The organism is Amycolatopsis marina (genome assembly GCF_900111885.1).
GTDB classification, from domain to species: Bacteria; Actinomycetota; Actinomycetes; order Mycobacteriales; family Pseudonocardiaceae; genus Amycolatopsis; species Amycolatopsis marina.
The window spans coordinates 392,122-433,503 of the sequence record NZ_FOKG01000002.1 but is presented as its reverse complement, the minus strand read 5'-3'; the positions used below and the strand labels follow the sequence as shown (position 1 = coordinate 433,503).

The window sequence follows — 41,382 nt, the reverse complement described above, 5'->3', positions numbered from 1 at the left end:
CGCTCCACAGACTGCAGCCGCCCAAACAGGATCGATCTTCGCCGGGAAAGCCCCGGCACCACCACGTTTCCCCCTGAACTAGTCACCCCACAATTGTATGGAGGGGGCCCGACAGAAACCGGCGCAGCCGGTCTCGTTCCCTGGGTAATTGGCGCTACCGGCCACTCCGAAAGGGTGATGCGTGGAGCGACAATTGCGCAGGGCGCGCCGAAGGCGAGCCCGAAACCCCACCACCCCACCCCCGAAAACGCGCACAAACCGCAAACACCCGCGCACAAACCGCAAACACCCGCGCACAAACCGCAAACACCCGCGCACAAAGTGCAAAGTCAGGTGGGGGCGGCTTGTTGGTGGAGTGCTTCGTCGGCGGAGTGCAGTGCGAGTTGGACGGCGCCGAGTACGACGGCTTCCTGGCCGATGGTGGAGGCTTCGATTCGGGGGGTGCGAATGCAGACACGGTCGATGTGGGTGCGGAGCCTGGGCAGGAGCAGGTCGCCTGCGGCGGCGAGGCCGCCACCGATGATGATCATCTCCGGGTCGACGGTCAGGGTCATCGCGGCGGCGTGCTGGGCGAGCACGGCGCAGAAGTCGTCGATGATCGTGAGTGCGCCCGCGTCACCGGCGCGGGCCGCGGTGATGATCCGGTCGGTGACCTCGTGGTGGCGGTCGGTGAGGGATTCGGTCGTGGCGGGTCCGAGGAGCAGCTCCCTGCAACGTTCCCATTTCTGTGGATCGAGTAGGCCGATCTCGCCCGCGGCGCCGCCGAAACCACGGTGCACCCGGCCGCCGAGAACGAGTCCGGCGCCGATCCGACGGCCGATCAGCAGGTAGATCAGGTCGTCGACGTCCTGGGCGACGCCGTGTCCGCGTTCGGCCATGGCGGCCAGGTTGGCGTCGTTGTCCACGAGAACGGTGCAGTGGAACGAGCGCGAGAGCTTGCGTGCCAGCGGAAGCCCGACCCAGCCGGGGAGCACCGTCGAGACGGTCACGTTTCCGTCCGCGTCAATGATGCCGGGGCTGCCCACGCCCACGGCCATCAGCCGGGAGCGCTCGACGCGTCCGGCGGCCAGGCACTTCGCCGCCACTTTGCGTACCACGGCGACCCTGCTCTCGGCGTCGAGTTGCGGGTCGACCTGTGTCTCGTGCGTGTGGATGGTCCGTCCGTTGAGATCCGCGAGCCTGCCGAGGACGCGGTGCGCGCCGACGTCGAAACCGAGCACGTACCCGCTGTCCGCGCGGAAGACGTACCGGCGCGCTGGGCGTCCGACCCGGCGTTCGGCTTCCGCCTGCAGTTCCGAGGCCCATCCCTGCTCGACCAGATCCGCGATCGCCGCCTCCACCGTCGGCCGGGAGAGGCCGGTGCTCGCGGCCATGTCCGTGAGGGTGGCCGGGCTCGACTCGCGCAACGCGGACAGCACCGCGACCGAGTTGATCAGCCGCAACAAGGACTGATCGCCGCTGGTTGCACGTGGTTTCGACACAACACTCCCTTGACCGCCGACGAGCGGAATGGTAGACCATCGCAGACTAATTAAAAGAAGTTTCATTAATAATACGACCCATGGGGAGGGCCCGCGTGTCGAGGCCGGTGACCATCGCGATCGTCGGGGCTGGTTCCCGGGGCAGCACCTACGCCGCCTGTGCTGCCAGGGGCAGGCATCCGGCACGCGTCGTCGCCGTGGCCGAGCCACGGCAGCAGGCCAGGAACGAGCTCGCTCGGGAGCACGACATCCCCGCCGAATCGGTCTTTCACGACTGGCGCGAGCTGGTCACCCGGCCGAAGGTCGCGGATATCGCGGTGATCGCGACCCAGGACAGGGCGCATGTGGAGCCGGCCATCGAACTCGCCCGCCGGGGTTACCACCTGCTGCTGGAGAAGCCGATGGCGACCACGGAGGCTGACGCCGTCCGGCTCGTGCGTGCGGCGGAGGAAGCCGGAGTCATGCTCGCCGTCTGCCACGTCCTTCGGTACACGCCGTACTCCAGGGCCCTGAAGGACATAGTGGACAGTGGACGCATCGGTGACGTGGTGAGTGTGGAGCACCTCGAGCCCGTCGGCTGGTGGCACCACGCCCATTCCTACGTGCGGGGGAACTGGCGGCGGGAGGACGAGTCGACATTCATGCTGATGGCCAAGTCCTGTCATGACCTGGACTGGCTGGCATTCATCATCGGCAGACCCGCCGTCCGGGTTTCCTCGTTCGGCGGGCTCTACGAGTTCCGTCCGGAGCGCAAGCCTGCGGGCGCGGCGGATCGGTGCGTCGAGTGCGAGGTGGAAGCCTCCTGTCCCTACTCGGCGCTGCGGATCTACCTGCCGCTGGTGAAGCAGCCGGAGCGGACCTGGCCGCTGTCGGTGATCACCGACGACCGCAGCGAGGCGGGCGTATGGGCGGCCCTGCGCGACGGTCCATACGGGCGTTGTGTCTACGCCTGTGACAACGACGTCGTGGACCACCAGGTGGTCGACATCGAGTACACCGACGGCGTGACCGCGTCCTTCACCATGACCGCCTTCGCCCCGGTAAGCCACCGCAAGACGCGCATCTTCGGCACCCGCGGCTCCATCGAGGGCGACGGGGAAAGGATCACGCTGCACGACTTCCTCAACGGAACCGAGGTCGTCGACACCCAGGCGGGAGGCGCCACGGCAGACGACGGGCACGGCGGCGGTGATCAGGGAATCGTCGACGCCTTCGTCGCGGCCGTGGCCAGTGGGGACTCGACCAAGATCCTGACAAGTGGCCGGGGCAGCCTCGAGACCCATCGACTGGTCTGGGCCGCGGAACGGTCTCGCCGCACGGGAACGGTCGTTCAGCTGACGGAAGCACCAGCAACAGCACCGGAGGTAGCAGGATGAGAAAGGCAGTGATCGCGACGCTCGCGGTCAGCGCGTTCGTCGCCACGGCGTGTGGTGGTGAGACCGCGGAATCCGACTCGGCCGCGACCGAGGGGCGGGGGCCCATCACATTCGCGACCCTCAAGGACGGCACCGGTACCGTGCCGGAGCTGGTGCGAGCCTGGAATGCCGAGCATCCGGAAGAAAAGGTCACGATCGTCGACCTTCCCGAAGGAGCCGACGGCCAGCGGCAGCAACTCGTCCAGCAGGCGCAGACGAAGTCCGACGCATACGACGTCATCACCATCGACCTGCCGTGGACGGCCGAGTTCGCGGCTCGCAGATGGGTCACCGAACTGCCACCGGAGCAGTTCGATGTGGACGGTTTCATCGACACCCCGCTCGAAGGCTCGAAGTACCGGGACAAGCTCTACTCGATTCCACACTTCACCGGTGCCGGAATGCTCTACTACCGCAAGGACCTGCTGGATAAGGCGGGAGTCGAAGTCCCGGAGACCTGGTCTGAGGTCGAGTCCGTCTGTCAGAAGGTGCTCGCACTGCCGGAGGCCAAGGACGCCTCCTGCTACGCGGGCCAGTTCGACAAGTACGAGGGCCTGACGGTGAACTTCTCCGAGGCCGTCGGTTCGGCCGGTGGACAGGTCACCGACGACAAGGGCAACCCGCAGCTCGACACCCCGGCGGCCAAGGCCGGCCTCGAATTCCTGGTGAACGGCTTCAGCAGCGGCTTGTTCCCACAGGAGGCCATCACCTTCAAGGAGGAGGAGGGCCGCAGGGCGTTCCAGCAGGGCGATCTCGTCTTCCATCGCAACTGGGCGTACATCTACGCGCTGATGAACGCGGAGGACGGATCGTCCGAGGTGGCGGGCAAGTTCGACGTTTCGGTGCTGCCGGGTGCCTCCGGTCCCGGCGCTGCCACGCTCGGCGGGAACAACCTCGCGGTCTCGTCGTTCTCCGCCAAGCAGGCGACCGCACGGGACTTCATCGCCTATCTGACCAGCCAGCCCACCCAGCGCACGCACGCGGAAGGATCGGCCTACCCGATGACCAGGTCGGCCATCTACGAGGACCCGGAACTGCGGGAGCAGTACCCCTACCTCCCCGTGCTGGCCGAGGCCATCGACAACGCCGTGCCTCGGCCGTCGCTTGTCCGATACGGAGACGCCTCCGCCAGCATCCAGGAGAACGTCTACGCGGCGCTCAACGGAGACATCTCGGTGGACCAGGCACTGTCGACAATGCAGCAACAGCTGACCGAGATCGCCCAGGACTCCTGAGCAGATGACCACCGTCGCACGCGCCGGGAGGACGGCAGCGCTACTGCTGTCGCCGACCTTCCTCGTACTCGGGCTGGTGGTCGGCTACCCGTTGCTGGCCGCGCTACGCGAGTCGTTGTACCGCAGTGGTGACGAGCTCGACGAGTCCGGGTTCGTCGTGTCCGGCGACAGGTTCGTCGGCCTGGACAACTTCACGAACGCACTGGGACCGGCGGGCGAGCGGTTCTGGAACGCGTTCGCGAACACCACGCTGTTCACCGTCACCACGGTCACGGCCGAGGTCGTGATCGGTACCGCGATGGCCGTCGTGATGCACCGGGCCATGCGCGGCCGTGGCCTGGTGCGAGCCTCGATCCTGGTCCCATGGGCGGTTCCCACCGCGGTCGCAGGGCTGTTGTGGCGCTGGATCTTCCAGGCCGACGGAGTCGCGAACTCGGTGCTCGGTACCGAGTTGCTGTGGACCTCCGACGGCTGGCCGGCCAAACTCGCCGTGATCATCGCCGACACGTGGAAGACGGCGCCGTTCGTGGGCCTGCTCGTGCTCGCCGGTCTGCAGCTCATTCCCGGTGACGTCTACGAGGCCGCTCGATTGGACGGGGCGACCGCGTGGCAGCAGTTCCGCCGCGTGACCCTGCCCCTGGTCCGGCCCGCGCTGCTCGTCGCGGTGCTGTTCCGGCTGTTGGACGCGTTGCGGATGTTCGACCTGCCGTTCGTGCTGATCGGTCCGCAGAAGGGATCGGTGGAGACGTTGTCGATGCTGGCGTGGGACGAGGCCAACCAGGTCCGCTACGGGCCCGCGGCGGCGTACGCGGTTCTGCTGTTCGTGTATGTCGCGATCGTGGCCTTCGTGTTCGTCCGGTTGCTCGGTGCCGACCTGCTCGGTGAGCGGCGCGCCCAGCGGCAGGCGGGGATGGCCGGATGAGCACACGGGTGAACACGCGACCGCGGGCGGGACGAGCTCGGCGCTGGCTGCCGTATCTCGGTGTCGCGGTGATCGTCGCCTACTGCCTCGCTCCGTTCTACTGGATGGTCGTGTCGAGTTTTCGGCGCACCAACGACATCTTCGACATGTCGGCCCTGCCGTCGCCGTGGTCGCTGGAGAACTACCGGGCGGTGTTCAGCGGTGACAACGAGTTCGGCAGGGCGCTGCTGAACAGCTTCGTCGTCGCCGGGGTGACCACGATCGGGACCGTGGTGCTCGCGACGTTCGCGGCGTACGCACTCGCCCGGCTGACCTTCCGGTTCAAGAACGCCGTCCTCGCGGTGGTCATCGCCACCTCGATGTTTCCCGGGATTTCACTGCTCGTGCCCCTGTTGAAGCTGTTCACGGACATCGGCTGGATCAACACTTACCAGTCGATGATCGTGCCGAACCTGTCCTTCGCCCTGCCACTGGCGATCTGGTACCTGACCACGTTCTTCCGGCAGTTGCCCGCGGAGCTCGAGGAGGCGGCTCGAGTGGACGGATGCAGCCGGGGACAGGCGTTCCGGAAGGTGATCCTGCCGATCGCCGTTCCCGGGGTCTTCACGACCGCGATCATCGTGTTCGTCGTGGCGTGGAACGAGTTCATCATCGCGCTGACGATGGTGAACCTGCCGGAGATGCAGACCGCGACCGTGCGGATCTCGCAGTTCGTCGGCTTCTCCGGACACGACAGTCCATTTGGGACGAAGATGGCCGCCGGGGTGATCGCAACCGTGCCGTTGGTGATCGCGGTGCTGTTGTTCCAGCGGCGGATCGTTGCCGGGCTCACCTCCGGCGGCGTGAAGTAGAGGATCCGAGATTGGAGCGCACCAGTGAGTGACAGACCCAGCGGCTTCCTGCCCAGCAGGAGGTCCTTCCTCACCATGGCAGGCGTCAGTGCCGCGGCGGTGGCCGCCGGTTCGGGTGTTCCCGCGGGCGCAGGGACTCCCGTGGGAGGTGCCGTCCCCGCGGACCCCTTCCAGCTCGGCGTCGCCTCCGGTGATCCCGAGCCGCACGGCGTCGCACTGTGGACCCGCTTGGCGCCTCGGCCGCTGGCCGAGGACGGCCATGGTGGAATGCCGTCCCGCCCGGTCCATGTGCACTACGAAGTGGCCGAGGACGAACGGTTCTCCAGGGTGGTGCGCAGGGGAAGGGCCGTCGCGACGCCCGAACTCGCCCACTCGGTGCATCCGGAGGTCGAGGGCCTGCGCCCAGGACGGGAGTACTTCTATCGTTTCCGTGCGGGCAACGAGATCAGCCCGGTAGGCCGCACCCGTACCGCCCCCGACACCCGCGCCGGAGTTGACTCGCTTTCCTTTGCGATGGCGTCCTGCCAGGCCTGGTACCACGGGCACTTCACCGCGTACCGGCACCTCGCGGAGGAGGAGTTGGACGTGGTGTTCTTCCTCGGGGACTACATCTACGAGTACGCCATCAACTCCGGCAATCTCTGGCGCGAAGGAGTGTCCCTGGGGCCGGGACACGACGCCGAGGTGCGGACACTGGAGCAGTACCGCCTGCGCTACTCGCTGTTCAAGAGCGATCCGCACCTGCAGCGGGCGCACGCGCGAGCGCCATGGGTGACGACCTGGGACGACCACGAGGTGCAGAACAACTACGCCGGGCTGAACTCGCAGTACGGGATATCCCGGGAGGACTTCGCCCGCCAGCGGGCGGTGGCCTACCGGGCCTACTACGAGAACATGCCGTTGCGGCGCAAGGCGATTCCCCGAGGGCCGGACATGCGGCTGTACCGGCGGATGGGCTGGGGCCGACTGGCCGACTTCCACGTGCTGGACACCCGGCAGTACCGGGACAACTTCCCCGAGGACCAGGCCGAACGCACAGACCCGAGCCGCTCGATCCTCGGCGCCGAGCAGGAGCGCTGGCTGGTCGACGGGTTACGGAGATCGGGCAGCACCTGGAACGTGCTGGCACAGCAGGTGGTCATGGCGCAGATCGACCGGGACATGGGGCCGGGCAAGACGTTCAGCATGGACCAGTGGGACGGCTTCGCCGCCAACCGGGACCGGGTCTTCGACGCCGTGCGCCGCTTCGGAGTCGACAACCTGGTCGTGCTGAGCGGGGACATCCACCGGCACGTCGCGGCGGAACTGAAGGCGGACTTCACCGATCCGGGCTCGGCCACGATTGGCAGCGAACTCGTGGTCACCTCTGTCGGTTCCGACGGCGACGGCGCACCCACGGACAACTACACGGACCTGTGGCTGAGCAATCCACACGTCAAGTTCTACGACGGCCGCAGGGGGTACGTGCACTGCACGATGACGCCGGAACAGCTGAGTTCGCGGTTCAAGGTCGTGGACCACGTCCGCCGCGACGACACGGCACCGGTCTCCACCGTGGCCCGGTTCGTGACGGAAGCGGGCACCCCCGGACTCAAGCGGGAGGGCTGATGAACGCGAACGTGGCTCCCGTGCGCGACCTGGACGCGGAGAGCGGAATCGGCCGCATCGATGTCACCTGGGGTATCCGGTCCCCGTACCACCCGCTCGTCGATCATTTCGCCGTACACGGCTCCACGCACCCGCGGTTCCACCCCACGGCGGAGAACCTGATCGGCAAGACCATCGACACACATCTACGCCATGAGGGGCTCGGGCCGCGTGGGCAGACGTGGTACTACCGCGTGATGACCGTCGATGCCGCCGGACGGCGCAGCCACCCGGCCGGGCCGCTGCGGGCGAGGACGGTCGAATCCGTCACCGTCGCGGGCACCCCGATCGCGGTGATCGGCGAATTCGACCGCAAGAGCTTGGAGCTGGCGCTGGCACCGGCCGGCTATGCGAGCTACCTGGCTCGTTTTCCGAACGGTGCGGATTACACGCACGGCGTCAGCGCTCCAGGTACGGACTGGCCGTACCTGCATCCCGGACCCGCCGACAGATGGGCAGGCAGCAGGGCACACACGTCCCGACTGCGCTTCCGGCTGCCGTCGGCCCCCGGGCACGACCTGGTTCTCGCGGTGTGGCTGATCGACACCCATGCCAGCATTCCCGGCACGCTCACCGTCTCCTGCAACGATTCCACGGTGGCGGACGTGCCCCTGGAGAAGGGGGCGACGAAGGGGTCGCTGCAGGGCGACGCGACACTGCCCGGAAACCCACTTCGCCCGTCCATTGTGGAGATCTCGCTGCCGGCATCCGGGTTGCGCGCAGGGGAGAACGTGCTCAGCCTGGCGAAGAACTCCGGATCGTGGCACGCCTACGACGCACTGGGTGTGTTCGCGCCCTAGCCGGCTCCCTGACAGTCCGGTGCTACCTTCCGGGCGGGTGACGGCGCGTCGAACCCGCCCGGAAGGAGCTCTGGTGTTCCCCGTCAGACCACTTCGTCCACGGTTTCGCGGGTGTCCCGCTCGTCGCCGGTACGCAGTGCCGTGCGGAACCGGGCCAGTTCCTTCTTGACCACGGGGGCCAGCAGGTACAGGCCGATGATGTTGATCAGTGCGAGCAGGAACAGCACGGCATCGGTGAAGTCCAGCACGCTGCCGAACGTCAGGACCGAGCCGATCACGATGAAGGTGCAGAACATGAGCTGGTAGGAACGCTCGCTGAACTTGCTCTTGCCGAACAGGTAGGTCCAGGCCTTCTGGCCGTAGTAGGCCCAGGTGATCATCGTCGAGATGGCGAAGAGCACCACGGCCAGGGTAAGCACGATCGGGAACCAGGGCAGTGCGGTCTCGAACGCCGAGGAGGTGACGGTGACCCCATCGATGGTCTCTCCGTCCGCGAAGTAGGCGGCCTTGGCGTCGTTCCAGACCTGACTGTTGGCGATGACGATGGTCAGTGCCGTCATCGTGCAGACGACCACGGTGTCGATGAACGGCTCGAGCAGCGCGACATGGCCCTCACTGGCCGGATGCCTGGTCTTCACCGCGGAGTGGGCGATCGGGGCCGAACCCAGTCCTGCCTCGTTGGAGAACGCGGCGCGGGTGAACCCGACGATCAGCGCGCCGATCACGCCACCGACGACACCCTCGCCGGTGAAGGCGCCGGCGAAGATCTCACCGAACGCCGCGGGAACCTCGGTGATGTTGAACAGGATGACGATCATGCACGCGGTGATGTACACGAGCGCCATGGCCGGAACCAGCCTGCTGGTCACCTTGCCGATGGCCCTGATGCCGCCGATGATGACCGCGCCGACGACGACGGCAAGCACGATACCCAGGATCAACGCGGAACCGCCGCCCGCGAGGGGACCGTCCTCGCCGCCGGTGACATTGCGGATCTGCGAGACAGTCTGGTTGGCCTGGAACATGTTGCCGCCGCCGATCCCGAAGAACAGGATCATGATGGCGGCGAGAACCGCCAGCACCCTGCCGACGAGCTTGCCGCCGGCGCCGTGCAGCCGTTCCGCGATGCCCTTGCTCAGATACTGCATCGGTCCACCGGAGACGGTCCCGTCCGAGTGGTGGTCCCGGTAGCGCACCCCGAGTGTGCACTCGACGAATTTGGACGCCATTCCGAGGAGTCCGCAGAGGACCATCCAGAAAGTGGCACCGGCGCCACCGATGGTGACCGCGACACCGACTCCGGCGATGTTGCCGAGGCCGACGGTTCCCGATACGGCCGAACTCAGGGCCTGGAAGTGCGTGATCTCGCCGGGATCGCTGTCCTTGCTGTGCTTGCCGCGGACGACCTGCATTGCCAGCTTGAGGCCGCGCACCTGAATGAATCCCAGGTAGAGCGTGAACACCGCACCCGCGAGGACCAGCCAGGCCACGATCCAGGGAAAGGTGATCCCGAAGACCGAGATCTCCGCGAACACGAAGTCCCCGAGCCCTTGGGCAATCGGTTCGAATGCTGCGTTGATAGTGGCTTCGATTCGCCCGAGCGTGCTCTCCTCCGCCGCCTCTGCGGCCAGTGGTGCGCCGCCGGACACGAACGGAATCGTTGCTAGCTGGTCCATCTCGCTCTCCTCTGTCCCATCGGCACCACAGCGGCCTGCGGTGTTCGCTGGGACTGGTGACTCGTGTTCGGGACACCGTATGTGGCCCACGACACGGAGGTCTTGTGCGATTGGACAGAGAAGGTGGCATCGATGTGGCCGAACGAACCACAACCGTGCGTTCGTCACCAGCCCGACTAGCTTCCGGGCAGATGTTCACCGGTGGCGGCACACTGTCCACAATGCACCGACGCCGGTCGGGCAATCACCGCAGAGACGTCATGAACTCCTCGGGCCGCAGCGCCCGGGACACGATCCTGGTATCCCCGATCCAACCGTAGAAGCCCTGGCCGTAGCGCTCGGCGAACTGGGTGCCGCCGAGCGCGAAGGGTTTGCCCAGGGTGGCGATTCCCTTGGACTCCTCGGCCGGATTGCGCGCGATCTTCGACCCGTCGACGTACATGGTCGTTCGTCGCCCGTCGTTCACTACTGCGATGTGTGTCCACCTGCCTACCGGCAGTGCATGGCTCCACGAGGTGGGGTCGGCGTCCCGGTGCTTCGGGTAGACGACGTACTGCACGAACCGTTCTCCGGAGATGTTGAGGCTGCACGTCGGTTCGTCCTGCGACCAGCCCGCCGTCTTGCCCGCGTCCCCGCTGCGTCCTTCCCAGCTCAGGACTCCCATGAAAGCGTGATCACCCTCGAACGGGTCGGGCAGTTTGAGGAACGTCTCGATCGTGTAGCCGGATTCGAAGGTCATGGAGTTGATCGGCGCGCGCGCCGCCGTGCGCAGCACCGCACCCCGGTCCGGGTTCCGGCCGCCGTCGAAACGCAGGCTCGCATGTGCGGGCTGCGCCACGTGGTGTTCGGCGGACCAGGTCAGCACCTCCGCCGGGCTCGAGTGCAGGCGTCGCGCGGTCAGATCGTTGCCGTTGCCACTGAGGTCGCGCGCGACGGCGCCCGCGAGCAGCGGTGCGCCGTCGGCCGGTGTGCCTGCCAGCCCGGAGCGGTCGAATCGCCAGTAGGCCACCGTTCCACGAGGCAGCACCGCGTCCGCGGGACGAGCGGGCGGTGCGGCTGGCGGGGCGAAACCGGCGAACCGTTGGTCGAAGTCCACCTCGACGCTGAATCTGTCGGCGTCGCCGGTGAGTTCCACGGTCTCGGCTTCCAACGTGGTCCGGTCCTGCGGCCTGCGCGCGAGCAGCCACGGCGAGAACGTCTCGACGTCGACGACGTTGCGGGCGAGGTCGAAGGAGTAGAGCCGAACCATGCCGGCACCTCCGTAGTAGCGATCCTGGTAGTTCGTGAGGTGCAGGTGAACCGGGTTGCCGTGGTCGTTGGTCAGGGTGGTGCGCCCCGGCGGCCAGTAGTGGCCGTTGATTGTGAGGAAGATCTGATCGTTACGGCGGATCAGCCCGTCCCACAGCCGTTGACCATGACCTGAGAGCCGGGCCGAACCCGCTTCGTCGGCCCACACCAGATCGTGGGTGGTCAGGATGGCGGGCAGTGTGCGGTGCCGGTCGATGACCTGCTGAGCCCATCGCATGCCCTGCTCCGACACTCGCCAGTCCAGTGCGAGCAGCAGCCACTGGCGCCCGCCCGCGTCGATCATGTGGTAGCTGTTGTACCCGTCCGGCGAGGATCCGCCGTAGGTGGACATCCGGGCGGAGCGCGCGGGGCCGAAAGTCCGCAAGTACGGGGTCGGGCCCCGCTGGTCGTCGGTGTCGGAGGGCACGTCGTGATTTCCGGTCAGCACGCTGTACGGCAGTTTCCCGTCGATGGCACGGAAAACCTGATCGGCCAGCCGCATCTCCTGCTCGCTGCCGTGTTCGGTGACATCGCCGATCTGCGCCATGAACACGATGTTGTCGGACTTTCGCTGCCGCACCAGGTAGCGCAGGGTCTCCCGCACCGGTTCGTGGTCGGAACCCCCCTCGTCGATGAGGTACTGCGTATCGGGCAGGACGGCGACGGTGAACCGGGGACTTCGCGGATCCGCCTTGCCGGAGCCCGCAGCGGCCGCATTCGCTTCAGCTCCATTGAGGACCGTGGTGGAGGCGACGACGACCGGCGCGCCGATCGCGGCCTGCAGCAGCGTGCGGCGCCCGAAGTCGCGGGGCTGGGGCTCGTCAACCATGGAAATTCTCCCTACGTCAGGACTGCCGGTCAGCTTGCGGCCGGAAACTGGCGACGCTGTGACCGGACGGTGAACGAGGGAGGCTCACCGGCTGAAGGTTCGGCCTTCGCGGTCACGGCAGATCGACGTTGGGTAGTCCCTGGCCGCTTACTGGTGCAGACCTCTGTGGGCTCGAATCCTCAGACCGTCACGAGCGCGCAGGCAAGGCAGACGAACGCTCCCGTCGAGGTCAGGGTGCGGAGATGGTTCCACCGGACCCACCTGGTCTCGAACGCGGAACGCACCGCTGCCGGGTCGGAAATCCGCGCCGGTGGCCCCGCCGAGCCGAGCGCGTTGTTGAGCGGGATGTTGACCCACCCCGTGACGGCCAGAGTCGCCAAGGCCAGCACGAACGCGGCCACGATCCAGGCGAGTGCGGCACCCTTGTCGAGGTGGAGGACTCCGGTGAGGACGGTCAACAACGGTGCACCGACGAAACTGAGCAGGAACCAGGGGTTGACGATCGCCACGTTGATCCGGCTCATCGCGTCCACGAAAGAACGATCCGCACTGCGGCGGAGTCCAGGCATGACGGCGATCGAGAAGGCGTAGAACAACCCGGCCAGCAGGCCGGCCGAGATCGTGGCCGCGACAAGCGTCGCGGTGCGCAGAAACTCGTTCATGCTCAGGTTCCTCGGTTCCAGACGCCGGTCGCCGCGGTGTCGCGCGCATAGTCGGCAAAGTCACGGGGTTCTCGACCGAGTGCTCGCTGGACACCGTCGGCGAGGCTGGCATTGGGGCCGTCGAGAATGTCCTGGAACAGGCTTGTCAACTGCGCGGAGAAGTCCGCCGGAAGCCCCTGTTCGACCATGCCGATCTCGAACTCGCGCGGTGTGAGCGCCAGGTAGTCGATTGTTCGCCCGCAGGCCTCGCCGATCTCCGCGACGGCGTCCGGGAAGGTCAGCAGCCGTGGGCCGGTGACCTCGTAGACCTGCCCCGCGTGACCGGTCTCGGTCAGTGCCGCCGTGGCGACCTCCGCGATGTCCTCGACGTCGATGAACGGTTCGCCTACGTCCGCCGCGGCGAAGGCGACCACACCGGTGCGCACGCCGTCGACGAGGAAGTCCTCACTGAAGTTCTGCGCGAAGAAGCTCGACCGGACGACCGTCCACTCGGTTCCGGAGTCCCGCACAGCCTGCTCGCTGCGCCGGGCCCCGGCCTCACCCCGGCCGCTCAGCAAAACCAGCCGTTCGACTCCGGACTCCGCTGCCAGCTTCGCGAACGAGCGGATCGTGTCGGCGGCTCCCGGAAAGCCGGCATCCGGCGAGTACGCCAGGTAGGCCGAGGTGACGCCGCGCAGCACGGGTTCCCAGGTCGTCTGGTCCGCCCAGTCGAACCGCGGCTCGCCGGACCGGGAACCGGCGCGTGCAGGCAGCTCCAACTCCCGCAGCCGCCGCAGGACGCGGCTCCCGGTCTTGCCCGTACCGCCAAGCACGAGCGTCCTGCCCGGTGCGCGGTTGTTCGTTGTTGTCTCGTTGGTCGGCATGACCTCAGTCAAACCTGCGGTAGTGAGACGGTCCATGGTCCAGAAGCTCGGATCCATGTTTTCGCGTCCAGGACACTAGGCTTCCCCCATGGACGTGTTCGCCGGTCTCCTGGACGGGCCTCGTGCACGGGGCGCCTTCTTGCTCCGTGGCGTCATGGAGCCGCCTTGGTCGATACGGGTGCAGGACGAGGCCCCGCTCACGCTCGTGGCGATGATGCGGGGAATGAGCTGGGTGCTGCCCACGGAAGGGAAACCACGCAGGTTACGCCCCGGCGACCTCGCCATCCTGCGTGGCCCCGAGCCGTACACCGTCGCCGACGATCTCACCTCGCAGCCTCAGGTGATCGTCCATCCTGGACAGACCTGCACCGACCCGCGGGGTGGAACTCTGTCGGCCGAGATGGATCTGGGCGTGCGGACCTGGGGCAACTGCGCAGATGGTTCGACGGTGATGTTGATCGGCACCTACCAGCTGCGCGGTGCCGTGAGCCAGCGGCTGCTCGGTGCGTTGCCTGATCTGGTCGTGCACCCGAGGGAGGCGTGGGACTCGCCGCTGTTGCGGCTGCTCGACACCGAGATCGTCAAGGACGAGCCCGGCCAGGAGGTCGTCCTCGACCGGCTGCTGGATCTGCTGCTCGTCGCGGTTCTGCGGTCCTGGTTCTCCCGGCCCGAAGCCGAGGCGCCTGCCTGGTACCGCGCCCTCGGTGATCCGCTGGTGGGCCACGCGCTACGCCTGCTGCACGCCGATCCGGCGAAGTCGTGGACCGTGGCCACACTGGCGGCCGCGACCGGAGCGTCCCGCGCCGGGCTGGCCCGCAGGTTCACCGAACTGGTCGGTGAACCGCCGATGACCTTCCTCGCCGGGTGGCGGCTCGCCGTGGCCGCCGACCTGCTCCGGGAACCGGACGTCACCATCGGAGCCGTCGCCAGAAAGGTCGGCTACGGCAGTTCCTTCGCGTTGAGCGCCGCGTTCAAGCGAGTGCACGGTGTCAGTCCCGCGCAGTACCGGCTCGCCACTGCAGACGGGTGAGGTGAGCCGGGCGGGACACCACATCACCGCTGTGGATCCTCGCCTCCGCCCGTGTGCCCCTTGCGGGTCACCTCACGCCAGCGCTCCTGCTCCCGGTAGCCGTAGGTGGCCCTGCGGACCGTCTGGTCGTCCTCCAGGCCGGAGCCCACTGCCCCGGCGACCGTGCCGAGCACGCTGGCCATCATCGCCACGGACAGGTAGTCCTGCCAGTCCGCCGGCCTGCCGAGGTTCTGGGCGAGGAAGTCCGGTGGAATGATCAGTGCGGCCGCGGCGCTCGCCAGCAGGACCAAGGACAGGAAGAACGCGACCGTGCCCAGCGTGACGGTGAGTATGGTGCCCGCGTTCCGCAGTCCGGTGCCCGAGGAGCGTCTGCCGCCGGGCAGCGTGCGGCGCTCCCAGAGACTGTGGCCGGCGATGATCCAGGTACTCAACGCGGCGATGGCCACCAGGATGACCCCGATCATCCGCAGTGGGCTCAGCGCCGTGGCGAGTTGCCAGATGCTGGAGTACAGCAGACCGAACGCGACACCGGCCAGGGACCCGGCCAGTGCCGTGGACAACCCGAGCACCAGTTGCCATGGCCGGTTCGCCCGCACCATCCCGGCCAGCAGCCGGATGATCCCGGAACCGGTCTTCCGGACGATCTCGACGGTGACGTCACCGTCGTCCGGTTTGCGCACGCTCGTGGAGTGCCCCATCTCGAGAAAGCTCCGGTCCAGCCGCGGCACGTCCGGCGAGCGGCGACCATCCGGCCGGGGGATCTTGGTGGCGAGGAAGTCGATGATCGGGACGACGGTGTCGCGGGCCCGCTGCCGCAGCCTTAAACCGCCGAGGGCGGGCAGGGAGATCAGGGTGACGCCGTCCTTTCCGCTGACGTCGGCGAGCACGAATCGGTTGTCGCTGCGCACCGGTACATCGGTGATGCACACCGCGAAGTCCCAGTTCGTGTTCCGCACCCGCTCGCGCGCCTTGTCGATCAGCCGGTCGAAGTCCGGTGCCATCGCCTCGAACGGTTCGGCCGTCAGTTCGACCTGCCAGCGAACCCGGTCGCTCACCCGGTCGGCCAGGGCTTTCGGAAGGTCGTCGGCCAGTTGCTGGGCGACCAGCTCGGGCAGGTCTGGATCCGAGATCAGGCCGATGACCACCCGCTCCCGTCCGGACCCTTCGGCCTGCGGCCCACCGGTCTCGGCGTTCTCGTTCTCTCCAGTCCTCACACGGGCAGCGGTACCCGCTCCCGCTACTCCGCAAACGCCACCTGTGCCGAGGCATTGGCTTCGGCACCGCAACTGAGCACTGTGGACTGAGGTACGCCTCCCGCCGAAAGAAGGGTGGACTTCAATGGGCAATTGGTCTAGACAATATATAGCGGCGTTCCCCTGCCCGCCGCATCAGGAGGTCGTCGACATGAAACACGTCCTCGCTCGCAGGCTGACCCGGCTCGTCACGACCGCCGTGCTCACGCTGGCCGCCGTGGTCGTGCCGGGACAGGTCGCCATTGCGGCCGGTGGCACCGCGAGCTTTGCCAAGGTGTCCGACTGGGGTTCCGGTTCGGAAGGCAAGTACACGATCAGCAACCGTGGACCGAGCACGATCACGGGCTGGCGAGTGGAGTTCGACCTGCCCTCGGGCACCGGGATCGGCAGCCACTGGGATGCCCTGCGTGAATCGGACGGTGACCGTCACACCTTCACCAACCGGGAGTACAACGGCACCATCGCACCCGGCGCGTCGGTCACCTTCGGCTTCCTGCTCAGTGGTGCGGGCGGCCCGGTGAACTGCCGGATCAACGGCGCGAGCTGCGCCGGGGGCGACGACCCGGGCACGCCGGGCGCACCGAGTGCGCCGGAAGGTCCGCGGGTGACCGGGACCACGGCGTCGACCATCGGCCTTGCCTGGTCCGCTCCGCCGGGGCCGGTGACCGGCTACCACGTCTACGAGGGTGACCTGCTGCGCAGCACGGTGACGGGGACCGCGACGACGCTGTCCGGGCTCGAGACCTGCTCGACGCACACCTACTCGGTGGCCGCCTACAACGACGCGGGCGAGTCACCCCACAGCGCAGCGGTCACCGCGTCCACCTCCGGTTGCCAGCAGAGTCAGCTCCCGAGGCATTTCCTCACCGGGTACTGGCACAACTTCGTCAACCCCGCGGTGGAACTGCGCCTGCGCGACGTGCCCGCCGAGTACGACCTGGTCGCGGTCGCCTTCGCCGAGGCGACGGGGACGCCCGGCGCGGTCACGTTCGGCGTCGACCCCGGGCTGTCCAGCGCGCTCGGCGGGTACAGCGACACCGACTTCAAGGCCGATGTGCGAACCCTCAAAGCTCGTGGTGCCAAGGTCATTCTCTCCGTCGGCGGGGAGACCGGCCGGGTCAGCGTCGGCGACTCCGCGTCCGCGGGGAACTTCGCCCGCAGTGTGCACGCGATCATGCAGGAGTACGACTTCGACGGGGTCGACATTGACCTGGAGAACGGGCTGAACCCCACCTACATGGCGCAGGCCCTGCGATCACTGCGGTCCATGGCGGGTCCGGGCCTCATCATCACGATGGCGCCGCAGACCATCGACATGCAGTCGACCGGAGCGTCCTACTTCCGGCTCGCGCTGGACATCAAGGACATCCTCACGGTCGTGCACACCCAGTTCTACAACTCGGGCTCCATGCTCGGCTGTGACCAGGCGCAGGCCTACAGCCAGGGAACGGTGAACTTCCTGACGGCGCTGACCTGCCTGCAGTTGGAGAACGGGCTTCGACCCGACCAGGTCGCGCTCGGCCTGCCCGCGGGCCCAGGTGCGGCGGGTGGCGGAGTCGTCGCACCGTCCGTGGTCACCAGTGCTCTCGACTGTCTCGCCAGGGGCACGCGGTGCGGCAGTTTCCGCCCACCACGGACCTATCCCGAAATCCGCGGCGCGATGACCTGGTCGATCAACTGGGATGTGAGCAACGGCAACAACTTCGCCAGGACCGTCCGGCCGCATCTCGACACACTGCCATAGGCCCACCGGAGGACTGCAATGACGCGCTCCAACTCTCGATGCGGGCGGTGGCCCGCCCTGCTCGTCGCACTGGCCGTGGTCGCCGCCGGACTGCTGGCGGGAGCCGCCCCCGCGGGCGCGGCCAACCTGCTGACGAACCCCGGGTTCGAGACCGGGTCCACCACGGGTTGGTCGTGCCCCGGTGGCTCGGTGGTGCGCAGTCCTACGCACTCGGGCGGCGCGGCCATGGCCGGGACGACCACGGCATCGGATATCGCCCGGTGCGCACAGACCGTGCCGGTCGTGCCGGACACCACGTACACGGTCTCGGCCTGGGTGCGCGGCGACCCGGTGTACCTCGGGGTCGCGGGCGGCCCTTCGACGTGGACATCGGCTGCGAGTTACACCCGGCTGTCACTGACTTTCACCAGTGCGGCGAACCAGAGCAGGGCGGAGGTCTACCTGCACGGCTGGTACGGCGCAGGCACCTACTTCGCCGACGACGTCGAACTGGACGGGCCGGGGGGCGGCGCGCCGGAAGGGCCGCGGACTCCCGGCACCCCGAGCACAGACGCGGTGACGGACACGTCCATCACGTTGTCGTGGCCTGGTGCAGGTGACTCGGTGACCGGCTACCGCGTGTACGAGGGGGACACGGTCCGGGCCACCGTGACCGGAACGTCAGCCACCGTGACCGGGCTCGCCCCCTGCTCCACACACACCTATTCGGTGACGGCCTACAACGGCGCGGGGGAGTCGGGGCGCAGCGGTGAGGTTTCGGGCACCACGACTGGGTGCACCAGTGCGGACCTGCCGAAGCACGCGCTGATCGGGTACCTGCACACCAGCTTCGCGAACGGCTCCGGGTACGTGCGCATGGCCGACGTGCCCGATTCGTGGGACGTCATCAACCTGGCGTTCGGTGAGCCCACCTCGGTGACGTCCGGGGACATCCGTTTCGCGCTGTGCCCCGTCGCCGAGTGCCCGAATGTCGAAACGGAGGCCGAGTTCACCTCCGCCGTGCGGGCGAAGCAGGCGCAGGGCAAGAAGGTGCTGCTGTCGATCGGCGGGCAGAACGGGCAGGTGCAGCTCACCACCGCGGCCGCACGCGACCGGTTCGTCAGTTCGGTGTCCGCGATCATCGACCGGTACGGGCTCGACGGGCTCGACATCGACTTCGAGGGTCACTCCCTGTATCTCGATCGCGGAGACACCGACTTCCGGAAACCGACGACACCGGTGATCGTGAACCTCATCTCGGCGCTGCGCAGCCTGAAGTCCCGTTACGGCTCCGATTTCGTGTTGACCATGGCCCCCGAGACGTTCTTCGTGCAGGTCGGCCACCAGTTCTACGGCGGAGCGGGCGGCGGAGACAACCGAACGGGTTCCTATCTGCCGGTGATCCACGCAATGCGGGACGCGCTGACCGTGCTGCACGTTCAGGACTACAACTCGGGACCGGTGATGGGACTGGACAAGCAGTACCACACGATGGGCGGCGCGGACTTCCACATCGCGATGACCGACATGGTCAAGGCCGGGTTCAGCGTGGCGGGAACGGGGCACACCTTCCCCGGGCTGCGCCCGGAGCAGATCGCGTTCGGGGTGCCCGCCGCGGTCAGCGCCGGAAACGGGCACACCCCGCCCGCGCAGGTGCAGCAGGCGCTGAACTGTCTCGCAAGGGGGCAGGACTGCGGGGGGTACGACCTCCGCGGCGGGGTCTCGCCGGACATTCGCGGCCTGATGACGTGGTCGATCAACTGGGACCGCTACTACGGCTGGGAGTTCAGCGACAGTCACCGGCCGTTCCTCGACGCGCTGCCCTGAGGGGTGTGCAGCGCGTCGAGGCGATCAGGCCTCCCCGGTATCCGGTCCTTCCTGGTCCGGATGCTGCTGGCGGAGCTCTTCGGCCTCGCTGACCGAAGGGCCGAACCCCTCGGCGGGTTCCGGGGCGCCCCGGCCTGGGTCTGCTGCGGCGATTCGCTCCTCGCCGGGGTCCGGATTCGGTTCGAACGGTGCGGTGGTCATGCATACCGGTTACCCGCCTGCGCCCGGTCCATGCACCGGGCCGGGCACAGGCGGGTGGCCGGTCACTGATCCGGCGCGGGAGCGCAGATGCAGAAGGGGTGGCCTGCCGGATCGAGCAGGACCCGCCAGTGACCCCCGGGCTGGAAGTCCGGTTTGGTCGCACCGAGTTCGACACAGCGGGCCTCGGCGGCATCCAGGTCGTCGACCGAGAGGTCCAGGTGGAACCGTTTGCCCGCATTCCGATCGGGCCAGGCGGGCGGCTCGAATCCTTCGACCCGGCCGAAGCCGATGGGTGCACCCTCGCCGCTGATCATCGCGTACTCGTCGGCAGCATGGGTGATTTCCCAGCCCAGGACCTGGTGGTAGAACTCCGCGAGACCGCGGGGATCGGCACAGTCCAGGTTCACCATCACCAGGGTGGCAGTTTTCGTCATCGTGTCGCGTCGCCTTCCGTACCGGGTGCGGCCGGGTCTTCCGGCCGTGCACACCCATGCTCGACGCGATACCTGACATCTTCGGTCAGCTTTTTCAGCTGGAAGTCACGCGGGTGGCAGGCGCAGTTGTTCGTCGTCGTAGTCGACGATGACGAAGTCGAAGGAGCTCAGGACGTCGGATCCGAGCAAGCCCTGCAGCCCCTGCTCGTCCGGTGAGTCGGGAAGATCGATGAGGGCGACCTCTCCTGCGTCAAGGGAGATGTCGCCGAGGTTCCACTGATCGACCGTCGCGACCGGCATGCGCTGCCTGCCGATGACGCCTGCGACCTCTCGCTCCTCGCCGGTTTTCTGCAGCCCCAGTTCGTTCGCCACGTCGGTGTCGATCACAGTGCTCGACGCCCCGGTGTCGAGGGCGAACCGGTACGGGCCCTTGCCGGAGATGGTGACCTGCACGAACGGAAGGGTGAGACCACCACTGTGGAGCACCCGCAGGTCCACAGTGCGCAACTCGTCCGCATTGGGTGGCGGCGTGCTACCGCTGTCCAGCAGCCCGCAGCCGCTCAGTGTCAGCAGCAGTGTGATCGCCGCCGGCGCGGAGCGACGTGCGTGAGCTGGCGTAGTGGTGATGGGTGCACTCCTTCCGCACTGTGGTGGGGTGCGGCGGACTTCGGGGGTACCCGGGACCGCGCGGCGGGAAACGGCGATGACACCCCCGTCCATCGGCCTCTAGGCTCGGCGACATGACCGACGTCGCAAGCCGGAACCGCGGACTGCTGGTGTTTCGCGGACGTGCTGGTGATCGAAACGAACTGGCGATGCACGGCGCCGAACTCCTTGGTGCGGAACTGTCCCAGCGCCTGGATCTCGCCCCGGTGCGAGTCGGTGAACCGGAGCCACCACTGCACGCGGACTGGGCAACCGAGTTGGCGGCCGCACTGCCCGCGCTCAGGGAGATGTCCGGGGCCTTCGACGGAGTGCTGCGCGACGGACTGGTACCGGTGACCGCACTGACCCGGTGCGCGGTCGCGCTCGCGACGCTTCCGGTGCTCGCCAGGCATCGCCCCGACACCTGTGTGGTGTGGTTCGACGCGCACGCCGACTGCAACACCCCCGAGACCTCGCCCACCGGTTACCTGGGTGGGCTCGTACTGGCCGGCGCCTGCGGCATGTGGGACACCGGCCTCGGCGGTGAGCTGCGGACCGAGAACGTCATTCTCGGTGGCGCCAGGGAGATCGACCCCGGCGAACAGCGGCTCATCGACGACGAGGTCGTGCGCGCGGTCCCCGTCGGTCGCGATCTCGCCGCGCGTGTGCGGGAGGCCGTCGCGGGCAGGCCGGTCTACTTCCACCTCGATTGCGATGTCCTTGATCCGGGCATCGCCCCCACCGAGTACCGCGTGCCCGGCGGCCTGAGCTTGAACGACCTGCACGCGGTCGCCGGGGTGCTGGCCGAGCACGAGGTGGTCGGGCTCGAGATCGCCGAGTTCCAGGGCGTATGGGCACCCGGCGGTGAGCCCGTGTCGCCCGTGGACCTCGTGGACGCGCTGCGCCCACTGCTCGGTTGCTGAGGTCGAACGAGTCGGCCCGGTGGGCATTCCACCGGGCCGGTCGTGTGGTTGTCAGGCGTCGATCTCCCTGCGGTCGGTTCCGCCGCTGATGGAGATCTTGCGCGGCTTGGCCCGCTCTGCGATCGGAATGCGCAGGCTGAGGACACCGGCGTCGTAGTGCGCGTTGATGTTCTCGGCATCGAGGGTATCCCCGAGGAACAGCTGCCGGGAGAACACGCCGCGCGGCCGTTCGGCGACCGCGACGTCCACGTCGTCACCGAATTCCGGCTTGCGCTCGGCCCGCACGGTGAGCACGTTGCGCTCCACATCCAGATCGATCGACTCGGGGGAAACGCCGGGCAGGTCGAAGCTCACCACATAGTCGTTCCCCGAGCGGTAGGCGTCCATCGGCATGGCGGCGGGCCTGGTGGCCGTGCCGTCGTTGCCGAAGAACTGCTGGGTCAGCCGGTCCAGTTCCCGAAACGGGTCAGTCCGCATCAACATGGTCGTTGTCTCCTCTCCACCTTCTCCTGGGTTGACTGTGTTCTCGGTCCGCGAGGTTCGGCGGGTGTCCGTCCTACGTCAGGTCACTCACGCTGGGATTTTTTTATAGCGCCGACTGTAGATTGTGTCAACTTGTGCGAGTAGATACCGTGTGATCACGGCTGCCGGGTTGGGAGGATTGCTGCGATGCGGGATCTCGGGAAGTTGGACGATGCCGACTACCCGGCGTTCGCCACGGGGCAGGCCGCCGAACTACTGGGTGTGCAACAGGCGTTCCTTCGCAGCCTGGACGCGGCGGGCGTCGTGTCGCCCGACCGGTCCGGCGGGGGCCACCGCCGCTACTCCCGCCGACAGCTCGAACTGGTGGTACGGCTGCGGGCGGAACTGGACGACGGGCACACCCTGGCCGCGGCCGCGCGCATCGTCGGCCTGCAGGACGAGTTGGCCGCGGCCCATGACGAGATCAGTGATCTGCGTGCACGTCTCGGTGTCGAGGACGATGCCGAGGACGGCGGGGCCAAGGGCTGAGGTGCGGGTGTCGGATTCGCCCGGACCGGGTAACCACGCGCGTCGGTGGAGAACGGCGGTGTGTGGAGGCGAGAGCGCGATGACTGAAGCGGTGGTCATCGAAGGTCCGGATGGCCGGCTGTGCGGCGACCTGGGGGTACCCGGGCAGCCGAAGGGCATCGTGGTGTTCGCCCACGGCTCGGGCAGTTCCCGCCACAGCCGCCGAAATCGAGGTGTGGCGGAAGCATTGCGCCGGAACGGGTTCGCCACCCTGCTGATCGACCTGCTGACCGAGGACGAGGAACGGGTCGACATCCGTACCCGGCAGTTGAGGTTCGACATCGACCTCCTCGCCGACCGGGTCCGGCAGGCCGTGGACGGCATCAGGGCACGGGAAGGCGTGCGGGATCTTCCCGTGGGGCTGTTCGGGGCAAGCACGGGGGCCGCCGCGGCGCTTGTCACGGCCGCGCAGGAACCCCGCGTACGTGCTGTCGTCTCCCGCGGTGGCCGTCCCGATCTTGCCGGGTACGAGCTGAGCAGTGTCACCGCACCGACGTTGCTGATCGTGGGAGGACTCGACGAGGAGGTGTTGCACCTCAACCGCCAGGCCGCCGCGAGGTTGGCCGGGCCGCACCGGCTGGAGATCGTGGCGGGCGCCGGTCACCTGTTCGAGGAGCCTGGCGCCCTGGACGAGGTGGCTCGACTGGCCGGCGACTGGTTCCACGAGTACCTGCCTGCCTGACCGGCCGTGGCCCGGCCGGTGAGTGTGCACGGTCAGGGACGCTGCCGGCTGGGAGACTCGTGGTACACACCGTGCCGTGGTGGAGCGGAAGGTGTCGCCGCCGAGTCCGGGCTCACCCGGGATCCACCCGCCGGCGGACCGGCGTTCTCCGGCTGGACGCTCTGATCCCCTGCCGAAGGGGTGGCCCCCTCGCGCAGCTCCGCGCGGCGCGCCTGGAGCATCTCGACCACGGCGACACGGTTCGCGTGGGCCTCTTCGTACTCCAGCAATGTCTCCAACTGGTCTTCGCTGAGCGACCTGATGCGGTGCATCAGGCTGGACTGCGGAAGGTGGTCGTAGTCCGGCAGCGGCAGATTGTCGTGTTCGAGCACGTCAGCCTCCTTTCCTCCGCTGGTCGGGTACCCGAGCCGCGGTCCGGTATTCGTACCGTCTGGGGCGGCCCTGTCGATGCGCCGGGGCGGCCGGAAGGCCGCAGGTCGCGGGCCTTGCGGGCGGTCCTCGAAGATCAGCTCAGCGGGGGTGTTTCGCGTAGGCTGGTGCCCAATCGCATGTTGCGTTCGGGGGGAGCTGAATGACCGGTTACGACGCTGGTGAGGCGAGTCGGTGGCGTGGGCAACTCGACGAGGTCGCCGGCGCTCTCGAGTCGCTCACCGCTGCGCTCGACAGTGAGGACGAGCTCGACAGCGTGCTGAAATCGGTCTGTCACCAGGTGACCCATGTGGTCCACGGCGCGGACATGGCCAGCATTACCGTGTTGCGAGACGGCGTCGCCACGACGGTTGCCAGTACCGACCAGCGGGCGGTCGACCTGGACGATGGGCAGTACCGGGCGGGTGCGGGGCCATGCCTGCGTGCCGCCGCCACCGGCGAGACCGTCCGGGTGCACGTGCAGCAGGCGGCCGCCCTGTGGCCCAGCTTCACGAAGGCGGCGATCCGCCTGGGCGTCGAGAGCTATCTCTCCGCTCCATTCGCGATGGCTCAGGACTCGAAGGGCGCGCTGAACCTGTTCGGCTTCCAGTCGCACGGCTTCGACGAGGTCGAGGAAAAGTTACTCGGCCTGTATGCCAGGGCGGTGGAGTCCGCCCTGCGCAGCAACGCCCGGTACCTGCTGTTCCGGAAGCTGGCCGAGCAACTGCAGGACGCCCTCGCCAGCAGAGCGGTCATCGACCAGGCCAAGGGCATCCTCATGGCCACGCTGGGCGTGACGGCCGATGAGGCGTTCAACGAGCTGGTCCAGCGGTCCCAGCGCGAGAACGTCAAGCTGCATGACGTCGCAGAGGCCTTCGTCGCCAGCGCGAGAGACAAGGCACGCGCCGCGGCACCCAACTGACGAACCGGCACTACCACCTCTTGGCGATGTCGCGAACCAGCCGCTGGGCGAGGTCGCGCACCTTCACGTTCTCCCTTTGGGACTGCTCGTCGAGCTCCGCGAAGCCGTGATCCGCAGCGCTGTAGCAGTTGATCGCACCCGAGTACAGCGAGCCGACCACGAGCGGTGACCTCGTCCAGGACGAGGGGCCACTCCTGGCTCGTCTCCTGGTCCGCGTTCTGCCGCAGGGACGTCATGCGAATCCCTTTCTGGTGGCCGGACAAAAGGTGGTTCCCCTGCTGACGTCTCGCCAAACCCCTACTCCTGCCAGCGAGGCGTGTTTGTCGCTGCCTAGGTCAGGGCAACCGAGGAGGTGACCCGGAGCTAGGAGTGTGCAGATGTCAGACACCCAATTTCGCCATGAACTGGCCCAGCAGCTGCGCGTGGACTCGGTACGGTCGAGTACCGAGGGCGGTTCGGGTCACCCGACGTCCTCGATGTCCGCGGCAGACCTGATGGCCGTGCTGCTGGACGGCCATCTCCGCCTGGACTACGCGGAGCCGGACGATCCGCACAATGACCACCTGGTCTTCTCCAAGGGGCACGCCTCGCCGCTGTACTACGCGATGCTCAAGGCCGCCGGGGCGATCACCGACGAGGAGTTGCTGAGCTTTCGCAAGCTCGGCAGCAGGCTCGAGGGTCATCCGACCCCGCGGATTCCACCGACCGACGTGGCGACGGGTTCGCTGGGGCAGGGTCTCCCCGTCGCCGTCGGCCTTGCGCTGGCAGGGCAGCGGCTCGATCGGCTGTCCTACCGCGTCTGGGCGTTGTGCGGGGACTCGGAAATGGCCGAGGGCTCGATCTGGGAAGCCTTCCAGCACGCGGGCTGGGCCGGGCTGGACAACCTGACCGCGATCGTCGACGTCAACCGGCTCGGGCAGACGCGCGAGACGATGCTCGGCTGGGACCTCGACGGCTACGCGGAGCGGGCACGGGCCTTCGGCTGGCACGCGATCGTCGTGGACGGGCACGACCTCGACGCGATCGAGTCGGCGTTCGCGGAGGCACGGGCCAACACGGGCAGGCCGACCGTGCTGCTCGCCCGCACACTGAAGGGCAGGGGGGTGGACGCGGTCGAGGACAAGCCGGGTAAGCACGGCAAACCGCTGGAGGACCCGGAGACCGCGATCGCCGAGCTCGGGGGTGAGCGGAACCTGCGTGTGGACGTCATGGCACCGGACAGGTCAGCCGAGCCACATCGGTTCAGCACCGCGGGCGGCGACCTGCCGACCTGGCAGCTGGGCGAGCAGGTCGCGACCCGGAAGGCGTACGGGGAGGCACTGACAGCGCTCGGGGACAACCGGGGTGACGTCGTCGCACTCGACGGGGAGGTCTCCAACTCCACGAATTCCGGACTGTTCGCCGATGCGCATCCGCAGCGGTACTTCGAGATGTTCATCGCCGAGCAGCAGATGGTCGCGGCCGCCGTCGGGATGCAGGCCCGTGGTTGGGTGCCGTTCGTCTCGACCTTCGGTGCGTTCCTCACCAGGGCGTACGACTTCGTTCGCATGGCGGCCGTTTCGCGGGCGGATCTGCGCCTGTGCGGCTCCCATGCCGGCGTGGCGATCGGCGAGGACGGCCCGTCCCAGATGGCACTCGAGGACATCGCGGCATTGCGCGCGGTCCACGGAAGTGTGGTGCTGCACCCGTCGGACGCCAACCAGACCGCCCAGTTGGTAACGCAGATGGCCGATCGTTCCGGGATCTCGTACCTGCGAACCCTGCGCGGCGCAACCGAGGTCCGGACCGGTCCGGACGAGGACGTGCACATCGGTGGCAGCAGGGTGCCGCGCTCGTCCGACAACGACGACCTGACCATCGTGGCCTGCGGAGTCACGGTCGGCGAGGCACTCGCCGCAGCGGAAACTCTGGCAGGGGACGGGATCAACGCCAGGGTGGTCGACTGCTACTCGATCAAGCCGATAGACGCGGAGACACTGATCAGTGCCGCGAACCACACTCAGGCGATGATCACCGTCGAGGACCATTGGCCGGAAGGCGGGCTCGGCGATGCCGTGCTCAGTGCACTCGCGGAACAACCGAACCGGCCCGTCGTGCGCAAGCTGGGAGTTCGGGAGATGCCGGTTTCCGGAAAGCCGGACGAGTTGCTGCATGCGGCGGGTATCGATGCGGCTGGAATCACCGACGCGGCACGCGAGCTGCTCGCCCGCAGAGTGGCGGTGGCTGCCGGCTGACGGTGAGTCGGATCTGCGGCACACAGCGCCGGGGCCGGGCCGTGGCGGAATAACCGGGGGACGTGTGCGGTTGTGCTCCCTGGATCCGGTGGTACCGCCGCCACGCCATGGCCGCGGCCCGGATGAGGAGATGCGGCGGGAGCCGTCATGTCGCGCCGACAGGGCCGTCCCCTGTCGGCCGCCCAGACCAATCGCACCGGCGAGCCCCGCTGTGCAGGGCGCGGTGCCGTGCGCATCAGAAAACCGTGAAAGGAGGTGGCACGCAATGGAGACGACCGATTGGCAGAGTCGTGCCGCCTGCCGGGATGAGGACCCTGAACTGTTCTTCCCCGTGTCCGACATGGGACCGGGCGCCCGGCAGGCCGAACAGGCGAGGGCCGTGTGCGCCCGCTGCCCTGTCCGCGCGGAATGCCTTGGTTACGCCTTGGACAACGGGCTCGACCACGGTGTTTTCGGTGGTACCACCGAGCGCGAACGCCGGGAGTTGTTCCGCAGGCAGCGCAGCCGTCCACAGGCGGCCTGACACTCCCGCTACCGGGGTGACCCGCCCGCCTTGCCGAAGCGTCCTTTGTGGATTCTTATGGTTGTGGCTCCGGGGAGCGTCTCTGGAACATTTTCACAAGTTGAGGGAACGCGAGCGCGCGCGACTCCGTCGGACCGGAGTCGCGCGCTATTTTGAGTGTGTATTGGCCTTGGCGGGCAGGCCGAGTTCGGACGGAAAGGGAAGTGGTTCAACCATCAACCGAAAATGCCGAAGTTTCTTCGGGTTCGACCGCGCGAGTGTCTGTGACCTGTATCACACCTTATCGCAGCGGGGGGTGGGCATCGCTAGCCTGAGCGCGTCGACGTTAATTTCTCACAGAATGCAGGCTGCGGGAAAACGTCAGCGGATACGGCGGGTTTCTGGGGCTCGAATACGGGGGTGTTCGACGTGTCCGTGACGCTGTGAACCACAACGAACGACAGCTGGGAGTCTCGTACATGGTTGCCGTGGGCCTGGTGGAGAGTGAACAGTCCGACCAGGGCGGAAGTACCTGCTTCTCCTGGTTGCAGGCGTTGGATCTGAAACGGTTCAACATTACTCTCACGCGAACCGTCTCACGAACGGGCACTGTTCGTAACGCCTCGCCTGCCGGGGACGCCGTCGACGTGTGGATTGTCAGTTCCCGAGTTTTTCTAAATTCTTCCGAAGCGCAACCCAACGCGGATTTTGGTGGGCTGAAACCGGTAGTGGTCGTGTGCGGGCCGGTTGAGGAGGAGATCGGCAGGGTGCTGTATGCGGGAAGCTCGGCCGTGGTGCTCGCCCACGACTCGCCCTGGAATCTCGCGGCAGCCATTCATTCGGCACTCGACCGCAGGCTATTCGTCTCCTCAGCGATTCTCACCAAGTACCGGAAGCGGCTCGCGGAGATGATGACCCCCCTGACCTGCCGCGGGATCGACAAGCTGACCGATCGCGAGCGTGACGTGCTGACCTGCATGGCACGTGGTCTGTCCAACTCGGCCATCGCGAAGGAATTGCACATCACGCATTCCACGGTTGGCTCGCACGTGTTGCGCATCCTGCGCAAGCTGGACGTGGCCAACCGGACAGAGGCCGCAGCCATCGCCTACCAGGCCGGACTGACAGCCCCGGTGCGTGCGGTGCGCACGCCGCGGCCGCGCACGGAGAACTCGGTGGCCGCGGCGAGCGCGACGGCCCACGGCATGCCCATCTGAGGACCGCACGACAGATCCGGCGGATCCGGACGTCCGCTCTGTGTTTCCACGTTGTTGATTTGGTCAACTCGCCCAGAAGAGGCGACGTGGAAGGGGAGAGGACGATGCGAACGACGAAGGCCGGAGGCCGTGGCCAAGGGTTGGACGGCAGGCGCACGATGATCTTCATCGGCGAGTCGGACGCTCTCATGGAGGCGTTCACGCTTGCTCGCAAGGCAGGGGTGATCCCCGTGGAGGAACCAGATCCGGATCTGTTGTGCGTGGTCGCGGACGAGGACGTACTCGACGGCGCCGGCCTGCCGCTGGAAGCAGACGTTCTGCGGCAGGCGCGCGCCCTCGGCGTGCCCTGCCTCGATCCCTGCCAGGCACATGCGCTGCTGGCGTCCGCTGTGCACCGTGCCCCACTCACCACCAGGTGAGCGCTTGAGGATTGCGATCACGCTGTGATGGCCGTTACGCTGAATGGCGGTTGAGTCACCAGCCTCTGTGGATTACGCGCCCACCGACGTGGTGGCGTTGGTCCGCCTCCGGTGTCATCGCAGATGGTGAACTGGCCGGCCTTCGCCGTTCTGGTCCCTCCCGTCGCGGCATCTGGTGACGGCTCCTATGTGCACCGCGCCCACTACTACGGAGCACGCTATGGCCACGCCAGTGGAACATCACACCGAGAACGCTGACTCCGCGTTGTCTCCCCTCGGCCATCGTGACGCCGGGACTCCGGAAGTCGTGCTGGCTCCGCACGTACCGGCTTCCCCGACGACGCCGAGTCAGCGGGGCTCCCGGCGAACTGTGCCGGGAGCGTCGGTTCGGGGACGGCCTGTCCGGGGAGGCAGCGCCGCCGGACTGCGGGTCAGTGTCACCTATCCGAGTCGCGACGTTGTGCTCATCGCCTTGGCCGGAGAACTCGACCTGAGCACGGTGGGCCGGGTGCAGGACATCCTCGAGACCCGCATCCGCTCGACCGTTGGCAGGGTGGTCCTCGATCTGTCCCACTTGACCTTTCTCGGTGTCGCGGGTCTTGGGCTCCTGCACAGTGCCCGCCACCGAGCGGCCGTGGCCGACACGGACCTGCGGTTGGTGGCGGTGACCAGAGAGGTGACCAGACCGCTCCGGTTGACCGGTCTCGACCGGTTGCTCGCCTGCTACCCCACCGCCGCGGCCGCGCTGGAATGTGCGGGGGACTGACGGATGGACATCGACGACTCCACGCCGCAGTGGCGCCGGTTGTGTCACTACGTGTCGGAGGTGGCCGTGGCGGTCGGAGTGGGGCCGGAAGCGTGCTGCTGCAGTCCGGACACACGCGCAAACGCCTACATCGCAGTGGAACACCGGATTCCGCGGTACGCCGAGCGCGATGTCGCGCTGCTGTGGGACGAGGAGAACGGGTGGGCGGTCGCGGTGGAGACCGGATGCGGGGAGGACCTGCTCGTACTCCACTATCTCGACGGTGAGATAACACCGGCACCGGACGTGGTAGCGGACTTCCTGGACTCGGTGGTGTTGTCCACCCCCGCCGCCACCCCTCACCCGATCGGGTGAATTCCGCTGCTGGTCCGTGCGCTGACGTTTCGTGGTGTGTGGGAACGGTTAGTGCGCGGGGGAAGAGTCCGACACCGGGGTGATCGCTACCTCCGCCTCGTGGGAGTGCCGATGACTGCAGATACCGAGAACACGCCGATCTTCACCGAACTACTGGCAGAGCACGGGGCCGCGGCCGGGGAGGCCACCGAGGGCGCGTCCGCGCCGTCGGCCGATGGCGACGGACCGGGGCGGGAGGACACCGAACGGAAAGCATGACGACGTCACCGGCCGATCCCCGGACCGGTCCGCCTGCCATCCTGTCCGGTGCAGGTGAACCCGAGATGTGTGATCAGCGGGCGGAAGGTATGACGGTCTGATGCGCGAGCAGTTTCACGAGAAGCTCCGAGCCCTCGGTGCTCAGCTGGCCGACATGTGCTCGATGGCCGCCACCGAACTGCGGCTTGCGACCAAGGCACTGCTGGAGGAGGACCTGACCGCGGCCGCTGAGGTGCTGGCCGCCGATGAGCGCCTTGACCAGTCCCGGGACCGATGCGAGCAGGCAGCGTTGGAGCTGCTGGCACTGCAGGCGCCGGTGGCCAAGGACCTGCGCATGGTGCTCTCCGCGGTGTACTGCGCCGATCGGATCGAGCGGATGGGCGACCTGGCCCGTCACATCGCCGAACTCGTGCGCAGAGAGCAGCCTGGCCCCGCGGTCCCACCGTCGCTGGTGCCCGTATACACCGAACTCGGCAGACTGGCCGGGGCGATGGCCGAGGATCTGCGCGGACTGATCGAGGACAGCTCCGGCCCCGGTGTGGCCGCGCTGCGGAAGACCGACGACCAGGTCGACGAACTGCATGAGCAGCTCATGGAGCAGGTGACCGGCCCGGACTGGACGTACGGTGTCCGGCACGCGGTGAACGTGGCGCACCTGGCGCGGTACTACGAGCGCTTCGCCGACCAGGCTGTGTCGGTGGCGCGCAGGGTGGACTTCGTCCGGACCGGCGTCCCGCACGGTCAACGCATTCCGAACCTCGCTGCGGCGCAAGGCAAGTGAGTGACGCCGTGGCGCGTGCGCTACGGCGTGCGCCAGGCGTGCGTGTCCAGTGCTGAGCTGGCCTGTGGTCCCATGAGCAGCATGCCGCCGTCGACCACCAGTGAGGCGCCGGTGATGTAACCGGCTGCCGGGGTGGCGAGAAAGGCCACCGCCGAAGCGACCTCGTGCGCGTGTCCCGGCCTGCCCAACGGGATTCCAGGGCGCTTCTCGGTCCGTGGATCGACGTCCGGCTGTCCGGTCATGGGCGTGGAGATCTCGCCGGGAGCCACCGAGTTGACCGTGATTCCGTGCTCGGCGAGCTCGAGCGCGAGCACCTTGGTCAGCGCTCCCGCGCCAGCCTTGGCCGCACAGTACGGAGCGGCACCCACTCTTGGCGCGTGCTCGTGCACGCTGGTGATCGTGATGATCCGGCCGCCTCTGCCCGCGTCGGCCATCCGTCTCGCGGCTCGCTGCGCACAAAGGAACGCGCCGTCGAGATCGACCGAGAGCACTTCCCGCCAAGTGTCGAAATCCATCTCCAGCGCCCGTTGCGAACTGCCGGTCCCCGCGCAGTTCACCAGGACGTCGACCCCGCCGAGTTCGGCGGCGAGTTCGTCGATCGCCACGGTCGAGGTCGGTAGGTCGGTCAGGTCGAGCCTGCGCACGGGGGCACGCACGCCCTGCTCGGCCGCTTCCCGCGCGGTCTGGTGGGCGCCCTCCTCGTCGCGGTGGTAGGTGATGCCGACGTTCAGTCCGCCGCCGGCGAGTGCGACGGCGACGGCTCTGCCGATCCCGGAGTCCGACCCGGTGACGATGGCGGTTCGCGGACGGTCGGTCTCCCCGGGCAGCGGTGCTGTCTCGCTCATATTTCCTGCCTCACTCGCCGGCGGGCTGCACATCGCTCGGTGTCGTACCCGATTTTTCCCGGTGCCGGTCGCTCATAATTCGCGGTTACCCGCGGCCCTGGTGCCTACACGAACGAGTTTGTCCCGGCAGTGCTCGGGTACCCGCCGTTCTGTGACGACCACGAGCAGCACCGGAGCGGTGCGGGAGAAGGACCTCCTGCAGACGATCACCCGGGTAGTGAACACATTGCGCCACAACGGCATTCGCTTCGCCGTGGCGGGAGGGTGTGCTGCCTACGCACGGGGTGGGCCGCCGTCGGAACACGATGTCGACGTTTTTCTCAAAGAGGGCGACGTCGCGGCTGCGCGTACCGCGCTCGTCGAAGCAGGCATGATGCCGGTCGACCCGCCGGAGGACTGGCTGACCAAGGTGTTCGACGGGGAACTGCTGGTCGACCTGATTTTCAACCCGAACGGACGCCCGGTCACCGACGAGCTGCTCGACCGCGCCGAGACACTGCGCGTCGGGCCCGCGGAGGCGCCGGTCGTCACCGGCACCGACCTGATGGTGGACAAGGTGCTGGTGCTCGGCCCGCACCGCTGCGACTTCACGCCGTTGCTGCCGATCGCCAGGGAACTCCGTGAGCAGATCGACTGGGCCGAGGTCGCGGAACAGACGAGGGAATCGCCGTATGCACGGGCATTTCTGAACCTGGTGCGGGAGCTGGGCATCGCCGAGTCGCGACCCCAGTCGCAACGCCGAAGGGAGGACTAGCCGTGGACGCCACGGATGACGCGGACGAAGCACCTCAGTACTGGGTGGCCCACGTGCGCAGGGCGCTGGCCGAGGACGAGCGGACGGCCGAACTCGGTGTGCGGGTCAACATGCGCGGCAGCCACATCCACCTCAGCGGCGAGGTCGCGACCGAGGTGCGCAAGTCCGAACTCGACCAGGTGCTCGGTGAACTCGCGCCACGGATGCGCGTGCACAACGACGTGCGGATCGTGGACGCGGGGGAACCGACCCGGAGGGAGGAGCTGCGGTGATCAGGATTGCCGCCGTCGGCGACGTGCACCTCGGCGAGGACGCGCGCGGCCGGCTGCGCCCCGCGCTCGAACATGTGGGTGACCATGCCGATGTGCTGCTGCTCGCCGGTGATCTCACCCGGCACGGCAGCATGGACGAGGCCCAGGTGGTCGCCGACGAGTTCACCGGACTCGACGTACCGGTCGTCGGGGTGCTCGGCAATCACGACCACCACAGCGACAACGGGGAGAAGATGACCGCGCTGCTCGAGGAGCACGGCATCCGGATGCTGGAAGGCGCCGGAATCACCCTCGACATCGGTGGTCGCAGGCTCGGCGTCGCCGGGGCGAAGGGCTTCGGCGGCGGGTTCGCCGGGAAGTGCGCGAGTGCGTTCGGGGAGCGCGAGATGAAGGATTTCGTGGGGCACACCATCGAGATCTCCGGCAGGCTCCATGCCGCGCTCGACGCGCTCGACGCCGACGTGCGGGTCGCGCTGACGCACTACGCCCCCATCCCCGAGACGCTGCGCGGCGAACCGCCGGAGATCTACCCGTTCCTCGGTTCGTACCTGTTGGGTGAGGCCATCGACGAGGCGGGCGCTGATCTCGCGCTGCACGGGCACGCGCACTTCGGTTGTGAGCAGGGTGTGACGCCCGGTGGTGTGCGGGTGCGCAACGTGGCCCAGCCGATCATCCAGCACGCGTACTCCGTGTACTGCCTCGAGCCCGAGTTGGTCTAGGAGCTGTTCAGGAGGCGTCCGTATGCGGTGCCGCGTGGCGCGCCTGTGGCCTCCGAGGGGAGCACGCCCGCCCCTCGGAGGCCCAGAGTTGCCGTTACTCGGTCCGCACCGGTTCGGCGGCCGCGGGCTCGGCGGCGTGCTCGCGCAGGACCGGCGGGTCCTGCACCCCCGGTGCGGCGGTCTTCCTACCCAAAATCAGGTAGTCGAGCTGGGCATCGCTCAGCCTGGCGTTCTCCTTGCGGCGGAGGATGTAGAAGATGAGCCCGAGCGCGGTCCACACCAGAAGCGCGGTCAGTGACTCCGGCCCGAGGGCCGCGGGTGAGGCGGGTATGAGTAGCAGACCGAGGAAGGTGGCTCCGACGACGGCGCCGAGGAGACTGAGCACCTTCTTGCCGGACGACTCGCAGCCGGGGACGTCGCCGTCCCTGACCGCACTGCCGGACCAGCGGAACTGCTTGAACGCGACCAGGCAGGTGTATGTGTAGGCGATGGTGACGCCGACCGCGGACATGTCCACCACCCACAGCAGTGCCTGCCTGCCGAACCAGGGGGCGACGAGGCACAGGGCGCACACGAACGCGATACCGAGATACGGCGTCCTGCGGCGGGGGTGCAGGACGCCGAACGCGGCGGGGATCATCCGGCTCCGCCCCATCGCGAACAGCAACCGGCTCGCCGCGACGTAGAAGCCGTTCAGCCCGGTACAGATGCCCATTGACACCGAGAGCGCGAGCAGCATGATCCCGATCCCGCCGAACAGTCCGGACATGGCGTCTCCCGTGCCCCACAACGGTTCTCCGGCGATCAGCCGCTGCCATGGCGTCGCCGACGCGGTGGCCAGGATCATCGCGGCGTACAGCAGGGCGGCAGCGAGAATCGCGAGCACGATCAGCCGGAAAGCCTTCTTCGGCGCGAAGTCGAACTCCTCGGCGGCCTGCGGCACGTTGTCGAACCCGACGTACGCCCAGGGGGCGATCGCGACGATCGCCAGCACGGCCGTCCACGGTGGAACGCCGGTCGGGAACAGCGGTGCCACGTTGCTGAGCTGTCCCCCGGGGTGGATCAGCACGCTGATCAGGATTGCCGCGACACCGGCCAGCATGACCAGGCAGAAGATGAACTGCAGTCGGCCGGAGGCGGTGGCGCCGCGAATGTTCAGGACCGCGAAGACGACCAGTGCGGCGCTGGCGATGAGGACCTCACCGAGGTAGACCTTCCAGCCGGCGATCTCGTAGAGCAGTCCGCGTTCGGCGACCTGCGGCAGCACGTACCGGCTCAGCAGGGCGAGAGCGGAGGCGTTGAGCGCCACGATGCAGGTGTAGCCCAGGGTGAGGAACCAGCCACAGAGGAATGCGTGCCGCCTGCCGAAGCCGGCGTGGGCGTACGCGAACTCGCCGCCGGACACCGGAAAGGTACGGATCAGGAAGCCGTAGCTGACCGCGATCACGATCATCAGCAGACCGCCGATCAGGAAACCCAGGATGGCTCCCAGCGGTCCCGCGGTGGCTATCCAGTCGGTCGGCAGGACGAAGGCGCCCCACCCGACGGCCGATCCGAGCGCGATCGCCCACACCCAGCTCGGCTTGAGCGTCCTGGACAGTTGTGCGCGTTTCTCCCCCTGCTGCGGTACCCCGGCCGCGTCGCCGGGTCCGGTTACTGTTTCCATCGTCTGCCTCGTTCTCCGGGGACCGCCGTTGGTCCTCTTCCATGGTGCGGCGTGGCCGGGACACGTGCCCGGCGATCGCCGTACTGGGCTGAACTTGCTCACAGGCGCCGTTGTGGTGGACACCACTGTGCGGGTGTGGCAGGACCCCTGACAGATCCAGTGCGGGACGAATTTTTGGGTACCAGTCGGCAGTGCCGAGCTGCCGTTCCGTATGCGCGCAGAGGCCCCCGGCCGGGGAGATCCCCGGTCAGGAGCCTCTGTGTCGAAGTGTGCCCGCCGTGGACGGCTCAGACGTAGTCGGCGTACTTCTCCAGGAAGCGGACCGGTTTGGACAGTGCGTCCCGCCGGAACGGGTCGCCGAGTTCACGGGTGCACATGACCTCGATGACCGTGGTCTTGCCCTGCTGCATCTGCTTTTCGATGGCGGTCTCCAGTGCCGGTCCGACCTGGTCCAGCTTGTCCACCACGACGCCCTCGGCGCCCATCGCCGCCGCGATGCCCGCGAAGCTCTGGTTGTCGAGTTCGCCCGCCACGAAGCGGCGGTTGTAGAAGTCGACCTGGTTCTTCTTCTCCGCACCCCACTGCCGGTTGTGGAACACCACAGCGGTGACCGGGATGTCGTGCCGGACGCAGGTCATGATCTCGCCCATGCTCATTCCCCACGCCCCGTCGCCCGCGTAGGCCACCGCGGGACGGTCGGGTGCCGCGGTCTTGGCCCCGATGATCGTGGGCAGCGCGTAGCCACAGTTGCCGAAGCTCATGGGCGCGAAGAAGCTACGCGGCTTCTCGAACCGCAGGTAGCTGTTGGCGACCGAGTTGATGTTGCCGATGTCGGTGGAGACCATCACGTCTTCCGGCATCGCCTTCTCGAGTTCCCGGAGCACCTGCCTGGGGTGCAGCCAGTTCCCGTCCTCCTGCTCGGCTTCGGCGATCACATCGAGGCTGTACGGGTCCTTCTCGTGTGTCCATTCGTCGAGTTCGGCTTCCCACGCCTCCTTCTCCCCCCTCGTCGTGGCCGCTCGCGACTCCCGCGTGGCGTCACAGGCGAGCGTCCTGCCCGCGAGCCGCTCGGTCAGCGCCGCCGCCGCATCCTTGGCGTCGCCGCAGATACCGACGCTGATCTTCTTCACCAGCCCGAGCATCTTGTGGTCGGCGTCGATCTGGATGATCTTGGCGTTCTTGGGCCAGTAGTCCATGCCGTGCTGGGGCAGCGTGCCGAACGGGCCGAGGCGGGAGCCGAGGGCGACCACGACGTCGGCCTGCGCGATCAGTTTCATCGCGGCCTTCGATCCCTGGTATCCCAGCGGACCGCACCACTGCGGATGGCTCGCGGGGAAGGAGTCGTTGTGCAGGTAGCTGTTCACCACCGGTGCACCGAGCCGCTCGGCGAGCGCGACGCACTCGTCGACACCGTCGGCCATCACGACCCCGCCGCCGGAGATGACCACCGGGAACTCGGCCTGCGCCAGCAACTCCACCGCCTCGTTGAGGCTGCGCTCCCCACCGGGGCCTCGGTCGAGGCGGTTCGGCCCGGGGATCTCGGCCTCGATCTCGCCGTAGAAGAAGTCGCGCGGGATGTTGAGCTGCGTCGGTCCGATCTCGGAGTGGGCCCTGTCGAAGCAGCGGCCGGTGAACTCGGCCATCCGCTTCGGGTTGTTCACGTGCGCCTGGTACTTCGTGAACTCCTGGAACATCGGCAACTGGTTGGCCTCCTGGAAGCCGCCGAGCCCGGTGCCCATGGTTCCCGCCTCGGGGGTCACGATCACCACCGGGCTGTGCGCCCAGTAGGCGGCGGCGATCGCGGTGACGCAGTTGCTGATACCGGGGCCGTTCTGGCCGATCACCACGCCGTGCCGGCCACTGACGCGGGCGTAGCCGTCGGCCATGTGCCCCGCGCCCTGCTCGTGTACTACGGGGATCAGCCGGATGCCTGCCGGGGCGAAGATGTCCATGGCGTCCATGAACGCCGAGCCCATGATCCCGAAGATGTCCGTGACGTCGTTGGCCACCAGCGTCTCCACGAACGCCTCCGAGGGCGTCATCTTCCGTGGTCCGGTCACTGCTGCCCGCCCGGCCCCTTCGGTCTGCTCACTCATGGTGGTTCCTCCTTGCGAGAGTCGGCGATCCCCGTAACGGCGCCTGGTTGGAAAAAGCTGTACGCCACGTTCATGAAATCGAGACGTAAGCCGGACTATAGGCTTCGCGTCGACCCTTGGTCAACGGAAGTTCCGGAAACCGGTACGGGTTGTGTTGTTTTCCGGAACAGATCTACAGTGGGGTCATGGAACAGACGCAGCTCATCGAGGCGGGCGAACGCAACGGGGACACGCCGACCATGCGGTTGTTCGCGTTGCTCGAGCTGATCGCGGCCAAGGACCAGTTCGTCTCACTGCAGGGGCTGGTCGAGGAGACCGGCATGCCGAAGCCGACGCTGCATCGCATGCTGCAGCAACTCGAGGGTGCGGGGCTGCTGGTCAGGCAGGGCGACGGCAGGCACTACGGCACGGGAGCACGCCTGCGCAGGCTGGCCGAGAACCTGCTGCTCAACGCCACCCAGCACGGAGCGCGGCACGCCGTGCTGCGTCATCTGGTCGAGGAGATCGGTGAGAGCTGCAACGTCACCGCGCTCTCCGGCAACGAGGTCGTCTACCTCGACCGGGTCGAGACCGCCGAGCCATTGCGTTTCTACCTGCGCCCCGGATCACGGGTGCCCGCACACTGCTCCGCCAGCGGAAAGATGATCCTCTCGCAGCTGAGCCCGGCGCAGCGGCGCAAGCTGCTGGCCCATGCTCCGTTGACCCGCAGCACGCCAAACACCGTCACGGATCTGGACGCGATCGAGGAGGAACTCACCCGGGTGCGGCAGAACGGGTTCGCACTCGACGACGAGGAGTTCCTGCCGGGACTGGTCTGTGTCGCGGTGCCCGTGCCGACCGGGGCCGCGCGATCCAATCTCTGCGTCGCGGTACAGGCACCGGTCATGCGGCTCAGCGCACAGGATGCGCCGAGGATGCTGCCTGCGCTCCGGCGCGCAGCCGACGCGATCAGCCGGATCGAGGCCGAAGGAGCAGCCACGTGAGCGACGCCTGTCCCGACCACGCGGTCGCCGTGCGCGACGTGTTCGGCATCGACTCGGACCTCGTGGTGCCCGCCTTCGGCGAGCGTGACGAGCACGTGCCGGAGATCGACGAGGCGTACAGATTCGATCCCGATGTCACGCTCGCACTGCTCGCCGGCTTCGCACGGAACCGCCGGGTGCTGGTCCAGGGCCTGCACGGCACCGGCAAGTCGACCCACATCGAGCAGGTGGCCGCGCGGCTGAACTGGCCGTGTGTGCGGGTCAATCTGGACGGCCACCTGAGCAGGCTGGACCTGGTGGGACGGGATGCCGTCGTGCTGCGGGACGGCCAGCAGGTGACCGAGTTTCAGGAAGGCATCCTGCCTTGGGCACTGCAGCGGCCGGTCGCGCTGATCTTCGACGAGTACGACGCAGGGCGTCCCGACGTCATGTTCGTCATCCAGCGCATCCTCGAACGCGACGGGAAGCTGACGCTGCTGGATCAGCACAGGGTGCTGCGGCCACACCCGTACTTCCGGCTCTTCGCCACCGCCAACACCGTCGGTCTCGGCAACGTCAACGGCCTCTATCACGGATCGCAGCGGCTCAACCACGCCCAGATCGACCGCTGGAACATCGTCGCCTCGCTGAACTATCTCGCCCCCGAGGAGGAGGCGGCGATCGTGCTCGCCAGGGTGCCGGAACTCGCGGGGAAGCGGGGGAGTGAGCTGATCGCCGCGATGGTGCGGGTCGCCGAGCTCACCCGAAACGGCTTTCGCGCCGGTGACCTCTCCACCCTGATGTCACCGCGAACGGTCATCTCCTGGGCCGAGAACGTCGGTGTTTTCGGTGACGTCGCCGTGGCGTTCCGGCTTTCCTTCCTCAACAAGTGCGACGAGGCCGAACGTCAGACCGTGGCCGAGTACTTCCAACGCTGCTTCGGCCGGGAGCTGGCGGAGTCCTACCAGCAGGCCGTCCCGGCGTGACCGGCACGCGGGGCAGGACGCGGCACCAGCACCGGGTCGAGGAACTGTGCGCGGCGGCCGCTCGGGCGGTCTCCGGTGAACCGGAGTTTCACCTGCGCGCCGGGCGCCCGTACCGCGCCGGTCTACCCCTTCCCGTGAACGCGCCCCACCTGCGTCCGTCGTCGAACGAGGACGACCTCGGTTCCTTTCGTGGAGCCGCCGACGGCGTCGGCCTGCGGCTGGTCCACTCCGACAGCGACCTGCACCGCGGACTTCGGCCGGAAGAACCGCTGCAGCGGCTGGTTTTCGAGATGCTGGAGCAGTACCGCGTCGAGTCGCAGGTTCCCACAGGGCTGCCCGGCCTCGTGTGGAACCTGCGATACCGGTTCGAGCAGTGGTCGGACAGGTGTATCCACAGTGGACTGACAGAGACCGCGAACGGTCTCCTCCTGTACTCGGTGGCTCAGATCTGCCGGTCGCGCGTCACCGGACAGCCCGTACCCGCCATGGCCGAGGATGTCATCGAGGCGACGCGGTTCGCCCTGGCGCCGCTGCTCGGACACGAACTGGCGGGGTTGCGGCGCCATCGCGAGGATCAGCAGGCTTACGCGGTTCACGCCAGGGCAGTCGCGCGGACGGTCGAGGGTCTGGTCGCCGAAGCGGGCCGGGCGAACGGCGAGCGGGAGACGGCTGCTGCCGACCGTCGTTCCCGTAACTGGGCCCTGCTGCTGGATCCGGGAGATGGTGACGGGTTCGCACCGGTCCCGCCAGGGACCGGCGCGACGCCGGAGCCGGCCGGGCAGGGCTATCGCGCGTTCACCACCGCGTACGACACCCAGCGACACATCTCGACACTGGTGCGCGCCGAACAGCGCAGGGAGTTCCGGGAGCGGCTCGACCGGCGGATCGCCGGGCAGGGAGTGAACCACGCGCGGCTCGCGCGCGAACTCGCCGCCCTGCTGACCGCCCCGGCCCGCACGGGTTGGCAGGGCGGGCAGGAGGAGGGGTACATCGACGGGCGGAGTCTCACGCAGCTCATCACCTCCCCCGCCGAGCGGAGGTTGTTCCGTGCGGAACGGGTCGAGCCGGTGTCGGAGAGCCTGGTGACGTTCCTGCTCGACTGCTCGGGTTCGATGAAGGCGCACGCGGAGTCGATCGCAGCAGTCGTGGACGTGTTCACGCGCGCGCTGGAACTCGCCGGGGTGGCCACCGAGATCCTCGGATTCACCACGGGTTCCTGGAACGGCGGCAGGGCGATGCGCGACTGGAGGAGATCGGGCAGGCCGCGTCATCCAGGACGGCTCAACGAGGTGTGTCACCTCGTGGTCAAGGACGCCGACACCACCTATCGTCGGGCGCGGCCGGACATCGCGGCGCTGCTGAAGCAGGATCTGTACCGCGAGGGTGTGGACGGTGAGGCGGTCCGGTGGGCGTGCCGCAGGATGGACGGCCGCGGCGAGCACCGGCGTTTCCTGCTCGTGTTCTCCGACGGCAGCCCGGTGGACAGTGCCACGGCGCTGATGAACGACAGCGACTACCTGGGCAACCATCTGGCGGAGGTGGTGCGCGAGGAGGAGCGGGCAGGCTCGGCGCGGATCCACGGGCTGGGCGTCGGCCTCGATCTCGGCCACTACTACAACCGATCACAGGTACTCGACCTGGAGTCCGGCGCCGCGAACCAGGTGTTCCGCGACATCCTGGCGATGCTCTCCCGCTGACACGCCGATCGCACTTTCCCGGGAAAGTGTGGTGGTTGCGTGTGCACGTGTCGCGCTTTCTCGGGAAAGTGTGGTGGTTGCGTGTGCA

The 41,382-nt window shown here is 67.7% G+C and carries 42 protein-coding genes; 27 read left to right on the top strand and 15 right to left on the bottom strand.

What is annotated here, in order from left to right; translation table 11 throughout:
- Positions 1 to 329: 329 nt before the first annotated feature.
- Positions 330 to 1,481, bottom strand: a complete 1,152-nt coding sequence (locus BM199_RS06190) for an ROK family transcriptional regulator (protein ID WP_245788181.1) — start codon at positions 1,479 to 1,481, stop codon at positions 330 to 332.
- Positions 1,482 to 1,576: 95 nt separating this feature from the next.
- Between BM199_RS06190 and BM199_RS06185 the strand changes: the two genes are divergently transcribed.
- From BM199_RS06185 to BM199_RS06160, 6 genes are all read left to right on the top strand, one after another.
- Positions 1,577 to 2,857: a Gfo/Idh/MocA family protein gene (locus tag BM199_RS06185; protein ID WP_091670782.1), complete on the top strand. Its 1,281-nt coding sequence runs from the start codon at positions 1,577 to 1,579 to the stop codon at positions 2,855 to 2,857.
- Positions 2,854 to 4,131 carry an ABC transporter substrate-binding protein gene (locus BM199_RS06180; RefSeq protein ID WP_091670779.1) on the top strand — a complete coding sequence of 426 codons (1,278 nt, stop codon included), beginning with the start codon at positions 2,854 to 2,856 and terminating at the stop codon, positions 4,129 to 4,131. Before BM199_RS06185 ends, BM199_RS06180 begins: the two co-directional genes overlap by 4 nt.
- A gap of 4 nt (positions 4,132 to 4,135) precedes the next feature.
- The gene (locus BM199_RS06175; RefSeq protein ID WP_091670776.1) at positions 4,136 to 5,053 is read left to right on the top strand and encodes a carbohydrate ABC transporter permease; all 918 of its coding nucleotides are present in this window, start codon (positions 4,136 to 4,138) and stop codon (positions 5,051 to 5,053) included.
- Entirely contained in the window at positions 5,050 to 5,904 is an 855-nt protein-coding gene (locus BM199_RS06170) for a carbohydrate ABC transporter permease (protein WP_091670774.1), read from the top strand. The genes BM199_RS06175 and BM199_RS06170 overlap by 4 nt, the downstream gene beginning before the upstream one ends.
- A 75-nt stretch (positions 5,905 to 5,979) precedes the next feature.
- Positions 5,980 to 7,512, top strand: coding sequence for an alkaline phosphatase D family protein (locus tag BM199_RS06165; protein WP_091670771.1), 1,533 nt, complete (start codon positions 5,980 to 5,982; stop codon positions 7,510 to 7,512).
- A complete protein-coding gene (locus tag BM199_RS06160) occupies positions 7,512 to 8,351 on the top strand; it encodes a polysaccharide lyase family protein (RefSeq protein ID WP_091670768.1) in 840 nt (279 codons plus the stop codon). The genes BM199_RS06165 and BM199_RS06160 overlap by 1 nt, the downstream gene beginning before the upstream one ends.
- Positions 8,352 to 8,434: 83 nt before the next feature.
- Here BM199_RS06160 and BM199_RS06155 read toward each other — a convergent pair whose 3' ends face one another.
- From BM199_RS06155 to BM199_RS06140, 4 genes are all read right to left on the bottom strand, one after another.
- Positions 8,435 to 10,027 carry an alanine/glycine:cation symporter family protein gene (locus tag BM199_RS06155; RefSeq protein WP_091670765.1) on the bottom strand — a complete coding sequence of 531 codons (1,593 nt, stop codon included), beginning with the start codon at positions 10,025 to 10,027 and terminating at the stop codon, positions 8,435 to 8,437.
- Between the two features lie 244 nt (positions 10,028 to 10,271).
- Positions 10,272 to 12,143 (bottom strand): LamG-like jellyroll fold domain-containing protein, encoded by a 1,872-nt coding sequence (locus BM199_RS06150; protein WP_091670762.1) that lies wholly within the window; start codon positions 12,141 to 12,143, stop codon positions 10,272 to 10,274.
- 179 nt (positions 12,144 to 12,322) lie between these two features.
- Positions 12,323 to 12,805 (bottom strand): anthrone oxygenase family protein, encoded by a 483-nt coding sequence (locus BM199_RS06145; RefSeq protein ID WP_091670759.1) that lies wholly within the window; start codon positions 12,803 to 12,805, stop codon positions 12,323 to 12,325.
- Between the two features lie 2 nt (positions 12,806 to 12,807).
- Positions 12,808 to 13,668, bottom strand: a complete 861-nt coding sequence (locus BM199_RS06140; RefSeq protein ID WP_091670994.1) for a Rossmann-fold NAD(P)-binding domain-containing protein — start codon at positions 13,666 to 13,668, stop codon at positions 12,808 to 12,810.
- 88 nt (positions 13,669 to 13,756) lie between these two features.
- On the opposite strand from BM199_RS06140, the gene BM199_RS06135 reads away from it, so the two are divergent.
- Entirely contained in the window at positions 13,757 to 14,698 is a 942-nt protein-coding gene (locus BM199_RS06135) for an AraC family transcriptional regulator (RefSeq protein WP_091670757.1), read from the top strand.
- 23 nt (positions 14,699 to 14,721) lie between these two features.
- On the opposite strand, the gene BM199_RS06130 is transcribed toward BM199_RS06135, so the two are convergent.
- Entirely contained in the window at positions 14,722 to 15,912 is a 1,191-nt protein-coding gene (locus BM199_RS06130; RefSeq protein ID WP_091670753.1) for a hypothetical protein, read from the bottom strand.
- Positions 15,913 to 16,102: 190 nt separating this feature from the next.
- On the opposite strand from BM199_RS06130, the gene BM199_RS06125 reads away from it, so the two are divergent.
- Positions 16,103 to 17,695 carry a chitinase gene (locus tag BM199_RS06125; RefSeq protein WP_091670750.1) on the top strand — a complete coding sequence of 531 codons (1,593 nt, stop codon included), beginning with the start codon at positions 16,103 to 16,105 and terminating at the stop codon, positions 17,693 to 17,695.
- Positions 17,696 to 17,713: 18 nt separating this feature from the next.
- Positions 17,714 to 19,501, top strand: a complete 1,788-nt coding sequence (locus BM199_RS06120) for a chitinase (RefSeq protein ID WP_091670748.1) — start codon at positions 17,714 to 17,716, stop codon at positions 19,499 to 19,501.
- 24 nt (positions 19,502 to 19,525) lie between these two features.
- Here BM199_RS06120 and BM199_RS33760 read toward each other — a convergent pair whose 3' ends face one another.
- From BM199_RS33760 to BM199_RS06110, 3 genes are all read right to left on the bottom strand, one after another.
- The gene (locus BM199_RS33760) at positions 19,526 to 19,702 is read right to left on the bottom strand and encodes a hypothetical protein (protein WP_177242492.1); all 177 of its coding nucleotides are present in this window, start codon (positions 19,700 to 19,702) and stop codon (positions 19,526 to 19,528) included.
- Between the two features lie 62 nt (positions 19,703 to 19,764).
- On the bottom strand, positions 19,765 to 20,136 hold the full coding sequence (locus tag BM199_RS06115; RefSeq protein ID WP_091670745.1) for a VOC family protein: 372 nt from the start codon (positions 20,134 to 20,136) through the stop codon (positions 19,765 to 19,767).
- A gap of 105 nt (positions 20,137 to 20,241) precedes the next feature.
- Positions 20,242 to 20,856: a retropepsin-like aspartic protease gene (locus BM199_RS06110; RefSeq protein ID WP_091670743.1), complete on the bottom strand. Its 615-nt coding sequence runs from the start codon at positions 20,854 to 20,856 to the stop codon at positions 20,242 to 20,244.
- A gap of 20 nt (positions 20,857 to 20,876) precedes the next feature.
- On the opposite strand from BM199_RS06110, the gene BM199_RS06105 reads away from it, so the two are divergent.
- Complete coding sequence (locus tag BM199_RS06105) at positions 20,877 to 21,704, top strand: arginase family protein (protein ID WP_091670741.1); 828 nt, start codon at positions 20,877 to 20,879, stop codon at positions 21,702 to 21,704.
- A 51-nt stretch (positions 21,705 to 21,755) separates the two neighbouring features.
- Here BM199_RS06105 and BM199_RS06100 read toward each other — a convergent pair whose 3' ends face one another.
- Positions 21,756 to 22,187, bottom strand: coding sequence for an Hsp20/alpha crystallin family protein (locus BM199_RS06100; protein ID WP_091670739.1), 432 nt, complete (start codon positions 22,185 to 22,187; stop codon positions 21,756 to 21,758).
- A 186-nt stretch (positions 22,188 to 22,373) separates the two neighbouring features.
- Here BM199_RS06100 and BM199_RS06095 point away from each other — a divergent pair, with 186 nt between their 5' ends.
- Entirely contained in the window at positions 22,374 to 22,715 is a 342-nt protein-coding gene (locus BM199_RS06095) for a MerR family transcriptional regulator (RefSeq protein WP_091670736.1), read from the top strand.
- Positions 22,716 to 22,794: 79 nt separating this feature from the next.
- On the top strand, positions 22,795 to 23,436 hold the full coding sequence (locus tag BM199_RS06090) for a dienelactone hydrolase family protein (RefSeq protein WP_091670733.1): 642 nt from the start codon (positions 22,795 to 22,797) through the stop codon (positions 23,434 to 23,436).
- A 32-nt stretch (positions 23,437 to 23,468) separates the two neighbouring features.
- On the opposite strand, the gene BM199_RS06085 is transcribed toward BM199_RS06090, so the two are convergent.
- Positions 23,469 to 23,807, bottom strand: coding sequence for a DUF8129 domain-containing protein (locus tag BM199_RS06085; protein WP_091670730.1), 339 nt, complete (start codon positions 23,805 to 23,807; stop codon positions 23,469 to 23,471).
- 200 nt (positions 23,808 to 24,007) lie between these two features.
- On the opposite strand from BM199_RS06085, the gene BM199_RS06080 reads away from it, so the two are divergent.
- Positions 24,008 to 24,766, top strand: coding sequence for a GAF and ANTAR domain-containing protein (locus BM199_RS06080; protein WP_091670727.1), 759 nt, complete (start codon positions 24,008 to 24,010; stop codon positions 24,764 to 24,766).
- Between the two features lie 10 nt (positions 24,767 to 24,776).
- On the opposite strand, the gene BM199_RS33755 is transcribed toward BM199_RS06080, so the two are convergent.
- Positions 24,777 to 24,926, bottom strand: coding sequence for a hypothetical protein (locus tag BM199_RS33755; RefSeq protein ID WP_177242491.1), 150 nt, complete (start codon positions 24,924 to 24,926; stop codon positions 24,777 to 24,779).
- Between the two features lie 217 nt (positions 24,927 to 25,143).
- Between BM199_RS33755 and BM199_RS06075 the strand changes: the two genes are divergently transcribed.
- From BM199_RS06075 to phoU, 8 genes are all read left to right on the top strand, one after another.
- Entirely contained in the window at positions 25,144 to 27,000 is a 1,857-nt protein-coding gene (locus BM199_RS06075; protein ID WP_091670724.1) for a transketolase, read from the top strand.
- A 265-nt stretch (positions 27,001 to 27,265) separates the two neighbouring features.
- A complete protein-coding gene (locus tag BM199_RS06070; RefSeq protein WP_091670721.1) occupies positions 27,266 to 27,523 on the top strand; it encodes a WhiB family transcriptional regulator in 258 nt (85 codons plus the stop codon).
- A gap of 467 nt (positions 27,524 to 27,990) precedes the next feature.
- Positions 27,991 to 28,719 carry a response regulator transcription factor gene (locus BM199_RS06065; protein WP_177242490.1) on the top strand — a complete coding sequence of 243 codons (729 nt, stop codon included), beginning with the start codon at positions 27,991 to 27,993 and terminating at the stop codon, positions 28,717 to 28,719.
- Positions 28,720 to 28,823: 104 nt separating this feature from the next.
- On the top strand, positions 28,824 to 29,138 hold the full coding sequence (locus BM199_RS06060; RefSeq protein ID WP_091670715.1) for a hypothetical protein: 315 nt from the start codon (positions 28,824 to 28,826) through the stop codon (positions 29,136 to 29,138).
- Between the two features lie 220 nt (positions 29,139 to 29,358).
- Positions 29,359 to 29,904: an STAS domain-containing protein gene (locus BM199_RS06055; protein WP_177242489.1), complete on the top strand. Its 546-nt coding sequence runs from the start codon at positions 29,359 to 29,361 to the stop codon at positions 29,902 to 29,904.
- A gap of 3 nt (positions 29,905 to 29,907) precedes the next feature.
- Entirely contained in the window at positions 29,908 to 30,258 is a 351-nt protein-coding gene (locus tag BM199_RS06050) for a DUF6292 family protein (protein ID WP_091670710.1), read from the top strand.
- Between the two features lie 111 nt (positions 30,259 to 30,369).
- The gene (locus BM199_RS33750; protein WP_177242488.1) at positions 30,370 to 30,516 is read left to right on the top strand and encodes a hypothetical protein; all 147 of its coding nucleotides are present in this window, start codon (positions 30,370 to 30,372) and stop codon (positions 30,514 to 30,516) included.
- A gap of 100 nt (positions 30,517 to 30,616) precedes the next feature.
- Positions 30,617 to 31,297 (top strand): phosphate signaling complex protein PhoU, encoded by a 681-nt coding sequence (phoU, locus tag BM199_RS06045; protein ID WP_091670707.1) that lies wholly within the window; start codon positions 30,617 to 30,619, stop codon positions 31,295 to 31,297.
- 20 nt (positions 31,298 to 31,317) lie between these two features.
- Here phoU and BM199_RS06040 read toward each other — a convergent pair whose 3' ends face one another.
- Entirely contained in the window at positions 31,318 to 32,142 is an 825-nt protein-coding gene (locus BM199_RS06040) for an SDR family oxidoreductase (RefSeq protein WP_091670706.1), read from the bottom strand.
- A gap of 151 nt (positions 32,143 to 32,293) precedes the next feature.
- Here BM199_RS06040 and BM199_RS06035 point away from each other — a divergent pair, with 151 nt between their 5' ends.
- Genes BM199_RS06035 through BM199_RS06025 form a run of 3 tightly spaced genes read left to right on the top strand, consistent with a single transcriptional unit; the run spans position 32,294 to position 33,887 of the window.
- Positions 32,294 to 32,896, top strand: a complete 603-nt coding sequence (locus BM199_RS06035) for a nucleotidyltransferase (RefSeq protein WP_245788180.1) — start codon at positions 32,294 to 32,296, stop codon at positions 32,894 to 32,896.
- A 2-nt stretch (positions 32,897 to 32,898) separates the two neighbouring features.
- Positions 32,899 to 33,168, top strand: a complete 270-nt coding sequence (locus BM199_RS06030) for a phospholipid-binding protein (protein ID WP_091670703.1) — start codon at positions 32,899 to 32,901, stop codon at positions 33,166 to 33,168.
- Positions 33,165 to 33,887 (top strand): metallophosphoesterase family protein, encoded by a 723-nt coding sequence (locus BM199_RS06025; protein ID WP_218160293.1) that lies wholly within the window; start codon positions 33,165 to 33,167, stop codon positions 33,885 to 33,887. Before BM199_RS06030 ends, BM199_RS06025 begins: the two co-directional genes overlap by 4 nt.
- Positions 33,888 to 33,981: 94 nt before the next feature.
- On the opposite strand, the gene BM199_RS06020 is transcribed toward BM199_RS06025, so the two are convergent.
- Positions 33,982 to 35,553, bottom strand: a complete 1,572-nt coding sequence (locus tag BM199_RS06020) for an APC family permease (RefSeq protein ID WP_091670700.1) — start codon at positions 35,551 to 35,553, stop codon at positions 33,982 to 33,984.
- 287 nt (positions 35,554 to 35,840) lie between these two features.
- A complete protein-coding gene (gene xsc / locus BM199_RS06015) occupies positions 35,841 to 37,649 on the bottom strand; it encodes a sulfoacetaldehyde acetyltransferase (RefSeq protein ID WP_091670697.1) in 1,809 nt (602 codons plus the stop codon).
- Positions 37,650 to 37,834: 185 nt separating this feature from the next.
- Here xsc and BM199_RS06010 point away from each other — a divergent pair, with 185 nt between their 5' ends.
- From BM199_RS06010 to BM199_RS06000, 3 genes are read left to right on the top strand one after another with little or no spacing between them, the layout of a single operon-like run.
- The gene (locus BM199_RS06010) at positions 37,835 to 38,632 is read left to right on the top strand and encodes an IclR family transcriptional regulator (protein ID WP_091670694.1); all 798 of its coding nucleotides are present in this window, start codon (positions 37,835 to 37,837) and stop codon (positions 38,630 to 38,632) included.
- Positions 38,629 to 39,597 (top strand): AAA family ATPase, encoded by a 969-nt coding sequence (locus BM199_RS06005; RefSeq protein ID WP_091670690.1) that lies wholly within the window; start codon positions 38,629 to 38,631, stop codon positions 39,595 to 39,597. The genes BM199_RS06010 and BM199_RS06005 overlap by 4 nt, the downstream gene beginning before the upstream one ends.
- Entirely contained in the window at positions 39,594 to 41,294 is a 1,701-nt protein-coding gene (locus tag BM199_RS06000; protein ID WP_091670687.1) for a cobaltochelatase CobT-related protein, read from the top strand. The genes BM199_RS06005 and BM199_RS06000 overlap by 4 nt, the downstream gene beginning before the upstream one ends.
- Positions 41,295 to 41,382: the final 88 nt, after the last annotated feature.

Excerpts from the sequence above, each read along its gene's own strand:
- BM199_RS06155 (WP_091670765.1), bottom strand. The coding sequence starts at position 10,027 with ATGGACCAGCTAGCAACGATTCCGTTCGTGTCCGGCGGCGCACCACTG.
- BM199_RS06105 (WP_091670741.1), top strand. The coding sequence starts at position 20,877 with ATGACCGACGTCGCAAGCCGGAACCGCGGACTGCTGGTGTTTCGCGGA.
- BM199_RS06135 (WP_091670757.1), top strand. The coding sequence starts at position 13,757 with ATGGACGTGTTCGCCGGTCTCCTGGACGGGCCTCGTGCACGGGGCGCC.
- BM199_RS06140 (WP_091670994.1), bottom strand. The coding sequence starts at position 13,668 with ATGCCGACCAACGAGACAACAACGAACAACCGCGCACCGGGCAGGACG.
- BM199_RS06145 (WP_091670759.1), bottom strand. The coding sequence starts at position 12,805 with ATGAACGAGTTTCTGCGCACCGCGACGCTTGTCGCGGCCACGATCTCG.
- BM199_RS06115 (WP_091670745.1), bottom strand. The coding sequence starts at position 20,136 with ATGACGAAAACTGCCACCCTGGTGATGGTGAACCTGGACTGTGCCGAT.
- BM199_RS06160 (WP_091670768.1), top strand. The coding sequence starts at position 7,512 with ATGAACGCGAACGTGGCTCCCGTGCGCGACCTGGACGCGGAGAGCGGA.
- BM199_RS33760 (WP_177242492.1), bottom strand. The coding sequence starts at position 19,702 with ATGACCACCGCACCGTTCGAACCGAATCCGGACCCCGGCGAGGAGCGA.
- BM199_RS06050 (WP_091670710.1), top strand. The coding sequence starts at position 29,908 with ATGGACATCGACGACTCCACGCCGCAGTGGCGCCGGTTGTGTCACTAC.
- BM199_RS33750 (WP_177242488.1), top strand. The coding sequence starts at position 30,370 with ATGACTGCAGATACCGAGAACACGCCGATCTTCACCGAACTACTGGCA.
- BM199_RS06170 (WP_091670774.1), top strand. The coding sequence starts at position 5,050 with ATGAGCACACGGGTGAACACGCGACCGCGGGCGGGACGAGCTCGGCGC.
- BM199_RS06110 (WP_091670743.1), bottom strand. The coding sequence starts at position 20,856 with ATGGACGGGGGTGTCATCGCCGTTTCCCGCCGCGCGGTCCCGGGTACC.
- BM199_RS06010 (WP_091670694.1), top strand. The coding sequence starts at position 37,835 with ATGGAACAGACGCAGCTCATCGAGGCGGGCGAACGCAACGGGGACACG.
- BM199_RS06120 (WP_091670748.1), top strand. The coding sequence starts at position 17,714 with ATGACGCGCTCCAACTCTCGATGCGGGCGGTGGCCCGCCCTGCTCGTC.
- BM199_RS06040 (WP_091670706.1), bottom strand. The coding sequence starts at position 32,142 with ATGAGCGAGACAGCACCGCTGCCCGGGGAGACCGACCGTCCGCGAACC.
- BM199_RS06095 (WP_091670736.1), top strand. The coding sequence starts at position 22,374 with ATGCGGGATCTCGGGAAGTTGGACGATGCCGACTACCCGGCGTTCGCC.
- BM199_RS06060 (WP_091670715.1), top strand. The coding sequence starts at position 28,824 with ATGCGAACGACGAAGGCCGGAGGCCGTGGCCAAGGGTTGGACGGCAGG.
- xsc (WP_091670697.1), bottom strand. The coding sequence starts at position 37,649 with ATGAGTGAGCAGACCGAAGGGGCCGGGCGGGCAGCAGTGACCGGACCA.
- BM199_RS06020 (WP_091670700.1), bottom strand. The coding sequence starts at position 35,553 with ATGGAAACAGTAACCGGACCCGGCGACGCGGCCGGGGTACCGCAGCAG.
- BM199_RS06175 (WP_091670776.1), top strand. The coding sequence starts at position 4,136 with ATGACCACCGTCGCACGCGCCGGGAGGACGGCAGCGCTACTGCTGTCG.
- BM199_RS06080 (WP_091670727.1), top strand. The coding sequence starts at position 24,008 with ATGACCGGTTACGACGCTGGTGAGGCGAGTCGGTGGCGTGGGCAACTC.
- BM199_RS06150 (WP_091670762.1), bottom strand. The coding sequence starts at position 12,143 with ATGGTTGACGAGCCCCAGCCCCGCGACTTCGGGCGCCGCACGCTGCTG.
- BM199_RS06180 (WP_091670779.1), top strand. The coding sequence starts at position 2,854 with ATGAGAAAGGCAGTGATCGCGACGCTCGCGGTCAGCGCGTTCGTCGCC.
- BM199_RS06075 (WP_091670724.1), top strand. The coding sequence starts at position 25,144 with ATGTCAGACACCCAATTTCGCCATGAACTGGCCCAGCAGCTGCGCGTG.
- phoU (WP_091670707.1), top strand. The coding sequence starts at position 30,617 with ATGCGCGAGCAGTTTCACGAGAAGCTCCGAGCCCTCGGTGCTCAGCTG.
- BM199_RS06070 (WP_091670721.1), top strand. The coding sequence starts at position 27,266 with ATGGAGACGACCGATTGGCAGAGTCGTGCCGCCTGCCGGGATGAGGAC.
- BM199_RS06125 (WP_091670750.1), top strand. The coding sequence starts at position 16,103 with ATGAAACACGTCCTCGCTCGCAGGCTGACCCGGCTCGTCACGACCGCC.
- BM199_RS06165 (WP_091670771.1), top strand. The coding sequence starts at position 5,980 with ATGGCAGGCGTCAGTGCCGCGGCGGTGGCCGCCGGTTCGGGTGTTCCC.
- BM199_RS06055 (WP_177242489.1), top strand. The coding sequence starts at position 29,359 with ATGGCCACGCCAGTGGAACATCACACCGAGAACGCTGACTCCGCGTTG.
- BM199_RS06100 (WP_091670739.1), bottom strand. The coding sequence starts at position 22,187 with ATGTTGATGCGGACTGACCCGTTTCGGGAACTGGACCGGCTGACCCAG.
- BM199_RS06090 (WP_091670733.1), top strand. The coding sequence starts at position 22,795 with ATGACTGAAGCGGTGGTCATCGAAGGTCCGGATGGCCGGCTGTGCGGC.